This is a genomic window from Streptococcus sp. SS-4456, assembly GCF_036680365.1.
Taxonomy (GTDB): Bacteria; Bacillota; Bacilli; order Lactobacillales; family Streptococcaceae; genus Streptococcus.
In genome coordinates, this window is sequence record NZ_JAVIHI010000002.1 from 57,672 (window position 1) to 115,342 (window position 57,671).

At 45.1% G+C, this 57,671-nt stretch carries 55 protein-coding genes (2 of these 55 cut by a window edge); 10 read left to right on the forward strand and 45 right to left on the reverse strand.

Annotation, left to right across the window (positions count from 1 at the left end; all coding sequences use genetic code 11):
- From sufU to RFK25_RS00940, 7 genes are all read right to left on the reverse strand, one after another.
- Window positions 1-87 carry the start of a Fe-S cluster assembly sulfur transfer protein SufU gene (gene sufU, locus RFK25_RS00910; protein ID WP_332410749.1) on the reverse strand. It extends 354 nt beyond the left edge of the window, so 87 of the gene's 441 nt are visible here — the first part of the coding sequence; it begins with the start codon at window positions 85-87; the stop codon falls past the left edge of the window.
- Window positions 74-1,297, reverse strand: a complete 1,224-nt coding sequence (locus RFK25_RS00915) for a cysteine desulfurase (RefSeq protein WP_332410751.1) — start codon at window positions 1,295-1,297, stop codon at window positions 74-76. The genes sufU and RFK25_RS00915 overlap by 14 nt, the downstream gene beginning before the upstream one ends.
- Before the next feature lie 3 nt (window positions 1,298-1,300).
- Window positions 1,301-2,563 carry a Fe-S cluster assembly protein SufD gene (gene sufD / locus RFK25_RS00920; RefSeq protein ID WP_332410752.1) on the reverse strand — a complete coding sequence of 421 codons (1,263 nt, stop codon included), beginning with the start codon at window positions 2,561-2,563 and terminating at the stop codon, window positions 1,301-1,303.
- Window positions 2,564-2,579: 16 nt separating this feature from the next.
- The gene (gene sufC, locus RFK25_RS00925; RefSeq protein WP_024376584.1) at window positions 2,580-3,353 is read right to left on the reverse strand and encodes a Fe-S cluster assembly ATPase SufC; all 774 of its coding nucleotides are present in this window, start codon (window positions 3,351-3,353) and stop codon (window positions 2,580-2,582) included.
- A gap of 79 nt (window positions 3,354-3,432) precedes the next feature.
- Window positions 3,433-4,620, reverse strand: a complete 1,188-nt coding sequence (locus RFK25_RS00930; protein WP_332410754.1) for a glycosyltransferase family 4 protein — start codon at window positions 4,618-4,620, stop codon at window positions 3,433-3,435.
- Window positions 4,617-5,339, reverse strand: coding sequence for an adaptor protein MecA (gene mecA, locus RFK25_RS00935; protein WP_105107770.1), 723 nt, complete (start codon window positions 5,337-5,339; stop codon window positions 4,617-4,619). The genes RFK25_RS00930 and mecA overlap by 4 nt, the downstream gene beginning before the upstream one ends.
- A 125-nt stretch (window positions 5,340-5,464) precedes the next feature.
- A complete protein-coding gene (locus tag RFK25_RS00940) occupies window positions 5,465-6,304 on the reverse strand; it encodes an undecaprenyl-diphosphate phosphatase (protein ID WP_332410857.1) in 840 nt (279 codons plus the stop codon).
- Window positions 6,305-6,428: 124 nt separating this feature from the next.
- On the opposite strand from RFK25_RS00940, the gene RFK25_RS00945 reads away from it, so the two are divergent.
- Together RFK25_RS00945 and RFK25_RS00950 are read left to right on the forward strand one after the other, a co-directional pair.
- Complete coding sequence (locus RFK25_RS00945) at window positions 6,429-7,994, forward strand: ABC transporter substrate-binding protein/permease (protein ID WP_332410758.1); 1,566 nt, start codon at window positions 6,429-6,431, stop codon at window positions 7,992-7,994.
- Window positions 7,987-8,730, forward strand: a complete 744-nt coding sequence (locus RFK25_RS00950; RefSeq protein WP_332410760.1) for an amino acid ABC transporter ATP-binding protein — start codon at window positions 7,987-7,989, stop codon at window positions 8,728-8,730. Before RFK25_RS00945 ends, RFK25_RS00950 begins: the two co-directional genes overlap by 8 nt.
- 116 nt (window positions 8,731-8,846) lie before the next feature.
- Here RFK25_RS00950 and RFK25_RS00955 read toward each other — a convergent pair whose 3' ends face one another.
- The 6 genes from RFK25_RS00955 to RFK25_RS00980 form a co-directional block, all read right to left on the reverse strand.
- Window positions 8,847-9,056: a capsule biosynthesis transcriptional regulator gene (locus RFK25_RS00955; RefSeq protein ID WP_009910800.1), complete on the reverse strand. Its 210-nt coding sequence runs from the start codon at window positions 9,054-9,056 to the stop codon at window positions 8,847-8,849.
- Between the two features lie 83 nt (window positions 9,057-9,139).
- Window positions 9,140-10,045 carry an SPFH domain-containing protein gene (locus RFK25_RS00960; protein ID WP_332410761.1) on the reverse strand — a complete coding sequence of 302 codons (906 nt, stop codon included), beginning with the start codon at window positions 10,043-10,045 and terminating at the stop codon, window positions 9,140-9,142.
- Between the two features lie 9 nt (window positions 10,046-10,054).
- Entirely contained in the window at window positions 10,055-11,305 is a 1,251-nt protein-coding gene (gene ilvA, locus RFK25_RS00965; RefSeq protein ID WP_332410762.1) for a threonine ammonia-lyase IlvA, read from the reverse strand.
- A 714-nt stretch (window positions 11,306-12,019) separates the two neighbouring features.
- Window positions 12,020-13,042, reverse strand: a complete 1,023-nt coding sequence (gene ilvC / locus RFK25_RS00970) for a ketol-acid reductoisomerase (RefSeq protein ID WP_105125207.1) — start codon at window positions 13,040-13,042, stop codon at window positions 12,020-12,022.
- A gap of 46 nt (window positions 13,043-13,088) precedes the next feature.
- On the reverse strand, window positions 13,089-13,565 hold the full coding sequence (gene ilvN / locus RFK25_RS00975) for an acetolactate synthase small subunit (protein ID WP_105125208.1): 477 nt from the start codon (window positions 13,563-13,565) through the stop codon (window positions 13,089-13,091).
- The gene (locus tag RFK25_RS00980) at window positions 13,558-15,261 is read right to left on the reverse strand and encodes an acetolactate synthase large subunit (protein WP_332410766.1); all 1,704 of its coding nucleotides are present in this window, start codon (window positions 15,259-15,261) and stop codon (window positions 13,558-13,560) included. Before RFK25_RS00980 ends, ilvN begins: the two co-directional genes overlap by 8 nt.
- Window positions 15,262-15,487: 226 nt before the next feature.
- Here RFK25_RS00980 and RFK25_RS00985 point away from each other — a divergent pair, with 226 nt between their 5' ends.
- The 5 genes from RFK25_RS00985 to RFK25_RS01005 all read left to right on the forward strand — a co-directional run bounded on the left by RFK25_RS00985 (window position 15,488) and on the right by RFK25_RS01005 (window position 20,180).
- Complete coding sequence (locus RFK25_RS00985) at window positions 15,488-16,540, forward strand: bifunctional glycosyltransferase family 2/GtrA family protein (protein ID WP_332410767.1); 1,053 nt, start codon at window positions 15,488-15,490, stop codon at window positions 16,538-16,540.
- Window positions 16,527-17,468 carry a phosphodiester glycosidase family protein gene (locus RFK25_RS00990; protein WP_332410769.1) on the forward strand — a complete coding sequence of 314 codons (942 nt, stop codon included), beginning with the start codon at window positions 16,527-16,529 and terminating at the stop codon, window positions 17,466-17,468. The genes RFK25_RS00985 and RFK25_RS00990 overlap by 14 nt, the downstream gene beginning before the upstream one ends.
- The gene (locus RFK25_RS00995) at window positions 17,443-17,865 is read left to right on the forward strand and encodes a hypothetical protein (RefSeq protein WP_332410771.1); all 423 of its coding nucleotides are present in this window, start codon (window positions 17,443-17,445) and stop codon (window positions 17,863-17,865) included. The genes RFK25_RS00990 and RFK25_RS00995 overlap by 26 nt, the downstream gene beginning before the upstream one ends.
- A 159-nt stretch (window positions 17,866-18,024) precedes the next feature.
- Window positions 18,025-19,740 (forward strand): dihydroxy-acid dehydratase, encoded by a 1,716-nt coding sequence (gene ilvD, locus RFK25_RS01000; RefSeq protein WP_332410773.1) that lies wholly within the window; start codon window positions 18,025-18,027, stop codon window positions 19,738-19,740.
- Between the two features lie 53 nt (window positions 19,741-19,793).
- Entirely contained in the window at window positions 19,794-20,180 is a 387-nt protein-coding gene (locus tag RFK25_RS01005) for a DUF6176 family protein (protein WP_332410774.1), read from the forward strand.
- A 20-nt stretch (window positions 20,181-20,200) separates the two neighbouring features.
- Here RFK25_RS01005 and RFK25_RS01010 read toward each other — a convergent pair whose 3' ends face one another.
- The 19 genes from RFK25_RS01010 to RFK25_RS01100 form a co-directional block, all read right to left on the reverse strand.
- Entirely contained in the window at window positions 20,201-20,542 is a 342-nt protein-coding gene (locus RFK25_RS01010) for a metal-sulfur cluster assembly factor (RefSeq protein WP_332410776.1), read from the reverse strand.
- A 131-nt stretch (window positions 20,543-20,673) separates the two neighbouring features.
- Window positions 20,674-21,126 (reverse strand): pyridoxamine 5'-phosphate oxidase family protein, encoded by a 453-nt coding sequence (locus RFK25_RS01015; RefSeq protein WP_332410777.1) that lies wholly within the window; start codon window positions 21,124-21,126, stop codon window positions 20,674-20,676.
- 284 nt (window positions 21,127-21,410) lie between these two features.
- Complete coding sequence (locus tag RFK25_RS01020) at window positions 21,411-22,082, reverse strand: amino acid ABC transporter permease (protein ID WP_332410779.1); 672 nt, start codon at window positions 22,080-22,082, stop codon at window positions 21,411-21,413.
- A gap of 248 nt (window positions 22,083-22,330) precedes the next feature.
- On the reverse strand, window positions 22,331-23,206 hold the full coding sequence (locus RFK25_RS01025) for a transporter substrate-binding domain-containing protein (protein ID WP_029179392.1): 876 nt from the start codon (window positions 23,204-23,206) through the stop codon (window positions 22,331-22,333).
- Window positions 23,207-23,328: 122 nt separating this feature from the next.
- Complete coding sequence (locus RFK25_RS01030; RefSeq protein ID WP_332410781.1) at window positions 23,329-24,777, reverse strand: amidase; 1,449 nt, start codon at window positions 24,775-24,777, stop codon at window positions 23,329-23,331.
- Window positions 24,778-24,786: 9 nt separating this feature from the next.
- Window positions 24,787-25,065: a hypothetical protein gene (locus RFK25_RS01035; RefSeq protein WP_332410782.1), complete on the reverse strand. Its 279-nt coding sequence runs from the start codon at window positions 25,063-25,065 to the stop codon at window positions 24,787-24,789.
- A gap of 48 nt (window positions 25,066-25,113) precedes the next feature.
- Window positions 25,114-25,551, reverse strand: coding sequence for a lipoyl protein ligase domain-containing protein (locus RFK25_RS01040; RefSeq protein WP_332410783.1), 438 nt, complete (start codon window positions 25,549-25,551; stop codon window positions 25,114-25,116).
- 190 nt (window positions 25,552-25,741) lie between these two features.
- Window positions 25,742-26,875 (reverse strand): molecular chaperone DnaJ, encoded by a 1,134-nt coding sequence (gene dnaJ, locus RFK25_RS01045; RefSeq protein ID WP_332410784.1) that lies wholly within the window; start codon window positions 26,873-26,875, stop codon window positions 25,742-25,744.
- Between the two features lie 478 nt (window positions 26,876-27,353).
- Window positions 27,354-27,572 carry a hypothetical protein gene (locus RFK25_RS01050; protein ID WP_332410786.1) on the reverse strand — a complete coding sequence of 73 codons (219 nt, stop codon included), beginning with the start codon at window positions 27,570-27,572 and terminating at the stop codon, window positions 27,354-27,356.
- 2 nt (window positions 27,573-27,574) lie between these two features.
- A complete protein-coding gene (locus RFK25_RS01055; protein ID WP_332410787.1) occupies window positions 27,575-27,730 on the reverse strand; it encodes a Sec23/Sec24 zinc finger-containing protein in 156 nt (51 codons plus the stop codon).
- Between the two features lie 36 nt (window positions 27,731-27,766).
- The gene (gene dnaK, locus RFK25_RS01060) at window positions 27,767-29,590 is read right to left on the reverse strand and encodes a molecular chaperone DnaK (RefSeq protein ID WP_332410788.1); all 1,824 of its coding nucleotides are present in this window, start codon (window positions 29,588-29,590) and stop codon (window positions 27,767-27,769) included.
- A 221-nt stretch (window positions 29,591-29,811) separates the two neighbouring features.
- Complete coding sequence (locus RFK25_RS01065) at window positions 29,812-30,243, reverse strand: GNAT family N-acetyltransferase (RefSeq protein ID WP_332410790.1); 432 nt, start codon at window positions 30,241-30,243, stop codon at window positions 29,812-29,814.
- On the reverse strand, window positions 30,244-30,756 hold the full coding sequence (gene grpE, locus RFK25_RS01070; protein ID WP_024380106.1) for a nucleotide exchange factor GrpE: 513 nt from the start codon (window positions 30,754-30,756) through the stop codon (window positions 30,244-30,246).
- A gap of 12 nt (window positions 30,757-30,768) precedes the next feature.
- On the reverse strand, window positions 30,769-31,803 hold the full coding sequence (gene hrcA / locus RFK25_RS01075) for a heat-inducible transcriptional repressor HrcA (protein WP_044761805.1): 1,035 nt from the start codon (window positions 31,801-31,803) through the stop codon (window positions 30,769-30,771).
- 314 nt (window positions 31,804-32,117) lie between these two features.
- Window positions 32,118-32,621, reverse strand: a complete 504-nt coding sequence (locus RFK25_RS01080; RefSeq protein WP_332410791.1) for a DUF2812 domain-containing protein — start codon at window positions 32,619-32,621, stop codon at window positions 32,118-32,120.
- The gene (locus RFK25_RS01085) at window positions 32,611-32,934 is read right to left on the reverse strand and encodes a PadR family transcriptional regulator (RefSeq protein ID WP_044674326.1); all 324 of its coding nucleotides are present in this window, start codon (window positions 32,932-32,934) and stop codon (window positions 32,611-32,613) included. Before RFK25_RS01085 ends, RFK25_RS01080 begins: the two co-directional genes overlap by 11 nt.
- Window positions 32,935-33,042: 108 nt before the next feature.
- Window positions 33,043-33,738: a histidine phosphatase family protein gene (locus tag RFK25_RS01090; protein ID WP_024388169.1), complete on the reverse strand. Its 696-nt coding sequence runs from the start codon at window positions 33,736-33,738 to the stop codon at window positions 33,043-33,045.
- Window positions 33,739-33,811: 73 nt separating this feature from the next.
- Window positions 33,812-35,149, reverse strand: coding sequence for a PFL family protein (locus tag RFK25_RS01095; protein ID WP_332410793.1), 1,338 nt, complete (start codon window positions 35,147-35,149; stop codon window positions 33,812-33,814).
- An 11-nt stretch (window positions 35,150-35,160) separates the two neighbouring features.
- Entirely contained in the window at window positions 35,161-35,427 is a 267-nt protein-coding gene (locus tag RFK25_RS01100) for an ACT domain-containing protein (protein ID WP_027972534.1), read from the reverse strand.
- Window positions 35,428-35,683: 256 nt separating this feature from the next.
- Between RFK25_RS01100 and RFK25_RS01105 the strand changes: the two genes are divergently transcribed.
- Together RFK25_RS01105 and RFK25_RS01110 are read left to right on the forward strand one after the other, a co-directional pair.
- Window positions 35,684-37,426 carry an ABC transporter ATP-binding protein gene (locus tag RFK25_RS01105; RefSeq protein ID WP_332410797.1) on the forward strand — a complete coding sequence of 581 codons (1,743 nt, stop codon included), beginning with the start codon at window positions 35,684-35,686 and terminating at the stop codon, window positions 37,424-37,426.
- Window positions 37,416-39,164 carry an ABC transporter ATP-binding protein gene (locus RFK25_RS01110; RefSeq protein WP_332410859.1) on the forward strand — a complete coding sequence of 583 codons (1,749 nt, stop codon included), beginning with the start codon at window positions 37,416-37,418 and terminating at the stop codon, window positions 39,162-39,164. Before RFK25_RS01105 ends, RFK25_RS01110 begins: the two co-directional genes overlap by 11 nt.
- A gap of 144 nt (window positions 39,165-39,308) precedes the next feature.
- On the opposite strand, the gene fni is transcribed toward RFK25_RS01110, so the two are convergent.
- The 12 genes from fni to adhE all read right to left on the reverse strand — a co-directional run bounded on the left by fni (window position 39,309) and on the right by adhE (window position 55,606).
- The gene (gene fni, locus RFK25_RS01115; protein ID WP_332410799.1) at window positions 39,309-40,406 is read right to left on the reverse strand and encodes a type 2 isopentenyl-diphosphate Delta-isomerase; all 1,098 of its coding nucleotides are present in this window, start codon (window positions 40,404-40,406) and stop codon (window positions 39,309-39,311) included.
- A gap of 10 nt (window positions 40,407-40,416) precedes the next feature.
- Window positions 40,417-41,496 (reverse strand): phosphomevalonate kinase, encoded by a 1,080-nt coding sequence (locus RFK25_RS01120; protein WP_332410800.1) that lies wholly within the window; start codon window positions 41,494-41,496, stop codon window positions 40,417-40,419.
- Window position 41,497: 1 nt separating this feature from the next.
- Window positions 41,498-42,523, reverse strand: a complete 1,026-nt coding sequence (gene mvaD / locus RFK25_RS01125) for a diphosphomevalonate decarboxylase (protein ID WP_332410802.1) — start codon at window positions 42,521-42,523, stop codon at window positions 41,498-41,500.
- Window positions 42,516-43,451, reverse strand: coding sequence for a mevalonate kinase (mvk, locus tag RFK25_RS01130; protein ID WP_332410803.1), 936 nt, complete (start codon window positions 43,449-43,451; stop codon window positions 42,516-42,518). The genes mvaD and mvk overlap by 8 nt, the downstream gene beginning before the upstream one ends.
- Before the next feature lie 189 nt (window positions 43,452-43,640).
- On the reverse strand, window positions 43,641-44,918 hold the full coding sequence (locus tag RFK25_RS01135) for an MATE family efflux transporter (protein ID WP_332410804.1): 1,278 nt from the start codon (window positions 44,916-44,918) through the stop codon (window positions 43,641-43,643).
- Complete coding sequence (locus tag RFK25_RS01140; protein ID WP_332410806.1) at window positions 44,915-46,351, reverse strand: ABC transporter ATP-binding protein; 1,437 nt, start codon at window positions 46,349-46,351, stop codon at window positions 44,915-44,917. The genes RFK25_RS01135 and RFK25_RS01140 overlap by 4 nt, the downstream gene beginning before the upstream one ends.
- The gene (locus RFK25_RS01145; RefSeq protein WP_332410807.1) at window positions 46,309-46,974 is read right to left on the reverse strand and encodes an energy-coupling factor transporter transmembrane component T family protein; all 666 of its coding nucleotides are present in this window, start codon (window positions 46,972-46,974) and stop codon (window positions 46,309-46,311) included. The genes RFK25_RS01140 and RFK25_RS01145 overlap by 43 nt, the downstream gene beginning before the upstream one ends.
- On the reverse strand, window positions 46,971-47,564 hold the full coding sequence (locus tag RFK25_RS01150; protein WP_332410809.1) for an MptD family putative ECF transporter S component: 594 nt from the start codon (window positions 47,562-47,564) through the stop codon (window positions 46,971-46,973). Before RFK25_RS01150 ends, RFK25_RS01145 begins: the two co-directional genes overlap by 4 nt.
- The gene (locus tag RFK25_RS01155; protein WP_332410811.1) at window positions 47,565-49,226 is read right to left on the reverse strand and encodes an amino acid ABC transporter ATP-binding/permease protein; all 1,662 of its coding nucleotides are present in this window, start codon (window positions 49,224-49,226) and stop codon (window positions 47,565-47,567) included.
- The gene (locus RFK25_RS01160; RefSeq protein WP_332410814.1) at window positions 49,219-50,979 is read right to left on the reverse strand and encodes an ABC transporter ATP-binding protein/permease; all 1,761 of its coding nucleotides are present in this window, start codon (window positions 50,977-50,979) and stop codon (window positions 49,219-49,221) included. The genes RFK25_RS01155 and RFK25_RS01160 overlap by 8 nt, the downstream gene beginning before the upstream one ends.
- A 127-nt stretch (window positions 50,980-51,106) precedes the next feature.
- Window positions 51,107-52,591 (reverse strand): threonine synthase, encoded by a 1,485-nt coding sequence (gene thrC / locus RFK25_RS01165; RefSeq protein ID WP_332410817.1) that lies wholly within the window; start codon window positions 52,589-52,591, stop codon window positions 51,107-51,109.
- 363 nt (window positions 52,592-52,954) lie between these two features.
- Window positions 52,955-55,606 carry a bifunctional acetaldehyde-CoA/alcohol dehydrogenase gene (adhE, locus tag RFK25_RS01170; protein ID WP_332410819.1) on the reverse strand — a complete coding sequence of 884 codons (2,652 nt, stop codon included), beginning with the start codon at window positions 55,604-55,606 and terminating at the stop codon, window positions 52,955-52,957.
- Between the two features lie 443 nt (window positions 55,607-56,049).
- Here adhE and adhP point away from each other — a divergent pair, with 443 nt between their 5' ends.
- On the forward strand, window positions 56,050-57,075 hold the full coding sequence (gene adhP, locus RFK25_RS01175; protein WP_332410821.1) for an alcohol dehydrogenase AdhP: 1,026 nt from the start codon (window positions 56,050-56,052) through the stop codon (window positions 57,073-57,075).
- A gap of 84 nt (window positions 57,076-57,159) precedes the next feature.
- Here the strand turns inward: adhP and hisS are convergent, their stop codons facing one another.
- On the reverse strand, window positions 57,160-57,671 hold the 3' end of the coding sequence (hisS, locus tag RFK25_RS01180) for a histidine--tRNA ligase (RefSeq protein WP_332410823.1). 769 nt of this gene lie beyond the right edge of the window; 512 of the gene's 1,281 nt are visible here — the last part of the coding sequence; the start codon falls outside the window, past its right edge — the gene reads right to left on this strand; its stop codon occupies window positions 57,160-57,162.

Here is a 57,671-nt window from a genome sequence, read left to right on the forward strand (position 1 = left end):
TCCGTCCAAACTTCCGCGGTGACGAGGCGACTTGGAGTGTTCAGACACAACTGCCATATAAAGAGAGTCTAATCTAGATAGGGCCATTGAAAAACTCCTTTGTCTTGATAATTGCCTCGACCAACTTATCACAGTCGGCCTTGGTATTGTAGATGTAAAAACTTGCTCGTACAGTAGCAGGCACCTGCAAATATCTGAGAAGCGGTTGGGCACAATGGTGGCCAGCCCGCACAGCAACACCTTCATAGTCCAGAGCAGTTGCCACATCGTGTGGATGCAAGTCATCCAAGTTAAAGGCAATAACTCCCGTCCGCTTGGACAGGTCCTGACTACCATAAATGGTCAAGCCTGGAATAGCCTGCAATTTTGGAAAGACATAGTCAACCAGTTCTGCCTCGTGGGCCTGGATAGCGTCCATGCCAATTTCAGTCAGGTAATCAATGGCCGCTCCCAGTCCAATCGCACCTGCAATATTGGGCGTTCCTGCCTCAAACTTCCAAGGCAATTCCTTCCAAGTAGCTGACTGCCCATAGACAAAGTCAATCATTTCACCGCCGAATTCAACTGGCGACATGAGATTGAGCAATTCTTCCTTGCCGTAGAGAACGCCAATTCCTGTCGGTCCTAACATTTTATGACCTGAAAAGGCATAGAAATCCACGTCTAATTCTTGCACGTTGACGGCCATGTGGGGAACTGATTGGGCTCCGTCCACCACCAAGTAGGCACCGACTTGATGCACCAGCTCTGCTATTTCCCCAATAGGAGCCACGCTGCCTAGGACATTGGACACATGAGCTAGAGAGACGAACTTGGTCTTTTCGGAGAGCATGGACTTGAGGCTGTCCACATCCAGCTCGCCGTCTTTTAGGGTTACATAGCGGAGCTTAGCGCCTGTTTGCTGACAGGCTTGCTGCCAAGGGATGATATTGGAGTGGTGCTCTTGGACCGAGATTATCACTTCCTGGTCTGGCTGGAGAATTTCTCTGGCAAACTGAGCCACCCAGTTAAGACTGGTGGTCGTCCCTCTGGTGAAGAGGATTTCCTTGCTAGACTTGGCCTGGATAAAATCAGCCACCTTCTGACGAGCTGCCTCGTAGCGAGCCGTTGCCCGTTCCGACAGGGTGTGAACGCCACGGTGGACATTGGCATTGTCCTTCTGGTAATAATCCGCCAGCACATCTAGTACCTGCTGCGGTTTTTGAGTGGTCGCCGCATTGTCCAAATAGACCAGCGGCTCATCGTTAACAACTTGGTCTAGGATTGAAAAATCCTTGCGAATGCGTTCCAAATCCATATCTTATCTCTTTGTTAGTTTTTCTTCAATCACGGCAATCAGTTGGTCACGAACTTCCTTAACAGGAATTTCTGTAATGACTGCACCAAGGAAACCACGAACAACCAAGCGTTCAGCAGTTGCTCGGTCCAGACCACGACTCATAAGGTAGTACATATCTTCTGGATCCACCTGACCGATTGAGGCTGCGTGTCCAGCTGTGACCTCATTCTCATCGATAAGGAGAATTGGGTTAGCATCGGAGCGAGCCTTGTCAGACAGCATGAGGACACGGCTTTCCTGCTGGGCATCCGCTCCTTTAGCACCGCGGACAATGTGTCCGATGCCATTGAAGGTCAAGGTTCCACTTTCTAAGATAACCCCATGTTGCAGGATGTGACCGACCGAATTATGTCCATAGTTAGTCACGCGCGTATCCACACCTTGGACCTGACGGCCTGATGAAAGACCAACAACCTTGAGGTTGGCATGACTGCCATTTCCTTTTAATTCGCTGTCCAAATCGGCAATCACATTTCCTTCGTTGAGAAGACCAATGGCCCAGTCAATGCTGGCATCGTTTCCGAGATAGCCACGGCGGTTGAGGTAGGTATCCAAGTGCTTGCCAAGTCGGTCAATGGCTGCAAACTTGATTTGGCTACCAGCAAGGGCGATTACTTCCACGACAATATTGGCTGAAGTCGTTGCTGCGCCGTCGCCCAGACTTTCAAAGCGTTCTAGATAATTAAGCTTGGCATTTTTTCCAGCGATGATGAGGACACGTTTATTAAAAGCAACTGGACTGGTGCTGTCTTGGTAGAAAAGGGCCTCAACTGGCTGGTCGATTTCAACATTGTCTGGCACGTAAAGTACCGCTGTTGCGTTGAAATAGGCTGTGTTGTAGGCTGCTAATTTGTGCTCATCGTAGGCTACGGCAGCGCCGAGGTATTTTTCAAGCACATCAGGAATGACATCCATGGCTGAGGCAAAATCTGTAAAGACTACACCTTTCTCTACAAGGTCAACCGGCAACTGTTCTAGAATCGTTTGGCTGCCAACCTGTACCAACATAGGATAGTCACCGATAGCTGTAAAATCTGGCACAGCCCCGATTTCATTATTTGTGGCTAGGCTTCCGTCACCAAGGTTCCAACGGTGAAACTTGACCCGCTCGATAACCGGCAAGTCCAGCTCTGCTATTTTGTCAAAAGCCTTAAGGCGCAGGTCTGTCAACCAAGTTGGTTCTGCCTGCACGGCCGAAAATTCTTGAATCTTTTCTTTGGTCATAGCTTCCTCCAAAGACTTAAATGTCATCTTCTTTGTAGTCGATGCCAAGCTCTGCTGCAACTTGGACATACCCTTCTTTTTCCAAGCGTTGTGCCAATTCTGGTCCGCCTGAAAGCACGACACGGCCTTCCATCATGACATGGACAACGTCTGGTGTGATGTAGTTGAGCAAGCGTTGGTAGTGGGTAATAATCATGGCACCGAAGCCTTCACCACGCATAGCATTGATTCCTTTTGACACGACTTTTAGCGCATCGATGTCCAAGCCTGAGTCAATCTCATCAAGAAGGGCAAAAGTTGGTTCCAACATGAGTAATTGCAGAATTTCATTGCGTTTTTTCTCACCACCTGAGAAGCCTTCGTTGAGGTAACGCTCTGCCATTTCCTCTTTCATGTTAAGGAGCTCCATCTTTTCATCCAACTTGGTGATGAAATCACGGACAGAAATCTTGTCTTCGTCTTCCTTACCAGCGTTCATTGCGGCACGAAGAAATTCCGCATTAGTAATCCCTGGAATTTCTGACGGGTATTGCATGGCCAAGAAGAGTCCCATACGGGCACGTTCATCGACTTCTAATTCCAAGATGTTGACACCGTCAAAGAGAACTTCCCCTTGGGTCACTTCGTAACTTGGATTACCCATGATAGCTGCGGAAAGGGTGGACTTGCCTGTTCCGTTCGGTCCCATGATGGCTGCAATTTCACCTGTTTTGAGGGTCAAATTGACACCTTTGAGGATTTCTTTACCTTCGATTTCAACATGAAGGTCTTTGATTTCTAATACTGACATCGTATACTCCTTTATTTATTATCTTTCTCATTATATCAAAAAAAGAGCCTAAGGGCTCTCTTCTTGTTTAGAAAGATTCTTATTTTCTTTTCTTGGCTTGCTGCTTACGAAGACAGCGCTTTTCCTTACAATCCGCTATGCGTTCCTGACGATAACTGCTATTTCCAATGAATCGAAGGAGATTGAGTAGGGGCATGCGATTTTCACCAAAAATACCTATCAACTCACATAAGACCTCTACACCCAGTCCCATGGTTAGAACCAAGAGAACACCACCTAGACGACTGGAAACATTAAGCAAGAGCGAAGTCAAAGAAAATAGGAAGGAAATGGCATAGATAACTAAAACTGTACCACGATGAGTCAAGCCTAGAGATAGCAAACGATGGTGTAAATGCATCTTATCCGCCTCTGAAATTTTTTTTCCAGACAATTTTCGACGGATGATGGCTACAACCGTATCTGTAATTGGAACCCCCAAGATAATCATGGGAGTAACCACCGCAACTGCTGTAGAATTTTTCAATCCTTGCAGAGATAGCACTCCAATCATGAAACCTATAAAGAGAGCTCCGGTATCACCTAGATAAATAATAGCTGGATTATAATTATAAGGCAAAAAGCCTATAATAGCGGCCACCAGAATAAAAATAGTCAGGGTCAAAAAGATATTGCTATCATGTAAGAAAAAGTAGGAAACAATTCCCATGGTCGTCAATGAAATGATAGACACCCCTGACACCAAACCATCCAGACCATCGATCAAGTTGACCGCATTAGTAATAGCCACAATCCACAAGACAGTTAAAAAGAAGGATAGCCAGCTTGGAAAAATGAGCAAGGGCCCACCGAATGGGATCTTGAAGCTATCAAAATGGAATTCCGTAAAAAACCAGATCAGGGTTGCTGCAAGAACAATTCCAAACATCTTTGGAGCTGGACCCAACTCCTTCACATCATCAATATAGCCTGTAATGATGATAATAAGCGAGGATACAATCAAGGGCAAAACATAGTGCAGGTAGGTTCCGTGATAATTGATGTGGGTGACAATTCTCGGCAAAAAGACCAAGGCAGCTAAGGCAAAAGCTATGAAGATAGCCAAGCCTCCAGCCGATGGCATGGGCACCTTGTTGATTCTACGCGCGTTTGGATTATCCACTGCACCTACTCGGAGAGATAGGAACCTGACCAAAGGGGTCGCAAAAGCAGCTACAACCATGGTCGAAATGATGACCATTATATATTTTAAAGCAAAAGGCATCATAGCAAGGAAACCTTCCTAAGTTCCTCTAGGGCTGCAACTGGCAAGAGGGTCACCCCATGTTCCTGCAAGACAGGTCTAGTTAACTTAGTATCATTGGCAAATTCCAACATACGCGCCAGAAGATAGTCAGGGTAACGCTTAGAACGTTCCTCGATATTGATCAAGACAGTCATATAGTAATGACCGTCCATCTTATAAAGCTCCGATTCTTCGATAGGGTAATCTACCGTTCCTACAAAAGCCATCAGTTCATCCATGTTAGGAAAATCAAGGATGTAATAGATGTAGCCTTCTGACTCACTCTCCTCAGCTTCCTCAGCCTTTTCAACTTCTTCCAAATGACGAACAGCATCCATATCCTTACTGCTTCGCTCTCGAGCAGTCTGCTCCAGATTCTTGAAAAATTCATCCGGGCTCATGCTGGAAATATCACCAAAATCCGACAAGTCTGAAAACTCATCAAAATTCAAATTCTGATCTAAGTCAGACTTGGTTACAAAAATATCCACCCGATCTGGTTTAGGAGTGACACGAAAACTCAACATCCCACTTTCTCGGAAGGTTAAAGGCAATTCTAATTCGTCCAAGACGGTATAGAAAAATTCTTCTGTCTTTTCTTGAGGAATGAGGAAGTCAGCCAGCTCCATCCCTCTTTCTTCTAAATCATCCATTTTTATAGTGATTTTCAAGGTCGAATCACTAATTTGTTTTACTTTCATACTTACCTCATACTAATGAATAGGTGCCGAAAAATATAGCATTCATTTTCAATTCTCATACATATCTCTTTCCATTATACTAAATGACTGCTTGAAAGACAAAAGAAAAGCAGGTTGCCCTGCTCTTAAAACAAAAATGTAATAAAGGAATAGACTAGCAAAATCGCTCCCAAAACAATGCGATAATATCCAAATACTGTGAAGTCATTTTTCTTCACAAAATCCGTCAAGAAGCGAATAACGACCAATGATACCAAATAGGCTGTCAAACTTGCAACAAGTAGAATTATTATTTGATCAAGTGTCAAGCTGTTGCCATCCAAGAAGTATTTTACGGCTTTCAAACCACTGTAACCAAACATAGTCGGAATGCCGAGGAAGAAGGTAAAGTCAGCTGCGACTGAGCGACTTGTCCCAAGAATTATTGCTCCAAGGATAGTAGCCCCAGAACGACTGGTTCCTGGAACAATACTTAAAACCTGGAAACAACCGATCAGAAGAGCAGTTTTATAAGACATTTTAGATAGGTCTGTCACCTGCGGTTGTACATCTTTATTTCGATTTTCAATCCAGATAAAGGCTAAACCATAGACGATTAAAGCAATTGCAATAGGCACCATGAAGTTAAAATGCGCTTCAAACCAACTATCCAATGGAACAGCTATTAGAATAGAAGGCAGGCAGGCTATGACAACCTTTGCCCACAATTGCCAGGTCAACTGAATCTCACGCTTGGTCTTACCCGGCTGGAAAGGGTTTAATTTTTTGAAATAGATGGTCATAACTGCAAGGATGGCTCCCAACTGGATGACGATATTGAACATTTCTACAAAACTAGCACTTTGGTTGAGCTTCATAAACTCTTGAACCAAAATCAAGTGCCCTGTTGAAGAAACAGGCAACCACTCAGTCACCCCTTCAACAATTCCTAAAAAAATGGCTTTCAACAATTCCAAAATCATAATAAACTCCTTTTTATCAATTCTAATTATTATACCATAAAAAAATAATACAATGATAGTTCAAGGATATTGAAATTTGTCAGAATTTTTAATAGAATGGTGTAATACCATTTAATAAGGAGTTATTATGAAACATAAACTTAGTATCTTTCTGCTAAGTCTTCTTGCTGTATTTTCCATAGCAACAGGCGTAAAAGCAGATGAATACCTCCGGGTCGGTATGGAGGCTGCTTACGCACCTTTCAACTGGACCCAGGAGGATGACAGCAACGGAGCAGTTCCGATTGAAGGAACCAACCAGTACGCTAATGGTTACGATGTTCAAATCGCTAAAAAAATTGCCGCGTCCTTGGACAAGGAGCTCTTAGTAGTTAAAACCAAGTGGGAAGGTCTTGTTCCAGCTCTTACTTCTGGCAAGATTGACATGATTATCGCTGGTATGAGCCCGACCGAAGAGCGTAAGAAAGAAATCGCATTCTCAGATAGCTACTACACTTCTATTCCGACCCTTGTAGTTCGTTCAGATAGCCAGTATGCTAAGGCGACTAGCTTGGCTGAATTTGCTGGTGCCAAGATCACTGCCCAGCAAGGAGTTTACCTATACGACTTAATCGACCAAATTCAAGGTGCAGACAAACAAACTGCCATGGGAGATTTCTCTCAAATCCGTCAAGCCCTAGAAGCTGGCATCATTGACGCCTATGTTTCTGAGCGTCCAGAAGGTCGTACAGCCGAAGCAGCCAACAAGGCATTCAAGATGGTCGAATTATCGGATAATTTTGAAACCAATGCTGAAGACGTGACTATTGCTGTCGGTATGCGTAAAGACGATGCTCGCATCAGCCAGGTCAATGAAGTACTAGCTACTCTTTCGGAGAACAACCAAATTGCACTTATGGACAATATGATTGAAAACCAGCCTGTTGAAGAAGCCAGCGAAGGCGAAACTCCTAGCTTCTTTGCTCAAGTGTGGAATATCATTGTCAACAACTGGCAGCAGTTGCTTCGTGGCACTGGAATGACCTTGCTCATTTCCATCCTTGGAACCATTATCGGTACCCTTATCGGTCTTTTGATTGGTGTTTTCCGTACTGCTCCAAAAGCAGCTAACAAGGCTCTTGCTATTGGTCAAAAAATTCTCGGTTGGTTTATCAATATCTACATCGAAGTTTTCCGCGGTACACCGATGATTGTACAGTCCATGGTTATCTACTACGGTACTGCCCAAGCCTTCGGTCTTAACCTTGACCGTACCCTCGCTGCCATTTTCATCGTATCCATCAACACAGGTGCTTACATGAGTGAGATTGTCCGCGGTGGTATTTTCGCAGTAGACAAGGGGCAATTCGAAGCCGCAACGGCCCTTGGATTTACCCACAACCAAACCATGCGCAAGATTGTTTTGCCACAGGTTATTAGAAATATCCTTCCAGCTACTGGTAATGAGTTCGTCATCAATATCAAGGATACTTCTGTATTGAACGTAATCTCAGTTGTTGAATTGTACTTCTCAGGAAATACCGTGGCGACACAAACCTACCAGTACTTCCAAACCTTTACCGTCATTGCCATCATTTACTTTATCTTGACCTTTACTGTGACCCGCATCTTGCGAGCAGTTGAAAAACGCTTTGACACAGACACCTATACAACTGGTGCCAACCAAATGCAAATCGAGGTGCCTCATGACTAATAATGTAATTCTTGAAATTAAAAATCTAAAGAAATCCTACGGACAAAACCAGGTCCTCAAGGACATTTCTGTAACAGTTGAAAAAGGAGAAGTGATTTCCATCATTGGTTCATCTGGTTCTGGAAAATCAACCTTCCTCCGTTCCATCAACCTCTTGGAAACACCCACCGAGGGACAAATCCTCTACCACGGTCAAGATGTCTTGGCCAAGGGCTATGATTTGACCACCTATCGTGAAAAACTAGGCATGGTATTCCAGTCTTTCAACCTCTTTAACAACCTCAATGTCTTGGAAAATGCCATCGTAGCACAAACCACTGTATTGAAACGCGATCGTGCAGAGGCTGAGAAAATCGCCAAAGAAAATCTCAATAAGGTCGGTATGACCGAGCAGTACTGGCAGGCCAAACCAAGCCAACTCTCTGGTGGTCAAAAACAGCGTGTTGCCATTGCCCGTGCTCTGTCTGTAGATCCAGAAGTTATTCTCTTTGATGAACCAACTTCCGCTCTAGACCCAGAAATGGTCGGTGAAGTACTCAAAACCATGCAGGATTTGGCCAAGTCAGGTCTAACCATGGTGATTGTTACTCACGAAATGGAATTTGCCCGTGATGTTTCTGATCGTGTTATCTTCATGGATAAGGGTATCATCGCTGAAGAAGGTGCTCCTCAACAAATCTTTGAAAATCCACAAGAAGAGCGGACCCGCGAATTCCTACAGCGTTTTTTAGGATAAGCCTTCTCTCTTATAGATAGTAACCTTACCAGTTTCAAAGCTGGTAAGGTTTTTTGACGTCAAAAAAGAGGGCTCGATGACCCTCTTATGCAATCCTCTAAATACTATGACTTAGATTAGTTTTCAAATTTCTTGTGGTTTTTGTCGTAAAAGTCAATCAACCCCAAGGCAGTCGCAAATGAAATGTTATCAATTTTAGCGCGTCCTTGTGCAAGAGCGATAACTGACATCTCACGAGCATTTGTTTCCTTGCTGATACGGTAGCCAGTGATTTTCTTTTCGCGTACCCAGCCGACAACAGCAGCAACTTTTTCGTAACTAGTCATTAGGAACCCCTTTCCAATTTATTCGTGCAATTTAGTATAATACGAATTGCATTGAATTGTCAAGTAAAATGTTCGGATTTTACTCAATTTTTAACCTGGAGAGCAGACAATATTTGTGTACGTACATCCTCCACTCCGCCAGCATTAGCTGGTAAAAAGATTGTTTGATTACCTCCTTGCGCAAAATTATTTAATGTATCCAAGTATTGGTTGGTCAACAAGATAGACATAATCTGCTCTTCTGTCATGCTGATGTTAGACTCTTTCAGTTCACGAATAGAATCTGCTAGTCCGTCTACAATTGCCTTCCTTTGTTGGGCAATCCCCACACCATGTAGGCGGTCTTTTTCAGCTTCTGCTTCAGCAGCAGTGACTATTTTAATCTTATCGGCTTCTGCCAATTCTTGGGCCGCAACCCGTTTCCGCTGAGCTGCGTTGATTTCATTCATTGATTGCTTGACCTCGGCATCTGGTTCAACCTTGGTAATCAAGGTCTTGACAATAACATAACCGTAGGTCGACATCTCTTCCGCCACCTGTTTTTGTACTTCAAGGGCAATTTCATCTTTCTTCTCGAAGAGTTCATCTAAGGTCAACTTAGGCACCGAAGAGCGCAAGGCATCTTCAATATAGGATTTAATCTGTGCCTCTGGGTGCATGAGTTTGTAGTAGGCATCTGTGACATTATTTTCATTAACACGATATTGAGTCGCCACATTCATGGTCACAAAGACATTATCCTGGGTCTTAGTTTCCACCACAATTTCACTTTGCAACATCCGCAATTGGATACGAGCCGCGATGACATCTACCCCAAAAGGTATTTTAAAGTTAATACCAGAGGTAGAAGTCTTTTGGTACTTCCCAAACCGCTCTACAATAGCAACCGTCTGTTGCTTGACCACATATAGCCCCGAAACAACTAAAACCAAGGCAAGTAATACAACAAATAAGAAACTAACGATTACAATAATTGGACCAAGAACCATACCTACCTCCTATACTAGCATCTTATAAAGCGAATCATTTTCATGAAGATTGATATACTGAGGATCGAAATCTTCTAAGCGAGAAAGGAATTGGACATAATCTTCCTTATTGCCCAAAGCAATCCCAATCAAGACTGGACCAGTACCCTTATTGGCACGTTTGATGTACTCAAAGCGAGTAATATCATCATTAGGACCTAAAATATCATTTACAAATTCACGCAAGGCACCCGGACGTTGTGGGAAATTCACAACAAAGTAATGTTTTATCCCTTCATAAATAAGTGCTCTCTCTTCCATCTCTGGCATGCGGTTAATGTCATTATTACCACCTGAAATGATACAACAGATAGTCTGTCCCTTAATCTTATCCTTAACGACTTCTAGTGCTGCCACAGTCGCTGCTCCTGCTGGCTCAGCCACAATCCCTAGTTTTGAATAGAGGTCCAAAATGGTGCCTGAAATCCACCCCTCATCAACACCAATCAACTTATCCACATGCTTTCTAGCTACTTCATAGGTTGAAGCCCCAACCTTTTGAACAGCAATGCCATCCGCAAACTTATCAATCGATGCTAGTTTTACTGGACGTCCCTTATCAAATGCAGCCTTCATGGAACGGGCTCCGTTTGCCTCAACCCCGATAATCTTAATTTCAGGAGCATTTTCTTTCAAGAACGCAGAGACTCCGGCAACCAATCCACCTCCGCCTACTGGCACAAGGATTTGATCAAAACTAATGGACTGTTCCTCAGCTTCTTCTAATATTTCGTAAGCTACTGTACCCTGACCAGCCTGCACATTGGCATCATCGAATGGATCAATAAAAGTTTTTCCACTCTCTTTTGTAAATTCTTGTGCTGCTTGGGCAGCTTCGTCAAAAGTATCTCCTACCAAACGAATATCAACAAAATCTCCACCGAAGAAACGAACCTGTCCAATCTTTTGCTGGGGGGTCGTAATAGGCATAAAGATTGTCGCAGGAATCTGCATTTCTTGACATGTATAGGCAACACCTTGGGCATGGTTACCCGCCGAGGCACAGACTACCCCTAGTGATTTTTCTTCATCAGACAATTGTGAAATCGCATAGTATGCTCCACGAATCTTAAAAGAGCGAACCCGCTGCTCATTCTCACGCTTGATATAGATGGTGGCTCCGTACTTTTCTGATAAGTAGCGACTGTAATCTAATGGCGTCCGAACGACAACTCTTTTTAAGACTTCGTAGGCCTGCTCTACATTTTTTGCTGTAATCATATTTGCACTAATTTCTTTCTATAATCATATTGTACCAGTATTTTCAAAATAATACTAACAATTATACGCATGTTTAAAATAATATTATACATTTCATTCAAATACCGAACTTTTTAGCTATAGTATTCTTCCTTTGACTATTCACTTTAAAAACAAGAAGGAATTTTATAGACTAAAAATAGGATAGACCTAATTTGTTTTTGCACAGAATCTTCCTTGAGTGGGGCAAAGCAACCTCTCTAATGATGGAATGAGTTACACTTAGACATAGGGAGCCGAAGAAAGCAAATATTATCTATTGAAGGACTATAACATAAATAGACGGTCAAAAGAGCTGGCCCCACCAGCTCTTTAATATGTCTTGTCTACTAAACTTTTCCAAAACTCCCTAACTTCAAAATAGGATAGGGAAGCAAAAGCTTTTCCAACTGTCTATTCGTAACCAAAATTCCGCTTTCCAATCTTTAAGCGTATGCTTGAATTTCTGGACGACCAGCTGAAAGAGTCTATCCTCAGACTCTTTCACTCCACTTCAACTGCCTCGCTCTCTTGTTTTCAAGCGAGCAACTACTTCCTTCAAAGGTTCCCCAAACCTTTGAAGCTGTCAGAGGTTGGAAATAAAACTTACGATAGTAAGTGTCCGTTAGCATTGCCTATAGACTTGCCTCGCTCTCTCGTTTTCAGGCGAGGGCTAAAACAGTCCACTGGACTGTTTTAGTTATAAATTTTAAACGAATCGTCGTCGTTGCGGCTGACGAATGGCATTGCTTTGCGGAGTTCTGCTCCGACTTTTTCGATTTCGAGTCCTTCTGCTTCTTTGCGGTAGGCTTCCATGCGTGGACGGCCTGCCTTGTAGTCGTTGACGAAGTCGTTGGCGAATTTACCAGACTGGATATCCGCAAGGACTGCTTTCATGTTTTCTTTAACTTGGTCTGTAATCACGCGTGGGCCTGATACATAGTCACCGAATTCCGCAGTGTTTGAGATAGATTGGCGCATTTTCTTGAAGCCACCTTCGTAAACAAGGTCAACGATGAGTTTCATTTCATGGAGCACTTCAAAGTAAGCCAATTCTGGTGCATAGCCTGCTTCTGTCAAGACTTCAAAACCAGCTTGCATCAGAGCTGTCAAACCACCGCAGAGAACTGCTTGCTCACCAAACAAATCTTCTTCTGTTTCTTCTTTGAAAGTTGTTTCCAAGAGACCTACACGAGCTGAGCCAACACCTTTTGCCCAGTCCATAGCAATGTGCTTAGCGTTTCCAGTTGCATCTTGGTAAACTGCGTAAAGGGCTGGTACACCAAAGCCTTCTTCAAAGGTACGGCGAACCAAGTGACCTGGACCTTTCGGTGCACACATGAAGACATCCACATCTGCTGGTACCTTAATAAATTCAAAGTGAACGTTGAAACCATGAGCGAAACCAAGAGCATTTCCTGCTTCCAAGTTTGGAGCGATTTCGTCATTGTAAAGGTCCGCTTGGATTTCGTCTGGAGCCAAAATCATGATAACATCGGCTTGTTTTGCTGCTTCTGCTACTTCAAAAGTTTCAAAACCGTCTTCTTTAGCCTTGTCAAATGACTTACCAGCACGCACACCGATGATAACATCGTGTCCTGTATCACGCAAGTTTTGGGCATGGGCATGGCCTTGTGAACCATAACCGATAACAGCGATACGCTTGCCGTCAAGTGCTGCTACTGTTACATCTTTTTCATATTGCATTGCTACTGTCATAAAATTCTCTTTTCTATTTTTTAAATTATTCTATAAAGGTTTAAGACTAATCTCGACTAAAACCTGTTGCTCCCGTACGGGCGATATTCTTAATGCCGTAAGGCTGAATCACACGCAGGAGGGCGTCAATCTTATCTCCGTCGCCAGTCATTTGAATGGTAATGGAGTGCGGTGCCACATCGACAACGCTAGCACGGAAAGGTTGGATAATGGCTAAAATTTCTGCCCGCTTAGCTGGCGGAGCAACGATTTTAACCAGAATCACTTCCCGTTCCAAATGGGGAATGTCCGTCAAATCACGGACACGGACCACATCAATCAAGCGATTGAGTTGTTTGATGATTTGTTCTACTTCGTCCATAGTTGCCACATCAACGATGACGGTAACACGGGAGATACCGTCCACTTCTGTCGGACCGACGGATATGGACTCAATATTGATTTGCCGGCGAGATAAGACACCTGTAAAGCGGTTAAGGACGCCAGATGAATTTCGTAATTTTGCTGTTAACATTCTACGCATTAAACTTCACCCCCAACATCTCTGCATTGCTCTTGCCAGCTGGCACCATTGGTTGAACGTGTTCTGCTTTAGAAATATGCACTTCAATCAACATCGGTCTATCTTCCAAAATAATTTTCATATCTTCAGCCAGGGTCGCTGGATTATCAAAACTGTAGTGAGCAATGCCGTAGGCTTCAGCTAGCAGCTGGAAATTTGGCTCCGCATCAAAGACAGACTGACTGCGGCGTTTGTCATAGAAGGATTCCTGCCATTGACGAACCATTCCAAGAGAGTGGTTGTTAATGAGGACTACTTTGATAGGAACTCCATAGCCGTTGAGAATGGCTAATTCCTGGTTGGTCATCTGAAAACCACCGTCCCCAACAAAGCAGACAACTTCCCTGTCTGGATTGGCTAATTTTGCACCGATAGCTGCAGGAATACCGAAGCCCATGGTCCCCATGCCACCCGATGTTACTAACTGGCGTGCATGCTTGTAAGGATAGAACTGGGCAGTCCACATCTGATGCTGCCCTACGTCAGTAACCACAATAGCATCCCCATTGGTCAGTTGACCAATTAACTCAATAGCCTGTTGTGGTTTGATAAATTCAGAATCTTCCTCATACCAGAATGGCGCTCTGCGTTTATTTTCTAAGACCTGAGCGGTCCAGTCAGCGTAATCTGTTTCCACAGGTTCCAGCTTGAGCAAGGCTTGGAGAGTTGCCTTAGCATCTCCTACGACTGGTACGGCTGTTTTCTTAACCTTACCGATTTCAGCTGGGTCGATATCAATATGGGCAACGGTTGCGTTCGGTGCATAGGTGAGAGGATTACCTGTCAATCGGTCGTCAAAACGAGCGCCAATATTGATAATGTAATCCGCATCATTCATGGCCATATTGGCTGCATAGGAACCGTGCATGCCACCCATACCGAGTGCCAACTCATGCTCAATTGGCATGGCACCTAAACCTAGCAAGGTAGAAACAACTGGAATCCTGTAACGTTCCGCAAAGGCAATCAGCTCTTGATTGGCATCTGCGTAGTTAACTCCTCCACCAGCAAGGATAACTGGTTGCTTAGCCTGACTAAGCTGTTTCAATACTTTCTTGACCTGTAAACCATTTGGCTCAACTGTCGGTTGATAACTTGGGAGTTGAACAGTTGGATCGTGATAAAAATCAACTACTCTCTCTTGAATATCTTTTGGAACATCAATGACAACCGGACCTGGACGACCAGTTGTTGCAATATGAAGCGCCTCTGTTATCACACGAGGAATATCTGCGGTATCTCGAATTTGATAATTATATTTAGTAATCGGCATAGTCATACCCAAGACATCGGCCTCTTGAAAGGCATCCTTACCGATCCCCCGTGTAGCTACTTGACCTGTAAAGACCAACAAGGGTACGCTATCTCCCATAGCATCCGCAATGCCTGTGATGGCATTTGTTGCTCCTGGACCAGAGGTCACAATGGCTACACCCACCTTTCCTGATGATTTAGCGTAACCTTCTGCCTCGTGAACTGCTCCTTGCTCATGACGAGCCAAGATATGTTGAATACCCTCATATTGGTAAATTGCATCATATAGTGGTAAGACTGCTCCACCTGGATAACCAAATACTAAGTCAACTCCTAATTGATGCAAGGTATCCAAAATTAGATAAGACCCCGAACGTGGTTGGTCTAGTTGAATTACTTGCACGAATATTCCTCCTCTCTGCAAATGTGTTATCTACTATAATATCACAAGGAATTGGAATGTCAAGAAAACTTTCTGAAAATTCCTACATTTGTTCGGATTCTTAAAAATTCCCAAAGAAATTCTTAAAGCAAACTTAAGCTAATCGCAAGCCTCATCTAGTTTTAGCTTGCTTTTAGAAAAGTCCCGTATAGTAAACTCATCAAGAAAAACATACGAGGTTTATGATATGTATTATGTAGTGATACCGGCTTATCAGCCAGATGAAAAATTGATCCAACTCTTAGAAGTTATAAAGAATAGACTAAACTGCCAGGTCATTGTTGTAGATGATGGTAGTACAGACCAAGCAAGAAATATTCTTGAAATCGCCAAAACCTATGCCATTGTTCTCCACCACGATGTCAACAAAGGAAAGGGACAAGCTCTACGGACAGCCTTTAGCTTTATCCAAGATTTGAGAAAGCCAGGTGTTATCGTTACTGCTGATGCAGATGGTCAACATGCTGTGAATGATATTGACCGTGTCGCACGCGCAGCCATGAACCTACCCAACCGCCTCATCCTTGGCGTCCGTCAATTTACTAAGGACATCCCGCTCCGTAGCCGATTTGGTAACAAACTAACTAGAGTCTTGTTCCGACTACAAACCGGTGTCAATGTATCCGATACACAAACTGGCTTACGTGGTTTCCACACCGACATGATTCCATTTATGTTGGACATTGAGGGTGACCGCTACGAATATGAAATGAATATGCTGACCCAAGCAAGTCAAGCCTATAAAATCACGGAAGTTCCAATCCAAACCATTTATATCGATGATAATGCCAGTTCGCATTTTCGTCCCATAAAAGATGGACTGCTCATTTACAAGAATCTCTTCAAATTTGCCCTGGCATCTTTTGGTGGATTCCTAGTCGACTATGGTATCTATGCCTTAGCTTTATTGGTGCTGACCGGACTGCCAACTGCTGCACGTTTGTTAGTTGCTAACACCATTGCTCGCATCTGCAGTGCTAGCTGTAATTTTGTCCTCAATAAGAAATTAGTCTTTAAAAACAAAGAAAGCGTCGCACGAACAGGTGCTGGCTACTTTACTCTAGCTCTCATTCTCTTCCTAGCTGATACAGCTCTTCTTTATCTTTTCCATCAAATTCTTGGACTTAACCTCTACCTTGTCAAACTTGTGGTCGGAGTCTTCCTCTTCCTAGCCTCTTGGCTCATTCAAAAAAATATCATCTTTAAAGAAAGGAAATCATATTCCCATGAAATTGCTTAAAAAACCCTTTGCCTACGCCACCATCTTTGGAATGCTGCTAACGAGTGGATTTTCCTACTCTATGTTGAAAACTTTCGTCCTGTCTGAAGCTATTTCCACCGTCGCGGCAAACAGCACTACTACAAGTAGTCAACCGACAGCAGAAACGACCGCTTCATCAGCCACCACTGCCTCAACAGCTACCAACGTGACGACAACAGATACATCTTACTCTGATGATAATATCCAAGTTAACTTAGAAACCATCACTACCAACAACACAACTGTCTATGTGGCTGATATCCAGGTCAGCTCTCCAGAGTATCTAAAGACAGCTCTAGCCCAAAATACCTACGGTACCAACGTAACGGCCAAAACTTCTGAAACCGCCGCTGCAAACAATGCTATCCTAGCTGTCAACGGTGACTATTACGGCGCCAACTCAACTGGTTATGTCATTAAAAACGGCGTCCTCTACCGTGACACTGTCCGTGACAATGCAGCTTACGGCGACTTGGCAATCTACGCCGACGGCTCATTTGAAATCATCTATGAAAATGAAATCACTGCTCAAGAATTGATTGACAAGGGGGTCGTCAACCTCTTAGCATTCGGTCCATCATTGGTAGAGAATGGCGAAATTGTCGTTGATACATCAACAGAAGTTGGTCGTGCCAAGTCATCCAATCCACGCTCTGCAATCGGTATTATTGATGAAAACCATTATATCATCGTCGTAGCCGATGGGCGAACATCTGAAAGTCAAGGACTTTCTCTCTATCAAATGGCCGAGGTTATGAAGCAGTATGGTGTCCAAACAGCCTATAACCTTGACGGTGGTGGTTCGTCAACCCTCTACTTCAACGGCCAAGTCATCAACAATCCAACAACAAACGGAAATACTATCTCAGAAAGGGCGGTAAGTGACATTGTCTACATCGGTTACTAATCAAACATCTACGCGTACTGCACGCACCTTCATTACCTACTTGGCTACAACAGCCTTCCTCTTTATCTTCAGCCGTATCTACGAAAGCCTTAGTTATGGCGAGGTTTCATTCTTCATGCATTATATGTTTTGTGTGACCCTGATTGGCGGAGCTTTACTCCTTGGTATGCTCACTCTAAAGCCAAACTTATCACGAATGACTTTTAATCTCTGGAATTCAGGTGTTGCCACCATTACAGCAGGCTTCCTGCTCCGTGGTATCATCAACCTGTCTGGTCGTTCAACCACCTTGGACCAACCCTATTGGTTTATCGGTGCAGGATTCTTAGTTCTTGCCTTGATTAGCCTCTTCTTTACCGGAAACAAGAAAGTACAGCTCCGAGCAACTGCTCAGTAACAAGAACAAACTAGAACAGCCTTTAGAACATCCAAGGCTGTTTTGTTTTATTTTTTGAAATATTCAGAAATTTCACATCATTTAACAAATCCTTTTTCATTTCCCTCATAACTATGGTATAATGAATAAAATAACTTTTGGAAGATAGGGAGAAGAGTAATGACTGATAAAGATACACTGAAAAGCCTCCGTCATCGTAGCTCTGTTTACGATTCGATGGTCAAATCGCCCAACCGTGCTATGTTGCGTGCCACAGGCATGACCGATGATAGTTTTGAAAAACCAATCGTCGGAGTGATTTCAACCTGGGCAGAAAATACACCTTGTAATATACACTTGCATGACTTTGGAAAATTAGCCAAAGAAGGCGTCAAAGAGGCAGGGGGCTGGCCTGTTCAGTACGGTACCATTACCGTTGCAGACGGGATTGCCATGGGAACTCCTGGCATGCGTTTCTCCTTGACTTCCCGTGATATCATCGCTGACTCTATTGAAGCAGCTATGGGAGGTCATAACGTAGATGCCTTTGTCGCTATCGGAGGGTGTGATAAAAACATGCCTGGTTCCATGATTGCCATCGCAAACATGGATATTCCTGCTGTATTTGCCTATGGCGGAACCATTGCGCCAGGTAATCTCAACGGTAAAGACATCGACTTGGTATCCGTTTTTGAAGGAATCGGAAAATGGAACAATGGCGACTTAACTGCTGAAGAAGTTCGTCAAATCGAGTGTAACGCTTGCCCTGGACCTGGTGGTTGCGGTGGCATGTATACTGCCAATACCATGGCTACTGCCATTGAGGTTATGGGCATGTCCATTCCAGGCTCTTCTTCTCACCCTGCTGAATCTCCTGAGAAAAAAGCGGATATTGAAGAAGCAGGTCGTGCCGTTGTCCGCATGTTAGAACTGGGCATCAAACCATCTGACATTATGACTCGTGAAGCCTTTGAAGATGCTATCACTGTTACCATGGCTCTGGGCGGCTCAACCAACGCTACTCTGCACTTACTGGCCATTGCCCACGCTGCCAACGTTGACTTGACCTTGGAAGATTTCAATGATTTCCAAGAACGGGTACCTCACTTGGCAGACCTGAAACCATCAGGAAAATATGTCTTCCAAGACCTCTACAATGTCGGTGGCGTCCCAGCTGTCATGAAATACTTGCTCAAAAACGGCTTCCTTCATGGTGATCGCATCACATGTACAGGTAAAACCGTTGCTGAAAACCTTGAAGCTTTTGCAGACTTGACTCCAGGTCAAGATGTCATCATGCCACTTGAAAATCCAAAACGAGCGGATGGACCTCTGATTATCTTGAAAGGTAACCTTGCGCCTGAAGGTGCCGTTGCCAAGGTTTCAGGCGTGAAAGTCCGCAATCATACTGGACCAGCTAAGGTCTTTGATTCGGAAGAAGAAGCTATCGAAGCAGTCTTGACTGACGAAATCGTAGATGGCGATGTAGTCGTTGTCCGCTATGTTGGACCAAAAGGCGGTCCTGGTATGCCTGAAATGCTGTCCCTTTCTTCTATGATTGTCGGAAAAGGCCAAGGTGACAAGGTAGCCCTTCTGACAGACGGTCGTTTCTCTGGCGGAACTTATGGTCTGGTTGTTGGTCACATTGCTCCTGAAGCCCAGGATGGTGGTCCAATCGCCTACCTCCGCACAGGAGATTTGGTGACGGTGGACCAAGATACCAAAGAAATCACCATGCATGTTTCTGACCAAGAAATCGAAGAACGCAAGAAAACTACTGTTATCCCACCACTCTACTCTCGTGGCGTTCTCGGCAAATATGCCCATACCGTGTCTTCTGCCTCCAAAGGAGCTGTTACAGACTTCTGGAGACCAGAACGTACAGGGAAAAAATAATGAATTTATTAAACCCTGTCACTGCGACAGGGTTTTCACAAGGAGAAAATCAAATGAAACTAAACGTCGAACTCTCCCGCTTTCGTGTTAAAGAAGGCAAAACTGTTCAAGTAGATGAATGGATGACCTTTCTCAATGAGCACATGGAAGACACCCTTCTCACTCTTGAAGGAGAGAAAATGTATGTCGAAACCATCTTCCGCGAGGTATTGGACGGACGCGAATACCTTTACTGGTATTCTGTTCAAGCTGAAGGAGGGATTGAAGTCGAAAATTCAGAATCCTATATCGACAAAAAACATTTAGAATATTGGGAAGAATGCATCGACCCGAGCTATGGTATGGTCGATTTGGATCCGCAAGTTGTCATGATTCCAAAGCCGATTTATGAAACCATGGAAAAATTAGACAGACAATACGATGAAACATTTAAAAAATGAGTTGCTCCATGCAACTCATTTTATTTTGGACTGATACCTAGCGTAATCCGTCCCAGACGGCTGATTCGCGTCATCTTCCAAGCAGGAGACCAGACAATCTCTACTTGTGCATCGGTAATACCTTCGATTTTCTTCAAGGCTGTGACTAACTCACCTGGCATGGTATCAGCACAAGAACAACCAGCATCGGTAAAGGTCATGATGACCTTACAAAATCCATTCTCATCCAAATCAATTTCATAGACCAAGCCTAAATTATAGATATCCAATTCAATCTCCGGATCATAAATATTCTCTAGGACTTCGATCAATTGACTTGAAAGTGCAGCTGCTCGGTCATTGATTTTTATATCGTCTCTCATTGGAATTCTCAACTTTCTTGTTTTTATCATTTTCTCATATTTTTCATAATTTTTCAAGAAAATGTGGCTTAATTGTCTGAATATTCAAAAAGAAGCTCCAAAGAGCTTCTCAATGTTTTCTGTCTAGAGAATTAGATCGCTCTCATCTCCTTCGACTGACCTTCTCCAATCTGGAAGACATACTTGTGACCTTGGGTCAAGCTATGGTAGAAACCTTTCCCCTCATAAAGTTGAAAAATTTGCATGGTTTTCCGACTTTCTTCATCCTTATAAACATGCTGCACATAAGGATTGTCCGCAAAGACCTTTTCCAAGAGTTCTTGACTTGCTGGTCTAGCCTTTCCTTCAATTCGAATGACTTGAATAAGATAATCCTCCTCAGATAAAGCCGTGACGGCTAGGCGCTCATCCCCCATCAATTGATGGTAAAAATGAGTTTCTGATCCTGTCATAAAGAATACACCCTCTTCCGTCGCAGCTGTAATATGAATCGGTCTGGAATGAGGATTACCCGCCTCATCAACCGTAGCAAAAATCCCTACCCTCATTTCTTCCAAAATGTCCATGATATCTTTCAATTCCATAGCACACCTCCTAGACTTCTTTCTACTTTGATTATAGCAAATTCTAGCAAGAAAGTTAAGAAAATTCCATTCATTTAAATAGATAATGAGAGGAGAAAGTAAGCTTGCACATTCTAACAAGACAGATAGAGAAAACGAAATGACAGATACCTAATATCTGATACTAGCTTGTTTTGACACAGGTAGACCATAAGACTAGAACTAGCTGTTTTCATTTAAAAAGATTGAAAGAATGATCATTCAACGATCATCCCTTCAATCTCAAATCTTGATTTCACTGTTCTTTAATAGGTAGCCAAGCGTTTTTCCAAGTGTACTTGACCGACAGCATATAGTGTACAGATAACCCAATAAATGAGGGCTACACAGATATAAACTGTCATGTAGTCAGACTTGGCTCCACCGACTATTTTGGCCTTATTGAAAATCTCTGGTACTGTAATCATAGCTGTCAGAGATGTACTTTTAACCATGTCCAAAAGCACATTGCTAAGAGGTGGTAGGGCAATTCGGAAGGCTTGGGGAATAATGATTTTTCTGTAGATCACATTGGTCCGCAAGCCCAGGGAACGCGCCGCTTCCCATTGCCCCTTATCAATGGCTGAAAGAGATGCACGGATAATCTCAGAAATGTAGGCACTGGACATGGAGGTAAAGGCGATGATAGAGGCCGTTATAGCATCTAACTGCAAGCCCATAAAGGGCAAACCAAAATAGATGAAGAAAAGAAGAACCATGAGGGGAATTCCACGCATGAGAGAAATATGGACCATAGCCAACCAACGCAAGGGTCCAAACTTAGACATCCGCATGAGAGCTACAAAAAATCCGCAGAAAGTCCCCAAGGCAAAACCAATTAGGGATAGGGATAAAGTGTAGGGAAGCCCCTCCAAAATCTGTGGAATCGCCTCTCTTGCAATATCCGCATTAAAAACTGCCTGCCAGTTGATATCCATATCCTCTCCTCTTTCCTTAAAACCAGATAGACCTTGCCAGTCTTTAACTGACAAAGTCTATACGAGATGCATTTATCGTCATTTATTTTTTCTTTTATTACGTCGTTAACTCGCCTTGCCTAACTCCAGTTATGCCTGCGGCAATTGAGGCGAAGTTGCTTCGCCCAATCTCCAGTCTTCAAAGGTTCCCCGAACCTTTGAAGCGAGTACTAAAAGTAAACTAAAAGACTATAATTTCTTACCAAGTCTTATTCAACTTCGATAACTGGCAACTCATCTGCATTTTCAACAGGAACTGTCAAGTCTTGTCCTGCATAGTATTTCTCAGAAATTGCCTTCAAAGTTCCGTCAGCTTTCATTGCTTCAAGAGCCTCGTCAATTTTTTCTTTCAAGCTTGTATCAGCCTTGCTCATGACAATACCTTGTTCAGTTGGGTTGTATTTAGCATCACCCATCTTCACCTTGATGTCTGGGAAGTTGGCATTTGCCCATTTGATGGCCATGACTTGTGTATAGTAGTCGTTTGGAATGAAGTCTGTACGACCTGTTGATACGTCACGTAAGTAAACATCATTGGTTACGTTGTCATAGATAACTGGCTCTGCACCTTGCTTTTCAGCAATTTTCATGTACTGAGTACCTGCACCACCACCAGCTTTTTTACCAGTCCAGTCGCTCAAGTCAGCTGCTTCGATTCCTGATGAACCATCTTCACGAACGATGTAGCCACCAACTGAATACTTGTAAGGGATAGAGAAGTTGTACTTTTCCTTACGTGCTTCTGTCATGTCAAAGTTGTTAACAGAAATATCAACTTTACCACTGTCCACAGCTGTAAAGGCTTCTGCTACACCGATTTCTTGGTATTCGATTTCCAATTTCAAACGTTTACCAATTTCATTGATCATATCAATTTCATATCCGACCAATTCTTTGGCATCGTTGTAGTAAGAAGTTGGGAAGAGGGTACCTGGTGTAGCAACCTTCAAGACACCAGCTTCTTGTACTTTTTCCCACTGAGTCTGTTCAGCAGAAGAACTGCTAGTATTAGAACTTGAACTAGAACATGCTGCCAAGGTCAAAGTAGAAACCAAGAGAGCTGAGGCTAAAACTTTTTTCAACATAAAACAATCTCCTTTGAAAGCTATAGCTTCCTTTTTACTTTTTCGGTGTTAACCCACCAACTTTTATAGGGTAACACTTTTGTAAAAATTTGGCAAGTATTTTATCTGAAAAATGAATTCCCTTACAAGTTGAGTAAACCTGCTGCCTCCATTTGGTCTGCCAACTGCAAGAGTAAATCCTCTCGTCCCTTGGCTGCTGTCAATTGGATGCCGATTGGCAATCCGTCAGCCCGCACATAAGTTGGCAGAGAAATAGCTGGCTGACCACAAATATTGGCCTGCTGCGTAAAGGGAGTTAGGGCTAGACTGTCCTCGAACATTTGCCAGATCAGGTCCTGCTGCTCTTCCATGGAATAGTTCTGGGTGTGCTTGAGGCGGTCCAGCAAATCTGCTGATAGGTCAAATTGTCCATGCTTGGGCGCTACATCAGCCACTGTCGGCGTCAGGAGCAAGTCGTATTCCTCATGGAAACGCGCCATGCTGGCTCCAAACTGGTCCCAGTCCAATAGGGCCTTGGAGTGCAATTTGGCTGGTATGGTTTGCCCGCTTTGGTAGATAGCCCAGGACATGACTTCCATGTCATCCAAGGTCATCTGGCGCCCAAAAGCTGCTTCGATGTCGTCAAACATCTGAGCCGTGTCCACGCTGTTCATCAGGTAGAAGGATTTCATCAGGGCCACTCCATCCAGAGGATATTCTGATAATTCCACCACTTCATGCCCCAAATTTGCCAAGTGATGACAGGCTTTTTGAACCGTTTCTACCGCTTCAGAACTGACCTTGCTCCCTACTGGAGACTTGGTATAGTAGGCGATTTTTAGGGGGCGAGACAATTTTCCAAAAACCTCCTCTTCGCTCAGCTCGGCAAGGGGAAAGGGGGCTTCCAGCTGGTAGTCCTGGAAATGATAGAGCAGACGCTGGGTATCTCGGACAGACTTGGTCAGGGCAAAATTAACAGATGCTCCCTGCCAGCCACGATAAGACTTAGGTCCAACCGGAATCCGACCACGACTGGTTTTGAGCCCAATCAAGCCATTGAAGGAGGCTGGGATACGAATAGACCCACCACCATCTGATGCCGCAGCAATAGAGACCATGCCTGAAGCCAGTGCTGCAGCTGCACCACCACTCGATCCACCAGCATTGCGACTAGGATCTAAGGGAAGATTGACAGGACCGTGCAGGCGGGCATCTGAGATATTTTTGAAGCCGAATTCTGGCGTGTTGGTTCGACCGACAATGATGAAACCCAAGTCCTTCAAGCGTTGGACATAGGTATCGGTATGACCTGCTAGCCGACCAGCAAGCAGGCGAGAACCTGCAGAAGATGGCTGCCCCTTTTCATTTTGCCCCAGATCCTTCAACAAGAAAGGAACTCCTGCAAATGGCTTGCCCAGATAGTCTTCTTTTTCCGCCTCTTTCAAGGCTCCTTCATACTGCTTGCTGACAACCGCATTGAGGGCGGGATTGAGCTTTTCAATCCTGTCAATTGTTTCTTGCACCAATTCCTTGGCAGAAACCTGTTTTTGATTGACAGCCTGAGCCATGGCTGTCGCATCTTTCCATATCATAAGAATCTCCTAGATACCATATTTTTCCATAGACTGCTTGATGGTCTTTCCGAGCGCCATAAAATCAGTCATATTGTCCGATGAGGGATAAAAGGTGGTCAGAAAAGCTCCATTTTCAATCAAGACACGCTCAATTCGTGTTTTCATATCCTCCACCGTCACATCCTGACCAACCAAGTCTGACAGATTGGCCATCGAATCCGGATTTACTTGCGGAAATCTGTCCGATACTGCTTGCGGAGTAAAACTTGCCGCATAAAAATCAGCCACCACTTGCCCACGTTTCATTTGATCGCCTGAAACACTGATATAGGCAGAAATGGCAATAGCCTCTTGTTAAATCCGCTGAGCCAATCCAGCAAACTTCCGCCCCTTGATACTAAGGTCGTAGGTCCCAGGACAATAGGAAGTTGCCACCTCACCACTGACCACCTCGAAGGGAAAATCTGAAAGCGCCTGGGCAATCAAATCCACCATGACCTGATAAGACTCCCGCAAATCAACCTTGTGACCAGAAGGATTGGGCAAAATCAGAGTGACATTTAAAATCCCTTCATCTGCTACCACAGCTAGACCACCCAGACTCCGAATAATAGGACTGTAGCCCGCCCGACCAATACTGGCTAAGCCCCTGTCCAGCTGGGCGACCTGACTGTCCATCATCCCCAGAATGACCGTTTTATCCATAGGCCAAAAATGCAAAATGCCTGTATCGGTCTGACGATTGACCTCGCGCAAAAAGACCTCTGTCCACACCAACGGTCCTTGTTTCAAACCCGTCAAGCCAGACCGATCTTCGTATTTTTTATGACCACATTCTCAACCCAAGATTTCATTCCGTAAGCGTTCTCTTTCAAATTACTATATCTTATTTTAACACAGAGCAATTTGATACAACCGAAAAATGTTATTTCTTTTATGAAAAACAGAAAAAGACTAGATAAAATCCAGTCTTAATCTCGATTTACAATTCTTCAAAAGCATCTTTTACCTTGTCAAAGAAGCCTTTTTTATGGGGTTTGATATCAATGTTTCCTGCTGCTGCAAATTCTTTAAGAGCTGCACGTTGACGGTCGTTCAGACCTGTAGGGGTAACAATATTGACCGTCACATACTGATCACCGATGACCCCACCACGAACACTTGGAGCTCCCTTGCCTTTCAGACGGAAGGTCTTACCTGTCTGTGTTCCTTCAGGGATCACCATATCCACATCACCGTGAACGGTTGGTACATGGACTGTATCGCCCAAGGCTGCCTGAACAAAGTTGAGGTCTAATTTATAATAAATTGTTGTCCCCTCACGCTCAAACTTATCTGAAGCCTGGACTTGAATGACCACATAGAGATCTCCGTAAGGACCTCCATTAAAACCTGCTTCCCCCTGACCTGCCAGACGGATTTTCTGACCAGTTTCCACACCAGCTGGTACCTTAACCGTTACCGTATGAGCTTGTTTTTCATGACCGGTTCCGCGACACGTTGTACATGGATCCTTAATTTGTTTACCACGACCATGACAGACATCACAGGTCATTTGACGGCGCATGGTACCAAGTGGTGTTTGCGTGTCCACATTGATAATCCCTGAACCGTGACAGCGTCCACAGGTTACTGGACTTGTACCAGGTTTAGCACCTGAACCTGTACAGGTCCGACAGGTTGCTTCGCGATTGTAAGAAACTTCTTTTTCTACACCGAATATCGCCTCTTCAAACTTGAGATTGACACGGTATTGGAGGTCATCCCCTGGACGAGGAGCATTAGGATTGCGGGTCGCACCACCACCAAAGAAGCTTGAGAAGATGTCTTCAAAGCCACCGAAACCAGCTCCATCGAAACCACCAAAGCCTCCAGCTCCTCCGCCAAAGCCTCCATTGGCACCAGCTGGACCAAATTGGTCATAGGCTGAACGCTTCTGCGGATCACTCAAGGTCTCATAAGCCTCCTGGACCTCCTTGTATTTATCCTCCGCACCCGGATCCTTGTTAATATCTGGATGGTATTTTTTCGAAAGCTTGCGATAAGCCTTCTTAATCTCGTCTGGCGAAGCATTCTTAGAAACCCCCAGACGATCGTAAAATTCTGTGTTGTTCATATAAGATACTAAGGGCGTAAAGCGGACACAGCCAAAATAGGAGTTTTGACGCAGGACCTCACCGTCCTAGGAAAAACTATCTTTTTGGCACAGTCCGTAGCCCGTGTTCGATTACGAACACTTTCCTTTCTATCATGGTTTTGGAAAAGTGAAAACAGGAAACTGACGCAATGTGTTCACACACTAGGAGGTTTATCTTTTTCACTAGGTTTTTAGCCCGTGTTCGAATTACCGAACTTGTATTCCTTTCTTTGAAAATTAGAAAGTAGCCCGTGTTCAATTAAGAACACTTTCCTTTCTATGAAGATATTAAGCCGTTAAGCGACTCAAAGAAAAATAGGAAACTGTCCGACGATGCCTCGCATCTAGGTAAAGTTTATCTTTTTTCAAAGAGTCGTAGGCGTATTCAATTCTGTAAAAGTTAGAAGGGTATTTACCCAAAAACAGAGGCTGGGTTGCAACCTCTGTTAATAAAATATTATAAATAATTTCGTATCCAATCTGGCATACTGGAGTCATCAATCGACCATGATTCTACTTCATGCTCATCTTTCTCCCACACATTTTCATCACCATCGAAAAACTTAACTCTAGAACATTTATACTTTGTAACTACACTACCTTCTAGGCGATATTCATTCCAATAATAGCTCTTTCCGTGACCTTTCCACTCATTTGTTATATAAATTGTTGACATAATTACTCTCCATAAATATTGTCATGAGAAATACTACTTTTTCTACCGCATTCTTCGCACTTCCAAATATATTTATTATCGTCAAATCCACTTTGAACATTTAAGTATGCACCACAATGATCACAATACCAATCTACATCAGGAAATCTACCACTCATAATTATCCTCCTTGTTAGTCTAGTCACTAAGAAATCCTACTTCTCAGTAAACTCGCCATCCACCACATCATCATCTGCGTTGTTAGCTGTTTGAGCACCTTCTTGACCTGCGGCTGCTTGTTGTGCTGCTGCGGCTTGCTCGTAGAGTTTCACCGCAAGGGCTTGGGCTTTTTCGTTGAGGTTTTCAAGTTTAGCCTTCATGTCGTCCAAGTTGTTCGCTTCTTGGGCTGCTTTCAACTCATCAAGGGCTGCTTGGGCTTGGTCGCGTTCTGCGTCGAAGCCTTTGCCTTCAGTTTCTTTCAGCGTTTTCTCAGTCGCAAAGATGGCTTGGTCAACATCGTTACGAAGGTCCACTTCTTCCTTACGTTTCTTATCTGCTTCAGCGTTTGCTTCTGCATCTTTCATCATGCGGTCGATTTCTTCGTCTGTCAAACCTGAGTTAGACTGGATAACGATAGTTTGCTCTTTTTGGGTACCAAGATCTTTAGCTTTTACAGACACGATACCGTTTTTATCAATGTCAAATGTTACTTCGATTTGTGGCACACCACGAGGTGCAGCTGGGATATCTGTCAATTGGAAGCGACCAAGTGTCTTGTTGTCTGCTGCCATTGGACGCTCACCTTGAAGCACGTGGATGTCAACAGCTGGCTGATTGTCTGCTGCAGTTGAGAAGACTTGTGATTTAGAAGTTGGGATTGTTGTGTTGCGGTCGATGAGTTTTGTAAATACACCACCCATTGTTTCGATACCAAGTGACAATGGTGTTACATCAAGAAGGACAACGTCTTTCACATCACCAGTAATCACACCACCTTGGATTGCCGCACCCATAGCAACCACTTCATCAGGGTTTACAGATTTGTTTGGCTCTTTACCTGTTTCAGCTTTTACAGCTTCTACAACGGCTGGGATACGAGTTGAACCACCGACAAGGATAACTTCGTCGATTTCTGACAAGCTAAGTCCTGCATCTGAAAGAGCTTGACGAACAGGAACTTTTGTACGTTCTACAAGGTCGTAAGTCAATTCGTCAAATTTGGCACGTGTCAATGTCATTTCCAAGTGAAGAGGGCCTGCTGCACCTGCAGTGATGAACGGCAAGCTGATTTGAGTTGAGGTTACACCTGAAAGGTCTTTCTTAGCTTTTTCAGCCGCATCTTTCAAGCGTTGAAGAGCCATTTTGTCAGCTGACAAGTCGATGCCGTTTTCTTTCTTGAATTCTGCTACCATGTGGTCGATGATCTTTTGGTCAAAGTCGTCACCACCGAGCTTGTTATCACCTGCTGTTGCAAGTACGTCAAAGACACCGTCACCGAGCTCAAGGATAGATACGTCGAAAGTACCTCCACCAAGGTCGAATACCAAGATTTTCTCGTCTTTATCAGTCTTGTCCAAACCGTAAGCAAGGGCTGCTGCAGTTGGTTCGTTGACGATACGTTCTACTTCAAGACCAGCGATTTTACCAGCATCTTTGGTTGCTTGACGCTGTGCATCGTTAAAGTAAGCAGGAACCGTGATAACGGCTTTAGTTACTTTTTCACCAAGGTACTCTTCAGCGTAGCCTTTCAAGTATTGAAGAATCATAGCTGAGATTTCTTGTGGTGTGTATTCTTTGCCATTTGCTGAAACTTTTTCAGAAGTTCCCATTTTTGATTTGATAGAGATGATGGTATCTGGGTTAGTCACTGCTTGGCGTTTTGCCGCATCACCAACGATGATTTCACCATTTTTGAAAGACACAACAGACGGAGTTGTGCGGTTTCCTTCTGGGTTTGCGATGATTTTTGATTCAGTTCCTTCAAGAACTGCAACTGCTGAGTTAGTTGTACCTAAGTCAATACCGATAATTTTAGACATATGTGTTACCTCTTTTTAATTTCTTTTAGTGATACTCTCCTTAAGTGGCGACGCCGTCAGAGCCCGCTTTTGCGGTCTCTTTGACTAAAGTTTGAGCCTCTAGTCTCAAACTTTGCGTATTTACCGCCACGGCGGAGAGTATCGAATGGGCTCACGATGTTCGCCAGCCCGCAAGCACAAGGCTTGTCTTTTTTCAATTTCATAGTTTTGTGACATTTCGGTCAGAGTATTCGGCGCATGAAGATATAATCATCTTCAATGTTATTTGATTCTTGAAAGCCTAACTTCTTCCAGAATTTTCTAGCCTCCAAATGTTTTTCATGAACTGGTAGCGAAATTTGAGTCACGCTGTGCTCTGTTTGCAGATAGTCTATACAGACTTCTACTGCTTTTCTCCCAAGTCCTTTTCCTTGATATTGCTTATCAATTACAAAATTGATGATTTCACCATTTCTGTCTTTGCAGTAAAGCGAAACATAGCCTATCAAATCCATCCCATTGTAAATGGCTTTTGGATGCGAGAACGGTCGGAGACTCCAAGCCTCTGCCAATGAAAACTCAACTGAATCGACATAATCTTCCTTAGATATACCAGAATCAATATGTAAGCAATCGTAAAAATTTTCATCGCTAATTTCGCGTAGCTCTATCATTTATTCTGATACCACCACCATAGCCGGTCTCAACAGACGTTCATGCAGCTTGTAGCCTTTTTGGAAGACTTGTGCGATGTGTTCTGCTGGGCAATCGTCTGTGGCTGGGACTGTTTGAATGGCCATGTGAAGATTTGGGTCAAAGACATCTGTTGTGACTTCTTCCACCCCTTCTTCTTTAAGGGCTTGAATCAAGCTTTCCTGTACCATTTCCAAGCCTTTTTTGACATCTTCTGTCAGACCTTCGACTTGAAGGGCACGTTCCAAGTTATCCAAGCTTGGCAAGATTTTCTTAGCCAAGTCTTGCGAACGGTAACGCTGAATGGTTTGGCGTTCTTCGTTTGCACGGCGTTGGATATTTTGCATTTCAGCGTGGGCACGGAGGTACTTGTTTTCAAATTCCTCAGCGCGCTCATTTGCCAAGTCCAACTCTGATTTTTCAGGCGTTTCCACAACTTCTTCTGTTGCTTCAACCTCTTCTACGATTTCTTCGTTTTTGATTTCTTCTGACAAAGCATTCTCCTTCTAATTTACCTCATAATGATTACTACTTAGATATCGGTAGTAATCGGTTAATTTCATAAATAGGACGCGGCTGATGATGTTGATTAAGCTCATCTGCCTACGATAGTCCATGTCAACAGGACCAAGCAAACTCATCTGGGCCATGCCCCGATAGGGGATTGGAAAGCGATGATGAATGACCGTCACATCCGCTAGGGCAGGATCCCTATGTTCCGCCACAGAAATGCTGGTCTGCTGGTTTGGCGCCAAGCCTTGCCGCAACTCTGGGGCTAATAGCTGTGGGCTATCCAAGAGCTGATAGGTGGCGAGATTGCCATAGGTCAGCGAAGCGACCTTTCCACTGATAAAGACTGATTCTTGGAAGAGATTGGAAAAAATATAGTCCATGAGATCCAAGACATTGTCCGTCGTGGTAAAGTAACGCTGCACCACCTGGGGAATCTCCGTCCGCAGCTTGTAGTGGATTGCCAAGACCGTCTGGTCAACGAAGCGTTCATCCACCAGGCGTTTGAGCACTTCCAAGTCCCTGGTCAAAAAGTTCTTGGGAATAGCAAACTGGACGGTGACAGGTTTGGACTGGTCCAGGGTTAAAACTGCCAAGGCATCGTGGCTACTGAGCTGCACGATGTCAAAGGAAGTCAACTGCTGACTGGTCGGCTCCACATCTAAGATGACCGAAGTGTAGCCTGTCAAGTCAGCTAGGACTGTACTGGCTCGCTCCAAGATGTCTTCCAGCTTGAAGGCTTCAAAATCGAAGGCCTTGACTACCTGATAAACATCTTCTTCATTGATGTGTTCCAAGTTAAGCGAGTGGTTGACAAAGTATTGAAAACCAGCCCGACTGGGCATCCGACCACTTGACGTGTGAGCCTTTTCTAGCAAGCCCAACTGCTCTAGCTTAGCCATATCATTGCGAATAGTCGCCGAACTAGAAGCAATCATCTCCTGCAAGGCCTTGGAACCAACTGGCTCATGGTGGCGCGTAAACAATTCAACAATCAGATTCAAAATATCATTTTGACGTTGGGTAATCATCTCCGCTCCTTTCATGAACACTGTTTTAGTTACGCTCAATGAAAATCGACAGTAGCCTAGGAAGCGAAGCCGAATGTAGAACTCTGCTACTTTCCTAACTCTAGGTAGCAGGCTGAAATCCTCCACTGGAGAATTTCACTCACACAGGCAAGCTGACAACGGATAGTGTTGATTTTTGAAGAGCGTTAGCACTCTATGATGTCGAGTGCTAATCACTTATACTCTCATTATACGCTGAAAAAATGGATTGTCAAGAGAAAAAGATAAAAAATTAGCACTCTTTTGCCTAGAGTGCTAAAAATCAGTCTAAGGACCTAGTTTCCAGTCTTCATCATCCGATAAAAACGCAAGCCAAGTAATAATAAGAGAGGTATATAAATAATAGAAATACCTAAGACAAAACCTGGACGCGAACCCAAACTTGTTCCCAGTAGAATGCCGTACAGTCCCAAAAATGGCAAATAGCGTCTTTGGAAGATTGTTTTCACAAACTCCACCTTACTTTCCCTATCACCATATAATTCAAGCTCTCCCACCTTCGCAGCTTTCCTAAAAATATTGAAATTTTGGCAGGATACGACAAACTCCCATCCATAATCCTCGTACATATGCAGATAGTTTTCTCTATCTTTATTTTTTGCTTCCTTAAAATCAACCTGATACACAACCTCTTCTGGCTGGCATTTTTCAAAATGATAAAAGAAGAGCCAGCTAATCTTAACTAGTTTCCACCCTTGTTGATGCATCTCACTGAGATAGTCTGCTTGCTGACTGAAATCTGTGATAAAAAATACCTTGCACTCTGTCCTAGTCTCCATAACTTTCTCCCTTACTATTTCGATAAAGACGTTCGATTCGAGCCAATTCTATGTCTAAAATTTCTCGACCTGTTTCTGTTATTTGGTAAAACTTTCGCTTGTCTTCTTCTCTGACAAAGGCAATCAAGCCGTCTTTCTCCATTTTCGACAGGGTACCGTACATGGTCCCAGGGCTAATCACGACCTGACCTGCCGTGACTTCCTTGGTCTTCTGGGTAATATCATAGCCATGCCGTTCTTCCTGTAAATGAAAGAGAATATAGAAGGCTGTCTCTGTCATCGGAACATAGACCCGTTTTAATTTGTCGTTCATTGGATCCCTTTCGTATTGATATACATCGAACTTCGATATATAAACTATATCGCATCTCGATATAGTTGTCAAGAAAAAAATCAGAGAATCCTCCCTGATTTTATATCTTTATTTCCCTTGGGCAATCAACTCTGCTCCACGTTTGCGGTAGGATAGGTCGCCAACTGCTTCAATTAAAAGCTTGCCATTTTCGTATTTGAGGACGGTGATTGAGCCGTTATCGAGGAAAACATTAGCCCCACGCTCTGGCTCTAACAGATGAGCCAGGGTGGCAATGGTCATGCCGTGGCTGACTACAAGGGCATTGCCTCCACCTTGTTTTTCCAAGTCTTGGGCGATGGATTCAAAACCTGTTAAGATTCGGTTGCTCAAAACCTCCCAGGATTCTGCCCAGCCAGCTGTGTCTGCTTCTTGGATACCTGCTGCGATTTCCGCAAAGGACATGCCTGTCGCATCAACTGTCCCTTTCAAACGAGGCAGGACCCCTTGGAAAAGCTCGGCATCGTACATGCCCTCGAAACTACCAAAGCACCATTCACGGATACGCTTGTCTTGGTAATAAGGAATTTTTCCTAAAATTCCCAACTCACGCTGGGCAATGGTCATGGTCTGAACGGTTCGCCCTAGATCACTAGATACAGCTAGTTTAAAATCAAGCCCTGCATCCTTGAGCCCCAAGCCCAATTCACGAATCCCTTCCTCACCAGCCTTGGTCAGCGGTGTATCACACCAGCCCTGCACACGTCCAATGGTATTGAACATGGTTTTCCCATGTCGAGAAATATATAATCTTACGTCTGCCATAGCATTCTCCTTGTCTTTTCTTACTATATAGTATAGCAAAAAACCGACTGCTTGTGGCAATCGGTCTACGTTTTTAGTTCTTAAAGCTGTGAATCGGTGCTGGAATCTGTCCACCACGGTTGATAAAGTCCACAGAAGATGCCTGATTGACCTTCATGACAGGAGCTGTTCCCAGAAGACCACCGAATTCGATCATGTCCCCTTCTTTTCCGAGCGGAATAATACGGACCGCAGTCGTTTTCTGGTTGATAACCCCAATGGCCGCTTCATCCGCAATCATAGCCGCAATGGTTTCAGCTGGCGTTGTTTCTGGAATGGCAATCATGTCCAATCCTACAGAACAGATGGCCGTCATGGCTTCTAATTTTTCAAGATTGAGGGAGCCATTTTGCACCGCTGCAATCATACCCTCGTCCTCAGACACAGGAATAAAAGCACCAGACAAGCCACCAACTTGGTTGCAGGCCATGACCCCACCCTTCTTCACTGCGTCATTAAGCAATGCAAGGGCAGCAGTCGTTCCGTGCGTACCTACGGTTTCCAAGCCCATTTCCTCCAAAACTCGTGCCACTGAGTCGCCAACGGCTGGCGTTGGAGCAAGGGACAGGTCCACGATACCGAACTTGACACCCAGGCGTTCACTGGCCATATTGCCGACCAACTGACCGATACGGGTAATCTTGAAGGCGGTCTTCTTGACGGTCTCCGCCACCACATCAAAGCTCTCACCACGCACTTTTTCAAGGGCACGCTTGACCACACCAGGACCAGATACGCCGACATTGATGACCACATCCGCTTCGCCGACACCGTGGAAGGCACCCGCCATGAAGGGATTGTCCTCGACTGCATTGGCAAAGACTACAAGTTTTGCCGCCCCCATATCAGAAGCCTCCGCCGTCTCCTTGATGATCCGCCCCATGTCCCGCACAGCCGTCATATTGATACCCGTCTTGGTCGAGCCGATATTGACCGACGAGCAGACCTTAGAGGTTTGGGCCAATGCCTGCGGAATGGAGTTGATGAGGATTTCATCTCCTTTTTGGTAGCCCTTTTGAACGAGAGCTGAAAAGCCCCCGATAAAATCAATTCCGATCTCATGAGCCGCCTTGTCCAAGGCATGAGCCAGGGGAAGATAATCCGTGGCATCTGTCGCCGCACCAATCAAGGCAATAGGCGTCACCGATACCCGTTTATTGACAATGGGAATGCCCAATTCTGCCGCAATCTCATCGCCGACTGCTACCAAGTTCTTGGCCTTGGTGACAATCTTGGTATAAACTTTCTCAGCAGCTTCCTCAATATCCGCATCGATACAGTCCAAGAGGGAAATCCCCATAGTGATGGTCCGAATATCAAAATTCTGCTCCTCAATCATTTCAATGGTTTCTCTAACCTGTCTAATATCCATGAAATCTCTCCTTACAAGTTGTGCATAGCATCAAAAATCGCCGCACTTTGAATGTTGATTTTCACATTCAAGCTTTGACCAAAAGCATCCAACTCTGAACGTAACTGAGTGAAATCTTTCTTCTCGTCTGACGACACCACCGCCATCATAGTAAAATACTCATCCAAAACTGTCTGGGAAATATCATCAATATTAAGCCCTAACTCCGCAATCTTGGTCGCAACACCCGCAACAATCCCTGACTTGTCCTTGCCGACAACTGTAACAATAGCTTTCATCTGAACACCTCTTCTAAATTTTCATTTATTTTATCATAAATACACAGAAAAAGGTACAAATCTTTTGATTTCTACCTGTATCGTACGTTTTTACAACTTCAACTGTTTCTTCTATTCGGCCACGGCTAGAGTTGCCTAGTTTTTAAGTTGCAAACTTTCTATTTCTACCAGTCTGTGATACACTAGTGTCACCGAATTCTATTATTTGTTGGTGGCGACAAGCTACCAACCTTTCTTTTGTTCAGAAAGGACACTTATGAAGATTATCAAGCAATTGTGGTGGTTCTTTTCCCTTGAGAAAAAGGCCTATCTGATTGGGATTTTATCACTCTGTTTGGTCAGCCTCCTCAATCTTCTTCCCGCTTCTATCATGGGGCAGTTAATTGACCAGATTGCCAGCAATCAGTTGACGGACAGCAACCTGCTACTCGGTGTCGCTGGGCTTGTTTTATCAGCCGTAGCTATGTACGGTCTTCGTTATGTTTGGCGGATGAATATCCTAGCGACCTCCTATCGGCTAGGAAAAATCATGAGGGCTCGGCTGTTTGACCACTTTATGCACCTATCTCCTTCCTTTTTTCAGCAACATCGAACAGGGGATTTAATGGCCCACGCGACTAATGACATCAATGCCTTAACACGACTAGCTGGCGGCGGTGTCATGTCCTTTGTCGATGCAACGGTCACAGCCTTGGTTACCTTAATCACGATGAGTGTGAGCATTTCCTGGCAGATGACCTTAGTTGCAATCCTACCCCTGCCCTTCATGACGCTCACTACTAATTTTTTAGGTCGTAGAACCCATGAAAATTTCAAGGCCTCACAGGCTGCCTTTTCAGAACTCAACAACAAGGTCCAGGAAGCTGTTTCAGGTATCAAAGTCACCAAATCCTTTGGCTACCAAGAACAAGAAACAGCTGCTTTTCAGGAAGTCAACCAAGCCGCCTTCTTGCAGAATATCAAAACCATGCGTTACGATGCCCTGTTCAACCCTGCCGTCCTCTTCTTCATTGGCCTGTCCTACCTACTGACCCTTCTGGTCGGCTCTCACTTCATCTCGCAAGGTCAGGTCAGTCTGGGCCAACTAGTAACCTTCATGACCTATTTAGATCTCCTCGTCTGGCCTCTTATGGCGATTGGTTTTTTGGTCAATATTAGCCAGCGTGGTGATGTGTCTTACAATCGCATCCAGACCCTTCTCAGCATTTCTTCAGAAGTCGTTGAAATAGACCAACCGCTGCCTGCACCGAGCAATGGAGAGCTTGTCTATGAGATTAGCGAATTTGCCTATGATAACATACCAGTCCTCCAAGACATCCAGTTTCACATCAAAAAAGGGCAGACAATTGGCCTTGTGGGGCCAACAGGCTCTGGGAAGACAAGCCTGCTCAAGCTCCTCATGCGAGAATACGATGTGATAAATGGACAGATCTTGCTCAATCAGGAAAACATCAAGAACTACAAGCTAGCTGACCTGCGACAGTTGATTGGCTACGTTCCCCAGGACCAGTTCCTTTTTGCGACCAGCGTGGCTGAAAACATTCGCTTTGGCAATCCAGATCTGCCTCTAGAACAGGTGGAAGAGGCTGTCAAAGCTGTCCATGTCTATGAGGATATCCAGGATATGCCGGATCGCTTTGACACCATGGTTGGCGAGAAGGGGATTTCCCTTTCTGGCGGACAAAAGCAACGCTTGGCCATGGCCCGTGCTATGATTCTCAATCCAGATATTCTACTCCTGGACGATTCGCTCTCAGCAGTGGACGCCAAGACAGAGCACGCTATTCTTGAAACCATTAAGCAAGAACGACTGGGTAAGACAACCATTATCACCGCCCACCGTCTGTCAGCCATTGTCCATGCGGATTTGATTTTGGTCCTGGAAGATGGGAAAATCGTAGAACGAGGTCGTCACCAAGACCTACTGGATGAAAAAGGCTGGTACTACGATACCTATATGATGCAGCAGTTAGAAAGTGAGGAAAGCGATCGTGACTAAGAACAAGCAAACCAGTGTTTTTTGGCGACTCCTGTCCTATCTTAAATCCTATCGACTGCTGACAATCCTTGCCCTCAGCTTTTTGTTGCTGACCACTCTTGTTCGCAGTCTAATTCCCCTTCTGGCTTCTTACTTTATAGACCACTATATTTCCTCGATTTCTGAGACTGCTGTGGCTATTCTAGCAGCCTACTTCGCCCTCTATCTGCTTCAAATGCTACTCCAGTATTTTGGAAATCTCTGGTTTGCTAAGGTTTCCTATAGCATTGTCAGGGATATTCGACAGGATGCTTTTGGGAGAATGGAAAAGCTGGGAATGGCTTACTTTGACCAGACTCCGAGCGGTTCCATTGTCTCGCGAATCACCAATGATACGGAGAGCATTTCAGAGATGTTTTCAGGGATTTTATCCAGTTTTATCTCCGCTCTCTTTATTATCTTCACCACGCTTTCGACCATGTTTGCTCTGGATTGGAAATTGACCTGTCTGATCATCCTCTTTCTTCCCTTGATTTTCGTCTTGGTTAATCAATACAGAAAACGCTCTGCTCCCATTGTGGCCAAGACCAGAAGTCTGTTGAGTGCCATTAACAGCAAACTGGCAGAGAGCATTGAGGGAATTCGGATTATCCAGGCTTTTTCTCAGGAGGACCGCTTAAAAGCAGAGTTTGAGGCTATCAACCAGGAACATCTGGACTATGCCAGTCATTCTATGGCCTTGGACAGTCTCTTTCTCCGACCTGCCCTGTCACTTGTTAAGATTTTGGCCTATGCCCTACTCATGACCTATTTTGGTTTGGACTGGTCACAGGCTGGCATTTCTGCTGGTCTTATCTATGCTTTCATCCAGTATGTCAATCGTCTTTTCGATCCCTTGCTGGATGTCACGCAGCATTTTTCCACCCTTCAAACCTCTATGGTATCTGCCGGACGGGTCTTTACGCTTATGGACCAGACTATCGAGGAGCCACTGCAGCTTGACCGAGGGGCCAAGATTGACAAGGGGCATATTGTCTTTGAGGATGTTTGCTTTTCCTATGACGGCAAGCGGCAAATTCTGGACAAGGTTTCCTTTGAAGTGAGACAGGGGCAAACCATTGCCTTTGTAGGTGCTACAGGGTCGGGCAAGTCCTCTATCATCAATGTCTTTATGCGTTTCTATGAGTTCCAATCTGGACGGATTTTGATTGACGGTCAGGATATTCGTAGCTTTTCGCAAGAAGAATTGCGGTCCGCGATTGGCCTAGTCCTGCAGGATCCCTTTCTATTTCATGGAACCATTGCATCCAATATTCAGATGTATCAGAATATTTCCCGAGAGGAGATTGAAGAAGCGGCTCGATTTGTGGATGCTGCTCCCTTTATTGAGAAACTTCCTGAGAAATATGACCACCTGGTCACCGAGCGGGGCACCGCCTTTTCGACAGGTCAACGGCAACTGCTGGCCTTTGCACGCACCATGGCCAGTCAGCCTAAGATTCTCATTTTAGACGAGGCTACCGCCAATATCGATTCGGAGACGGAGCAGACGGTCCAGACTTCTCTTGAAAAAATGCGAAAAGGGCGGACAACCATTGCGATCGCCCACCGCCTATCGACCATTCAGGATGCCGACTGTATCTATGTCTTGGATAAGGGAAAGATCATCGAGTCAGGCAATCACGAAGAACTCCTAGCCCTCAAGGGGCACTACCACCGCATGTACCAATTACAAGCAGGGCAGTTAGCAGCGACCTAAACACCACTCCATTACAAAAGCCAAGTTCACAAAGAACTCGGCTTTTTTCTTATTTACATTTTCAGAGTCTCTGTTGATTGAAGACTCCTTCCTATTGCAATCCCTGCACTTTCTTGTAGTCTGTCACAGTCATGCCTGTCCAGTTTATTTCAACCCTCGTGACCGACGGGCATAGGCTTTCCAGTCAATCCCACGCGCCTCGCACCAGTTTTGTACATTGGGAGCTAAGACCACATCTTTCTTGCGAAGTTCCGCAATATTCTTAGCACCCAACATGGTCATGATCTCAGCAATCTGCCATTGATAGGTCTTAATAGCTTGCAAGCCGTCGTCAAAACGATGCCCTTTTCCATCCTTGACATATTGAAGGAAATGATTGGACATACCAACAAGGTCTGCACCGAGGGCCAATGATTTAACAATATCTAGCGGTGTTTTAATACCACCAGATGCAATCAGGCTTGGACGTATATCCTCAGAAATAGACATAGCTTCCACCAAGGACGTTACGGTTGACTGACCCCACCCCTCTAAATAAGCATAGTCATTGAAGGTCCGACGGGCATTTTCAATCTTGGCAAAGTCCGTTCCCCCAGTACCAGACACATCGATGGTCTTGACGCCGACAGAAGCCAGCTGGGCGACAGTTTCACGGCTCATACCAAAACCAACTTCCTTGACGATGACAGGTACTTCCATCTCACGTACAAGGGTTTCAATATTTTTCAACCACATAGTAAAGTCACGGTCTCCCTCAGGCATGACAATCTCCTGGGGGGCATTGACATGGATCTGAATGGCATTAGCTTCCAACAAATCCACCGCCCGCTTGGCATTCTCCACACTATGATGGGCACCTAGGTTGGCAAAGATAATCCCGTAAGGATTTTCCCGACGCATCACGGAGAAGGTTTCCGCAACAGACGGATCTTTAATCGCCGCACTGACCGAACCTGAAGCCAGAGCAATATTCCCAAAATGCCCCATAATTCCCAAGAGACGATTGATTTCCCGCGTCTTCTTGCTTCCACCGGTCATGGCATTGATGAAGAAAGGAAAGGAAAAGTCCAAACCAGCTACACTGGTCGAAATATCCACTTCATCCACCTTGGTCTGAGGCAGGGAATGATGGACAAACAAGGTCTCCGTAAAGTCCTTGGCCGGCGTGGCACTATATTGCTGGTTGGCCAAGCCAACATGTTGATCCTTGCGGTCTAAACCAAATTCTCCTAGATAAAACATAGGGTTCTCCTTATTCTTTACTTGTGATCTTTAGTTGGAGTGGTAAAATGCCGGCTTGTTGCCAAGCCTTCTCAATCGCTACTTTTTGTTCCGTACTGTCTACCAAGCAAATGCCGCAGTCACCACCACCTGCACCAGATGACTTGGCCACCGCTCCATAAGTCTGGGCCAGGTCACAGAGTTGGCTCAGTTGAGGCGTTTCAATGACCAAGCCCATTCCTCTCGCAAAGTCTTGTAAGAGCCTGCGATTCTGAGCAATGGCCTGTCTAGCAACTGTTCGATTGCCTGTTTGACAAGCTACTATCAACTGCTCTACACAGGTCTTAGAGTCGGCTAGAAACCGGCTATGAATTTGCTCTTTTTCTGCCTGACTTTTTTGGCTTTCCATCTGGGAAACTAGACTGTCCGTCGAAGCCGCCGATCCTGTCCATCCCACCAAGAGGTCTAAGCCTTCAGGTAACTGGATAGGGCTGATAGACAAACCTTGCCAATCACTTTCCACCAGTTCCAGCAGGGACAGCTCTGCCATTTTCCCTAAAAGCCAAGAACGGTCCAGGGAATGATAGGCGATCAAGCCACCAAAACTGGAAGCCGCCAAATCTCCGAAGGAACCTGTCATGCCTAGCTTGGTCTGGGCCAAGGCTGCCAGCTTGTAGGTCAGGAGGGCATCTGGTCGGTGACCGTAGTAGGTCAACAGAGCCTTGACCGTCGCAACCGTTACAGCACCAGAGGAACCCAGACCGTACTTGGCACCAGAAGCCTGGTCATCCAGGTCGGACTGGACAGATAGGCTATAGGTTCCATGACAAGCATAGCCCTTGGCTGTCAGATAGGCTTCGGTCACCTGCATGGCTGATTTAATCAGAGCATAGGGATGGTCATCTTGGATGAAAATCTCGTTTCCCTTACGCTCCCAGGTCAGATAAAGATCTGCATTTTGACTGGAATGAAGACTGCCTTGGTCACTTGTTTCAATGGTGACGGTCAGGTACTGGTCAAGGGCTGCAATCACCGCAGGATAGCCTGCCTCGACGACTGCATATTCTCCTGCTAGAAAGAGTTTTCCTGGTATCTTTACTTGCACTTTCATGCTAGATTCCCTTTTCAAATGCTGCTTGTGAGGTCTGCCACTCGTCTTCACTGAGGACGTAGGCAGCAGGACCAGGCTTGCTGGTGATGATTTTCTCTCTTGGGAAAACTTTGGCCAATTCAGCTACTAGCTCATCCATTTGACTTGCTCGGCAGAGGACCTTGACATTTGGTCCTGCATCCATGGTCATGTAGGCTGATAAGCCAGTTGCTTCACGAACCTGACGGACTGCTTCTTGAGCCACTAGGCTATCAGCTGACCAGTAGGTAAAGGGTGGATTGGCAGAGAGCGTTGTTGCGTGCATCTTCATGCCATTGTGTTCTGTGATTTGACCAAGTTTTTCAAAATCACGGTTGGCAATGGCTGCCTTGATGTCCACCAAGTCTTGCTTAGCGGTTTCTACCCAGGCTGTGTAAAATGGTGAGGTGGCAACTGTGTGGTCCATTCCCTCTCGACTGGCAATCTTTTTCGGTCCGGTATTGACCGCCAAGACGACCATGCCGATATCCCAATCCGCATCATCAATGGGGTGAGCCAAAGAATCTTCCGAACCTGTTCCCATGTCCCACTCAACAAAGCCACCGAATAGGCTACGGGTACTAGAACCTGATCCCCTACGGGCTAAGGTTGATAGGGTGGCTGGTGACAAATCTAAATCCAGGGCTGTTGCGGTTGCAAGTGCAAGGGCTGCGAAGGCTGATGCTGAGCTGGCCAAACCAGCCGCAGTCGGAACAAAATTTAGACTTTCTACTCGGGCAAATACCCTTTCACCTATATATTCGCAAAACAAATCCAAAAATCGAGAAATTTTTAAAATTTCTTTTTCTTTTTGTAAAATCCCATTGAGATAGAACTCATCAGCAGTTAATTCTGGGTCAAAAACAACCTTGGTATCCGTATAAAATGCGTCAAGGGTCAGGGATAGACTGGAATTCATAGGTAGGAATAATTCCTTATCGCGTTTTCCCCAGTATTTAATCAAAGCAATATTGGTATGGGCACGGGCTATGCCTATTTGTTTAGTCATTGGTTTCTCCTAAGTATTGTATCCAGGTTTGGCGGGCACCTGCCTGGGAAAGGATGTGTGCAAGATTTTGGGCATCCTGGGCTGTTTTGGCTAGGGCAATCATGCAACCGCCTCGTCCGCCACCGGTTAATTTGGCTCCGAGGGCTCCACTTTCTTGGGCAAGGCTGACTAGCTTATCCAGGCTGGGATCAGACACACCTATTTTTTGCAGGAGGGCATGAGCTTGGTTCATTCTGCTGCCTAGAAGCTCTGCCTGGTCTGTGGCTAAATCTTCCTTGGCCTGTCGGGTCAAGTTACCCAGTTCTTCTACTAGCTTGACGGCCTCTGGCTTTTTCTCCAACAAATCCGCCACGTCTGAAATGGCTTCTAAGGTGTTTCCCGTCACACCAGTGTCAGCCACCACCAAATAAGCGTGGAGTTTAAGCTCCAGGGGTTGAATAGGCTGTTGCTTGATAAAAAAGACGGGGGACTTGCCGCTGGTGGTCGCCGCATCGATGCCTGATGGATTGCCGTGAGCAATTTTTTCCGAAGACTGGACGATATCCCAGAGTTCGCTGTCGGTCAGTTCTTTTTTATAGTAGGCAAAGAGGGCGCGTGCTACTGCAACTGCCACGGCTGCACTGGAGCCCATGCCGCGCTCGGCAGGAATGGTGGAGCTGATTTCGATGTGAATAGCCGGATCTGTCGGCGCGCCGATACGGTAGAGGGAAAAGCGAATGGCATGCTTGAGGCTTTCCCAGATTTTTGGCATCTTGTGAACCAAGCCTTCGTAAAAGTCACAGGCCACACTCAAAGCCTGACCCTGCTCCCTTACCTGAGCGGTAATTTCAACAGCAGAAAAAGGCATAGCAATTGCTGGCTGACCATAGACAACCGCATGCTCGCCCATCAAAATGATTTTTCCATTTGCTCTTCCTACTACTGACATACTTTTCTCCTTATACAATCACTACTATTATACCACTTTTACATAAGAATAATACACACGAAAACAGCCGACCGCAGTCGACTGTTTTCTAGGAGATTATATGAAAAAGAAAGTTGTTTGCTATTTCTAGCTTGATGATAGTATACATCCACAAACTTAAGCCAAACTGAAAGTTTTCTTAGATATTCCTTAATCAGTTTTAACTTTTCCTACTCTCTTATATTGAACATACAAAATTCCTGCACGAAAGGCATTGTCTACTATGGTTGCTATCCAAATGGCCTGTAAACCTAGATGAAAGACCCTGACAAGTAGATAGGCAAGTCCTATTCGGACTATCCACATACCTAGACTGGTCGCATAAAATGGTAGCTTGGCATTCCCCAAACCTTGCCAAAGAGCTGTCATAATAAGAGTGCCAGCTGTAAAGGGAACTCCCAACATGGAATAGAGCAAAACTGTCTGGCTGGCCTGAACAACCTGTGGTTCTTTTGAATACAAACTGATCAAATGTGGACCAGATAAATAGGTTGTAGCAGCTACCAGTAACATAAATAAGAGAGAGAGGAAAAAACTTCTTTTAAATATATCCTCAACCTCCGCCTGCTCCTGTCTATGCTTGGCTGTCAAGATAATAGTTGCCGTTGCGATTCCCATGGCCGGCATATAGTTAAACTGAGTGAGTGTTTCACCGATGGCATTACCAGCCACAACCGCTGTACCTAAACCAGTAATCAAAGCAACAACCACCACATCCCCAGCTCGCATCATCAAACGTTCTCCGGTTGTTGGTAGGGCAAGACGAATGAGTTCTAAATCCCAAGACCAGGTCCATCTTTCAAATGGAATTGCTAGTTTTGCCCAAAGCAATAAACAACCTATCAATCGCGACAAAACAGTTCCGAGAGCAACTCCTGCCACGCCAGCATGGAGCACAAAAACAGCAAAGGCTGAAAAAAGAACATTCAACATATTGGACAGGAGACTGATGTACATAGGAAAACGAGGTTGTCCTATAGCCCTTAACATGGCCCCAAAACTCATCATCAAACTGAGAAAGAGAATGCCGCCACCAACCAAGATGAGATAAAGACCACCTACCTTAGCAACAGCAGCTTCAGCTCCCAAGCTTGACAGCAAGAACGGACCTGCCAAAACTGCAACTGCCCCTAAAACCAAGCTGACAAATAGGCTCACTTTTAGACTTTCACTAGCAAGGTAGCCCACCTTCTCAGTATTCCCCTGTCCCAACATCTGAGCCATCCGTGAAGAAATAGCTGCCGCAAGCGCAATAAATATAGCCTGATAAACTGCCAAGATATTATTGGCCAGAGACACTCCAGAAAGTGCTACAAGACCGATACTAGCCACTAAGTAAGAATCTACCATCCCCATCAACATTTGGAGAATATTTTCAGCCATAGCAGGCAAAGCAATCCTTAGTAATTCTTTTGTATGCTTGTTCATAATCCCTTTTTCAATTGTTTACTATCGATGATCTTATCACAGACCGTCGCCAAGAGCTCCTCATCATGCGAGATAAGAAGGACCAGTTTCTTTTCTTTTTTTAACAAGGCCAGTACCCTAGCTAGTTCCTTCATCTGAGCCAGATCCAATCCGCTAGAAGGCTCGTCAAAGATGAGGATATCCTTATCCGCCAATAAGCTGGCTACTATCATCACACGTTGCTGCTCACCGCCTGACAAGCTGACTGGGTGTCTGTCCAGCAAATCCTCCAAGCGAAAACGGCTGATTAGCTCTTCATCAAGCAGCTTGTCTTTCTGCCCAAGAGTCAATTCTCTGCGGACTTTTTCCGCAAAGAGTTGCAGGTGAACATCCTGCATGACAAAGGCTGTTTTTTCCAAACGCTTGCGGGCTGTTAGTTCTTTCCCCTGCCAAGAAATGTTGGCCTTCTTATCTTTTGCCAGTCCCACCAGATAGTTGGCCAGACTGGTTTTGCCAGAGCCGTTTGGGCCAACTAGACCCACTACCTGACCTGGTGCCAGACAGAGCTGCTCTACCTGATAGAGAAATTTACCAGCTGGGCTGACAGATAAGTTAGAAACAGACAAACCTTCCTGGTCAGACACAAACTGACTGGCCTGCTCTGCTATTGCCTCCCGATAAGGCGCCGCATCGTAGCACCGCAAGCCCATGTCCTGACGGCACTCCTCTGTCCGATGGAGAAAGTCGCTGGCTGGATAATCCGCCATCAGCTGCCCCTCCTGGAAGTAGAGGTAGCGGTCTGCCAAATCGCTCAGATAGGCCAAGAGGTGCTCGGCGATGATAATGGTCTTGCCTTCTTTTTTCAGTTTATGCAGGGCTTCTCGGACCTTGTGGACAGCCTCCTGGTCCAGATTGGCCGTTGGCTCGTCCAAGAGTAAGATGGGACTGCCCTGCATGGTCGCCGTTGCTAGAGCAATCAACTGCTTCTGACCACCTGACAGCTGAAAAATTGGCTTGTCATAGAAATCTTCCAGTTGAAAGAGACTATTGACCTCCTGCAAACGAGCTGCAATCTCTTCCGTAGAAAGCCCCTGATTTTCACAGGGAAAGACCAGCTCATGCAGGACTTGGGTATGGAAAAACTGGGTGGCTGGATTTTGAAAGACAGAGGCAACTTGATAGGACAGGTCCTCCACGCAGGCTTGTCTGATGTCCTGCTCCCCAATCTGTACCTGTCCTTGAACCTGGGCAGGATAATATTCTGGAATCAGACCATTGAGTAACTTGAGCAGGCTAGACTTACCAGAACCGCTGGGACCGCAAAGGACCACGCACTGCCCAGCTGGAATGGTCAAGTCCGCAATCTGCAAAGCTGTCTTATCCCCACCTGCATAAGTCACTTGGAGATGTTTTATCGTGATAGCCGTGTCCATAGAAGAAAAATTAGACAACATAGGCAGAGACTCCAATCTAACCAAGTCCAACGCGACTTGACAAATTCACTGGGACGACCGCTAATGGCAATCCCCTTGGTCAAAGTTGCCACCGTCAAATCCTGGGCGGTTGCCAAGAGAGAAAGCATAAGGGGGACTAAAAAGTATTCCAGATAGCGTAGCGGTTGGACAAACATAGCCCATCTGCTGAGAAATATTCCTCTGACCTTCAAGGAAACCTGGATATGTCTGGCGTCCGACTTAATGGCTGGTAAAAAGCGAAACATGACGCCCAAGGTCAAAAGGAAGGTTTCAGGCAACCGCCATTTCCGCAGGCCATGAATAAGGTCATAGCTGCTGGTGGTCATAAGAAGCAAATGCCCTGCCAGAAGCGGTGGCCAAATATATCCTATCACAACAAACAAGTATGTCAACCAAGCTGGAAAGATTGACCAATAAGATAGCCCTAAAAAGAATCCGTAGCCAAGAAGTCCGACAACCGTCATCCTAGGCTTGCCAGAAAACCAGAAAAGCAGGCTCAGTCCAGAGACCAAGACTGCATTTTCCAGTCCGCTCAGCCGCATCCCATAGGTAAAACTGGTGAAGACGACCAAGAGAATCTTACTGCGTGCATCAAGTTTCATCCGACCAAACCTGAACGGTCAAAGTAGCGTTTGACCATATATTGTCCAAAGAGGCCGCTCAGACTAGCTGCCAGGATAATGGTAAAGGATAACCAGAGGACATTGGCAGGTGTAAAGTCCAGCATGACACGGGCCACATACTCTGCTGATTTACCACGGGCCAATAGACTAGCTTCATAGGCATCTCGCATGAACCACATGAGCAGAATCGGTCCTAAATTTCCAAAGGAGAATACAATATAACTAAGAAGATTGACCCATTTTTGTTTATAGTGACCAGCTTTTGCGATCAGTTCAGCTAGTAAGCCAAAGGTCAAGCTTGGCAGAAAGGCAGCTGTCATATAGCCAGATAGAAAGAAGAAGCAGGCCATGACCGCACCGACTAGACTAATAGAACCCGGCTTCCCAACCTTGGCAATCAAGAGCATATAGACTGGACCAGCTAAAAGAGCTGCTCCAGCTGGTGCATACATCATATTACCCGACCGATCAAAAGCCAAGCTCAATAAGGTTCCTAGACCAACACAAACAAAGTAGAGGGCAGCAAAAGCCCCTGTTACCATCAGATCTTTTACTTGTAATTTCTTCATTTATTTTTCCTTTACTAATTGCCCGGCTTCCAAACGGAAAATGGTATCCGCACAGGCCATGGTCGAGCTTCTATGAGAAATCAAGAAGACCATGCCCTGACAATGTTCCTTAACCAGTTGGATAAAGCGGGCTTCATTGAGCGAATCTAGGTTACTAGTTGGCTCATCAAAGATATAGCAGTCCGCGTTTTTGAGCAAGGCCCGCATAAGTTCCAAGCGTTGCCCCTCTCCTGCTGAAAAATCACTGGCCTCCACAAGCGTATCCAAGCCCTGCGGTGCTGCTAGAATCCGTTCTTTCATGTGGCATTTTTCTGCCAAGTCCATGATGGTTTCATCCGACACATCCGTACGACCCAAGACAAGATTTTCCCGAATGGTCTGGCGGAAGATTTGCGGCACCTGTGGTACATAGGCAAAAGAGCCTTGCAAATGCGCCTTATCAACCTGCCAACTATCCAAGCCAGACAGGCGGATTTGGCCTTGCTGCCAATCATACCACCGCATGATCAATTTCATCAAGGTGGATTTTCCTGCACCGGACTCACCGACTAAGCCAATAATACCACCCTGTTCAAACTGAACAGACAGGTTACGGTAAAGCCCTGTTTCTCGGTCATCATAGTCAAAGTCCAGTTGCTCAATAACAATATCTTTCACGCTGACCTCGACCAAGTCACCTGTTCGCTCTGCTTCTTTTTCATCCAAAAGGGCATAGATATTGCGACCAGCATTCATAGCCCGCTTGAAACCAAGCGGCAGACGGCTGAGCTCCAAGAAGGGAGCAAAGGAGCTGGTAAAGGAAACTAGCAGGGCTACTCCTGTCGCTAAGCCCATGTTTTGACTGCCCACCAAGTCAAAGGTCAGCCAGGCAAAGCCCATGATCGACAAACCAACCACCAAAAAAGAAACAGCATACTGCATGAAGTTAGTTTGAGCGACCTTACGCTCCTGACCATTGACCACTTGACTTTTCTGCGTCAGATTGGCAAAACGAGCATCTGTCTGCTGGAACTGCATCAGGTCCTTCATACTCTTGAGGCTTTCAATAAAATAGGACACATAACCCTTGCGACTGGCATTTTGTTCCTTGAGCAAGGGCTGCAGCTGCTTGGCAAACTGATTTGGAATGGCAATCGCCAACAGGGCATAGGTCACAAAAGCTAGAAGAGCTAACCCCCAACTAGATAGACCAAAATAGACTGTCAAACCAAGTGCCAACAGAATCCCTGTACAAATAGGTGCAATGGTATGGGCAAAGAAAACCTCCAAGGCCTCGATATCCTCCCCAATCATCTTAAGCAGGCTACCACTGTCCTGCCGATCCAATTTCCCAGGAGCCAAGGCCCGCAATTTTGCGAAAATCAAACGACGATAGGCTGCCAGGGTATGAAAGGCCACATAGTGACCAAAGTAATGCTCACCATAGCGGAAGGCACCACGTAAAAGAGCTAAGAGAATGAGGATTCCCAAGGTCCATAGCGGAGCAGGATTGCCAGTAAGGGCATCAAAAGCCAGATACACCAAGATGACTGGAATAGCAATGGTCACCACCTGTCCCGAGACCGCAAAGCAGACTGCCACCGCAATCCGTGGCAAGAGGTGCTTCATGGACTGCAAGAGTCTCGGAATCAGCACACTTGTTGGCATTTCTTTCTTATCCATAAACGGCTTCCTCCAATTCTCTTTGTTGATCAACCAGCTGACCATAAGCCAAGCTAGTCTGATAAAGCGTGGCATGATTGCCTGTCACAGCTCCCTCCTCAGACAAGAAGAGAATATCATCTGCCTGCTCCACCTGTTTCATCTTATGGGTAATGATGATGACAATCGCATCCTTGGCCACCAAGTTAATGAGGTCATAAATCAAACCTTCATTGTCCTGATCGACGCTGGACGTCACCTCGTCAAAGATATAAAGGGAGCGTTTTGCTAAGACCGCACGGGCACAGATGACCTGCTGGCGTTGACCAGGCGACAAGAAAGCACCATCATCACCAACAATCGTATCCAAACCATCTGGCAGATTCTTGACAAATTGCAAGACCCCATGCTGATCTGCCCAAGCCAAGATATCCTCCTTGGACCAATCAACCGCCATCCGCAAGTTATCATAGATAGACTGGTTGAGTAGGGTTGACTGACCCGATACATAGAGGACCTGCTCATTCAGAGATAACTGACTAACACCTGAAATCTCCTGCTCACCCAAGTAAATAGCTCCCTTATCCGCCCGCAAGCGTCCCAAGAGCAGCTGGGCCAAGGTCGTTTTCCCCTGACCAGACTCGCCCGCCAAGGCATAGAGCTTCCCAGCGGTCATGGTCATGGAAATATCTTTTAAGACTGGCTTTTCTCCGTAGGCAAAGGCCAAATCTTCTAGTTTTAGACTGTCAAATGCAGGCACATGGACAGAATCGATTTCCTGCTCCGCTGTCATGCTGTCCAAGAAACCAAAGATGCGATCCGCCATCTTAGTATTCATCATGACCAAGTGCATACCGTAGCCCTGCTCCCGTATGGGTGCAAAAAACTCCGTCGCAATGAGGACAAAGAAGAGCATACTAAAGAGGGAGAGATTGCCTGCCGCTAGGCTATTGACCGCCACAAAACCAGACAAGCCAATCCCCAGATACATGACCGCATCCATGTAGCCCACCGCTTGCAGCTGAAAGCTGAGCAACTCCATGGTCGCATCGCGGAAGTCCTCAGCCTGCTCTTTGAAGGTCTTCTCATAGGTGGCATCCGCCTGATAGGAATAGAGGGTGTTAAGCCCCTTGAGGTCGTCCAAGAAAAGATTGCCCACATCCATGTAGGAGCCCCAGTAGCGATTCATGATCCGCTTGGACCGCTTCTGCATGGCTATGATGGAAATGGGAATCAGAGGCAGAGCCAAGATGAAAATGACTGCGCCAAGCGGGAAAATCAGCAAGACCAGTAAGAGCACAGTCGCACAGTTAAACTGGGTCCGCAAGGAAGAAGCCATGTAGTAAGAATAGTAAGTATCCAGGCTATCAATCCCTTGTGAAGCGACGTTAAAGACATCCGCCGCCGTTGCTTTGGATTCAAATTGACCATCCTTAGCCAAGAGTGCCTCAAAGAAAGACTGCTTGAGCGAATCTCTTGCAAACTGAGATCCTATTCCTTGTAAGCGTTTGGCAATCAAAGCCACACCATAACCAAAGGCATTGAGACCTAGCAAGATGAGGACAAACTGTACCACATCAACCTGACCACCTTCATAGTAGGTAACAAAGCCCTTAGCAATCAGGTAGAAGGAAAAAAACCGCATCAAAAATTGCACCCAGGATAGAAAGGCTGCCAAATAGACCAGCTTCATCTTGGGTTTAATCCGCTCTTTCAGCCGCTTCAAGAGGGCTTTTTTCTTTTCTCTGGAAATTTTCTCCTGTTCTTGTGCCATAGTTCACCTCTCTCAAACATATTCCCATATAGTATATCATTCTTTGAATTGTCTGTAAATTTTAATTTAAACATTGCAAAGAAAACAAACTGCTCAGCTGAACAGTTTGTTAGCAATCATTTATAGATTAAACGCCCAAATAGCGCTCTACTTCAGCCTGCATATCGGCAGCTGCAACAACGGCAGTGTGGCGGACAGGTGCGGTTTCCAAGCCATCCACAGCTGGTGGCAGGGCTACACCTGAAATTTCATGCAGTTTAGCTAGGGCTTCAAAGTCAGACAAGCCTGACTGGCCTGTCACAGCCTCAACCGCAACCACTGGGAACTTGTACGGACTAGCAGTTGACGCAATCACTGTAGGAGTCTGATCTCCTGTTTGCTCCACATACTGTTTATAGACAGCTGAGGCAACAGCCGTATGTGGATCTTCAATGTAGTCTGACTCGTCATAGACACGCTTGATTTCCGCAGCGGTTTCTTCTTCTGTCGCAAAGGCGGCAGCAAAGAGAGAGAGGATATCCGCGTCAGCCCCTTGAATGTCATACTGACCAGCTGTGTTCAAGGCTTCCATCAGCTCCGCTGTTTTTGCAGCGTCATTGCCAAAGAGATGGAAAATCAAGCGTTCCAAGTTAGAAGACACCAAGATGTCCATGGACGGACTGGTGGTCACTTGGAAGGTACGGTTCTTGTCGTAAACGCCTGTCGAGAAGAAGTCGGTTAGGACATTGTTATCGTTGGACGCACAGATGAGCTTGCCAACTGGCAGACCAATCTGCTTAGCGTAGTAAGCCGCCAAGATGTTTCCAAAATTTCCTGTTGGAACGGTGAAGTTGACCTTGTCGCCCGCCGCAATCTCTCCAGCTTTGACCAGCTGAGCGTAGGCATAGACATAGTAAACAATCTGTGGCACCAAGCGGCCGATGTTCATGGAGTTAGCAGATGAAAACTGAAGTTTCTTAGCCGCCAACTTGGCACGAAGAACCTCATCGTTGAACATATGTTTGACATTGGTCTGAGCGTCGTCGAAGTTACCGTCAATAGCCACCACATGCGTATTAGCCCCTGTCTGCGTGGTCATCTGCAATTCCTGAACCTTAGACACACCGTCACGTGGATAGAAGACGATGATTTGCGTGCCAGGAACGTCCGCAAAACCAGCCATAGCCGCCTTGCCTGTATCGCCTGAAGTCGCGGTCAAGATGACAATCTCATTTTCCAAACCATGCTTTTTAGCCGCAGTCGTCATCAAGTAAGGCAGGATGGACAGAGCCATATCCTTAAAGGCAATGGTCGAGCCACGGAAGAGTTCCAAGTTGTACTGACCTTTTAGCTTAACTACTGGGGCAATAACTGGCGTGTCAAACTTGCTGTCGTAGGCATTGTTGATACAGTAGTCCAGCTCGTCTGCCGTGAAATCATCCAAGAAAGCTGACAAAATCAATTTGGCAACTTCTTGATAAGAAGCATCTTTAAGAACAGAAAAATCCAAATCTACAGCTGGAATGGAAATCGGTGTAAACAAGCCACCGTCGGTCGCCAAGCCCTGCAAAATGGCCTGACTAGCAGATACAGTATTCTTAGCATCGCGTGTTGATTGATAAACTAGTGTCATGGTATCCCTCATAAAAAATCTATTTTTTCTATTCTACCATAAATTGACAGAAAATTGGGAAGATATGATGGAAAATAAAGACTTTATCAGTAGTTTCCATACGATATTACTCTGTATTGCGTTCAAGTCCGTCCATTCAAATAAAAATACCAGCCACCTAAATGGTAGTCTGGTATAATTGAAAGTTTGGAGGCAATTTACCTGTAAATCATATGCTGGCCAACTGACCTAGGCACGACTTTTCTATACAAGCCTAAACTTGTTACCGAACTATTTCTAGTCCTAAGTCTTTCTAGGCAGATTGACGAAGGTAGAACTAAAGTTCACCGAGGAAATCTAACGACGAAAGACGACGGAATAGGATTATTTCAAACGACCTGGACGTTCTTTGTAGCCATAATACGCATCCTCAATGATTTCTTGCATATGGTCAACCATTGCAAGACGTGGGTTAGCAGGTGTACATTGGTCTTCGTAGGCAAGAAGAGCCAATTCACGAGAGTGTTCTTTGAGTTCTTTCTCGTCCACACCTTGCGCTTTCAAGTTCATTTGGATACCGATACGCTCACCGAGGTCATAAACAGCTTGTGCGTATGAAGCGACACCTTCCTCTGGTGTTGAAGCTGGAAGTCCTAGCATTTTCGCGATGTCTTGGTATTTCTCATCTGCTTTGTAGTAGTTGTACTTAGGCCATGTAGCTGTCTTAGCTGGACGAGTACCGTTGTAGCGGATAACGTATGGAAGCAAGATAGCATTTGTACGACCGTGAACTGTGTGGAAACGTCCACCAATCTTGTGGGCCATTGAGTGTGAAATACCCAAGAAGGCGTTGGCAAAGGCCATACCTGCAATAGTTGAAGCATTATGCATTTTCTCACGTGAGTGGAAGTCAGCATTCTTCACTGAGCTTTCAAGGTTTTCAAAGACAAGTTTAATGGCTTGAAGCGCAAGACCGTCTGTGAAGTCGTTGGCTACTGTTGATACGTATGCTTCTGTTGCGTGGGTCAATACGTCCATACCAGTATCAGCAGTAACATGGGCAGGTACTGTCAAAACAAGCGCTGGGTCAACGATTGCCACAGTTGGTGTCAATGAGTAGTCAGCAATTGGGTACTTGCGGTTGTTTGCCTTATCAGAGATTACAGCAAATGGAGTGACTTCTGAACCTGTACCAGATGTTGTTGGAATCGCGATAAACTTAGATTTCTTACCAAGTTCTGGGAACTTGAAGGCACGTTTACGGATATCCATGAATTTTTGAACAAGGTCTTTGAAGTCAACTGTTGGTTGCTCATAGAAGAGCCACATAACTTTGGCAGCATCCATTGGTGAACCACCACCGAGAGCGATGATTGTATCTGGTTTGAAGGTACGCATCAATTCTGTACCCTTGTAAACTGTTGTGATGTCTGGATCTGGTTCAACGTCTGAGAAGATTTGGTAAACCACTTTATTACGACGAAGATCCAATTGTTCAATAATACGATCTAAGAAACCAAGTTCTACCATGGCATGGTCCGTAACGATCATCACACGTTCAACGTCACGACATTTTTGGAGGTATTGGATAGAATCACGTTCGAAGTATGTTTTAGAAGGAACTTTAAACCATTGCATATTATTTCTACGTCTTCCTACTTTCTTGATGTTGAGCAAGTTCATCGCACTTACGTTATCACTGATTGAGTTACGTCCATAAGAACCACAACCAAGTGTCAATGATGGCAAGAAGGCATTGTAAACATCACCGATACCACCGAAAGTAGATGGAGAGTTCCAGATAACACGAATCGCACGTACGATTGTACCAAATTCTTTGGCCAATTCCGCATCTTCTGTATGGATAGCTGCTGAGTGACCTAGACCATGGAATTCAACCATTTGACGAGCTGCTTCCAGACCTTCTTCACGGCCTTCAACTTTCAAGACCGCAATAACTGGTGACAATTTCTCACGAGTCAATGGTTCTTTTTCACCGATTTCAGCAACTTCAGCTGCCAAGATGTTAGTCCCTTCTGGAACTGAGAAACCAGCTTGTTCAGCAATCCATGCAGCTGGACGACCTACGATGTCCGCATTCAATTTGCCTTCTGCACAGTTCTTGCAATTGGCTTTTACACCGAAGCAGTACTCTTCGAGAAGGGCTTTTTCTTTCTTATTAACAAAGTAAGTTTTGTAAGATTTGAATTCAGCTACAAACTCGTCATACACTTCCTTATCAATGATTACTGCTTGCTCTGACGCGCAGACCATACCATTATCAAATGACTTAGACATGACGATATCATGAGCAGCTTGACGGATGTTTGCAGATTTTTCAACATAGGCAGGAACGTTACCGGCACCTACACCAAGAGCTGGTTTACCACAAGAGTAAGCTGCACGCACCATGGCGTTACCACCCGTTGCAAGAATTGTCGCAATACCGTCGTGCTTCATCAATTCAGAAGTTGCTTCCATAGATGGTTTTGTTACCCACTGGATACAGTTTTCTGGAGCACCAGCTGCCACAGCTGCTTCATAGACAACACGCGCTGCGTGAGCTGAAGACTCTTGAGCAGATGGATGGAAGGCAAAGACGATAGGGTTACGTGTTTTCAAAGCAATCAAGGCTTTGAAGATGGCAGTTGACGTTGGGTTAGTCGTTGGCGTGATACCACAGATAACACCAACTGGCTCAGCAATCAAGGTCAAGCCGGTTACATCATCTTCTTCGATGACACCAACTGTTTTTGTATGGCGCATATTGTTAACAACGTGCTCGCAGGCAAACAAGTTTTTAGTTGCCTTGTCTTCGAATACACCACGTTTGGTTTCTTCAAAAGCGTGCATTGCCAATTCACCGTGTTTGTCAAGAGCAGCTACCGAAGCCTTAGCTACAATGTAGTCTACCTCTTCTTGACCAAGTTTGCGGAACTCATCAAGAGCAACCAAACCTTTTTGAACAAGCTCATCAACGTGCTTGCGAGCTTCTGCTAATTTTTCTTCTGGTGATACAACTTTTTTATCAGCCATTGTGTTCCTCCAAATTTTCTTATTAACATTTTGTTAATTTTTTCACAATCTTATTCTACAACTTTTTATTTTATTTGTAAAGAGAATTTGTTATTTTTTTCACATTTTTTCTGTTTTATTTTTGAAAACGCTTTCTTTTTGTTTATCTGGAGTGCATTTCAGAAAACTTTCTGAAATGTATCTGTTAACAGCTTCAAAAATAAACCTAAGACATAAAAATCTAACAACTAACCCCCTTGGTTTCTATTTTAACAGGAAAACGCTTACAAGTAAATGGTTTTTTATGAAAAAATTTCAGTAATTATCTGATTGTTTTCAAAAACAGATACACGCCTCTCTCATCTGATTTACTTGCATTTTCTTGTTTTATGTGATATTATTAACAAGAAAATATCTATATTAACACATCCAAAAAATGTGCTGCAATAAATAGGAGGTCTGCCATGAAAGCAGTTGTCGTTAATCCAGAATCTACTGGTGTTGTCGTTGTTGAAAAAGAACTTCGTCCACTTGAAACTGGCGAAGCTCTGGTTCAGATTGAATATTGTGGTGTCTGCCATACTGACCTACACGTTGCTCAAGGTGATTTTGGCAAGGTCCCTGGCCGTGTTCTTGGGCATGAAGGGATTGGTGTCGTTACTGAAATCGCCCCTGATGTGACCAGCTTGAAGGTCGGCGACCGTGTCAGCGTTGCTTGGTTCTTCCAAGGTTGTGGTACTTGCGAATACTGTACTACTGGCCGTGAAACCCTCTGCCGTACAGTAAAAAATGCAGGCTACTCTGTTGACGGTGGTATGGCTGAGCAATGTATCGTAACAGCTGACTATGCGGTAAAAGTTCCAGAAGGTCTTGATCCAGCTCAAGCAAGTTCTATCACTTGTGCCGGCGTTACTTGTTATAAAGCTATTAAGGAAGCACACCTAGAACCAGGTCAATGGATTGTCATTTACGGTGCAGGTGGACTAGGCAACCTTGCAGTCCAATACGCTAAGAAAGTGTTCAATGCCCACGTTATCGCTGTAGACATCAATAATGACAAATTGGAATTAGCCAAAGAAGTCGGTGCAGATGTCATCATCAATGGTCTTGAAGTGGAAGACGTGCCTGGATATATCAAGGAAGTAACTGGCGGCGGTGCTCACTCAACTGTCGTAACGGCTGTTTCTAAGGTTGCCTTCAATCAGGCTATTGACAGCGTTCGTGCAGGCGGTTATGTGGTTGCAGTCGGGCTCCCATCTGAATACATGGATCTCAGCATTGTCAAGACAGTACTAGATGGTATCAAGGTTGTCGGCTCTCTAGTTGGTACTCGTAAAGACCTAGAAGAAGCCTTCCACTTCGGTGCTATAGGCCTGGTTGTTCCAGTTGTTCAAAAACGCCCTGTAGAAGATGCAGAAGCCGTCTTTGATGAAATGGCTGCCGGCACTATCCAAGGCCGTATGGTACTTGACTTCTGCCACAGTCACTAATTTCTACTCTACTAAAGTTAGAAGCGACTCAATTGTCGCTTCTTTTTTGCTTTTAGAACCAGAAAAAAGTAGCAGCCCTCGCTACTACTTGTCTAATTTTTCTAAAATGCTTGCGAAATCTGTTTTTAAGATTTCCAGGCTTGTTTCAACCTGACTTCTAGTCTGGTTATTTTTTACCACAACCTGTCCGCTTTCCAGCTCGCTTCCACCAAGTGTGATAATGGCCTTGGCTCCAAAGACATCTGCTGACTTAAACTGGGCCTTGAGCTTGCGGTCCAGATAGTCGCGCTCTGCTCGGAAACCTTGTTTGCGGATGGCTTGAACCAACTCAAGCGCTCCGCCATTGGCCTCCTGACCTAAAACTGCGATATAGACATCTAACTGGGTGTCGAGAGGAAGCTCGATGCCTTGCTTTTCAAGGACTAGGATGAGACGCTCAATCCCCATACCAAAGCCAAAAGCTGGTGTTTCCGGACCACCGAAATAGGACACCAAGCCATCATAACGGCCACCGGCACAGATGGTCAAATCGTTGCCACCCACTTCTGTCATAAACTCGAAAATAGTGTGGTTGTAGTAGTCCAGACCGCGTACCA

Bases quoted from the DNA above. Each gene is read 5' to 3' on its own strand.
- RFK25_RS00915 (WP_332410751.1), bottom strand. From the start codon at position 1,297: ATGGATTTGGAACGCATTCGCAAGGATTTTTCAATCCTAGACCAAGTT.
- sufD (WP_332410752.1), bottom strand. From the start codon at position 2,563: ATGACCAAAGAAAAGATTCAAGAATTTTCGGCCGTGCAGGCAGAACCA.
- sufC (WP_024376584.1), bottom strand. From the start codon at position 3,353: ATGTCAGTATTAGAAATCAAAGACCTTCATGTTGAAATCGAAGGTAAA.
- RFK25_RS00930 (WP_332410754.1), bottom strand. From the start codon at position 4,620: ATGATGCCTTTTGCTTTAAAATATATAATGGTCATCATTTCGACCATG.
- mecA (WP_105107770.1), bottom strand. From the start codon at position 5,339: ATGAAAGTAAAACAAATTAGTGATTCGACCTTGAAAATCACTATAAAA.
- RFK25_RS00945 (WP_332410758.1), top strand. From the start codon at position 6,429: ATGAAACATAAACTTAGTATCTTTCTGCTAAGTCTTCTTGCTGTATTT.
- RFK25_RS00950 (WP_332410760.1), top strand. From the start codon at position 7,987: ATGACTAATAATGTAATTCTTGAAATTAAAAATCTAAAGAAATCCTAC.
- RFK25_RS00955 (WP_009910800.1), bottom strand. From the start codon at position 9,056: ATGACTAGTTACGAAAAAGTTGCTGCTGTTGTCGGCTGGGTACGCGAA.
- RFK25_RS00960 (WP_332410761.1), bottom strand. From the start codon at position 10,045: ATGGTTCTTGGTCCAATTATTGTAATCGTTAGTTTCTTATTTGTTGTA.
- ilvA (WP_332410762.1), bottom strand. From the start codon at position 11,305: ATGATTACAGCAAAAAATGTAGAGCAGGCCTACGAAGTCTTAAAAAGA.
- ilvC (WP_105125207.1), bottom strand. From the start codon at position 13,042: ATGACAGTAGCAATGCAATATGAAAAAGATGTAACAGTAGCAGCACTT.
- ilvN (WP_105125208.1), bottom strand. From the start codon at position 13,565: ATGCGTAGAATGTTAACAGCAAAATTACGAAATTCATCTGGCGTCCTT.
- RFK25_RS00985 (WP_332410767.1), top strand. From the start codon at position 15,488: ATGTATTATGTAGTGATACCGGCTTATCAGCCAGATGAAAAATTGATC.
- RFK25_RS00990 (WP_332410769.1), top strand. From the start codon at position 16,527: ATGAAATTGCTTAAAAAACCCTTTGCCTACGCCACCATCTTTGGAATG.
- ilvD (WP_332410773.1), top strand. From the start codon at position 18,025: ATGACTGATAAAGATACACTGAAAAGCCTCCGTCATCGTAGCTCTGTT.
- RFK25_RS01005 (WP_332410774.1), top strand. From the start codon at position 19,794: ATGAAACTAAACGTCGAACTCTCCCGCTTTCGTGTTAAAGAAGGCAAA.
- RFK25_RS01010 (WP_332410776.1), bottom strand. From the start codon at position 20,542: ATGAGAGACGATATAAAAATCAATGACCGAGCAGCTGCACTTTCAAGT.
- RFK25_RS01015 (WP_332410777.1), bottom strand. From the start codon at position 21,126: ATGGAATTGAAAGATATCATGGACATTTTGGAAGAAATGAGGGTAGGG.
- RFK25_RS01020 (WP_332410779.1), bottom strand. From the start codon at position 22,082: ATGGATATCAACTGGCAGGCAGTTTTTAATGCGGATATTGCAAGAGAG.
- RFK25_RS01025 (WP_029179392.1), bottom strand. From the start codon at position 23,206: ATGTTGAAAAAAGTTTTAGCCTCAGCTCTCTTGGTTTCTACTTTGACC.
- RFK25_RS01030 (WP_332410781.1), bottom strand. From the start codon at position 24,777: ATGATATGGAAAGATGCGACAGCCATGGCTCAGGCTGTCAATCAAAAA.
- RFK25_RS01035 (WP_332410782.1), bottom strand. From the start codon at position 25,065: ATGAAACGTGGGCAAGTGGTGGCTGATTTTTATGCGGCAAGTTTTACT.
- dnaJ (WP_332410784.1), bottom strand. From the start codon at position 26,875: ATGAACAACACAGAATTTTACGATCGTCTGGGGGTTTCTAAGAATGCT.
- RFK25_RS01050 (WP_332410786.1), bottom strand. From the start codon at position 27,572: ATGTCAACAATTTATATAACAAATGAGTGGAAAGGTCACGGAAAGAGC.
- RFK25_RS01055 (WP_332410787.1), bottom strand. From the start codon at position 27,730: ATGAGTGGTAGATTTCCTGATGTAGATTGGTATTGTGATCATTGTGGT.
- dnaK (WP_332410788.1), bottom strand. From the start codon at position 29,590: ATGTCTAAAATTATCGGTATTGACTTAGGTACAACTAACTCAGCAGTT.
- RFK25_RS01065 (WP_332410790.1), bottom strand. From the start codon at position 30,243: ATGATAGAGCTACGCGAAATTAGCGATGAAAATTTTTACGATTGCTTA.
- hrcA (WP_044761805.1), bottom strand. From the start codon at position 31,803: ATGATTACCCAACGTCAAAATGATATTTTGAATCTGATTGTTGAATTG.
- RFK25_RS01080 (WP_332410791.1), bottom strand. From the start codon at position 32,621: ATGGAGACTAGGACAGAGTGCAAGGTATTTTTTATCACAGATTTCAGT.
- RFK25_RS01085 (WP_044674326.1), bottom strand. From the start codon at position 32,934: ATGAACGACAAATTAAAACGGGTCTATGTTCCGATGACAGAGACAGCC.
- RFK25_RS01090 (WP_024388169.1), bottom strand. From the start codon at position 33,738: ATGGCAGACGTAAGATTATATATTTCTCGACATGGGAAAACCATGTTC.
- RFK25_RS01095 (WP_332410793.1), bottom strand. From the start codon at position 35,149: ATGGATATTAGACAGGTTAGAGAAACCATTGAAATGATTGAGGAGCAG.
- RFK25_RS01100 (WP_027972534.1), bottom strand. From the start codon at position 35,427: ATGAAAGCTATTGTTACAGTTGTCGGCAAGGACAAGTCAGGGATTGTT.
- RFK25_RS01105 (WP_332410797.1), top strand. From the start codon at position 35,684: ATGAAGATTATCAAGCAATTGTGGTGGTTCTTTTCCCTTGAGAAAAAG.
- fni (WP_332410799.1), bottom strand. From the start codon at position 40,406: ATGTTTTATCTAGGAGAATTTGGTTTAGACCGCAAGGATCAACATGTT.
- RFK25_RS01120 (WP_332410800.1), bottom strand. From the start codon at position 41,496: ATGAAAGTGCAAGTAAAGATACCAGGAAAACTCTTTCTAGCAGGAGAA.
- mvaD (WP_332410802.1), bottom strand. From the start codon at position 42,523: ATGACTAAACAAATAGGCATAGCCCGTGCCCATACCAATATTGCTTTG.
- mvk (WP_332410803.1), bottom strand. From the start codon at position 43,451: ATGTCAGTAGTAGGAAGAGCAAATGGAAAAATCATTTTGATGGGCGAG.
- RFK25_RS01135 (WP_332410804.1), bottom strand. From the start codon at position 44,918: ATGAACAAGCATACAAAAGAATTACTAAGGATTGCTTTGCCTGCTATG.
- RFK25_RS01140 (WP_332410806.1), bottom strand. From the start codon at position 46,351: ATGTTGTCTAATTTTTCTTCTATGGACACGGCTATCACGATAAAACAT.
- RFK25_RS01145 (WP_332410807.1), bottom strand. From the start codon at position 46,974: ATGAAACTTGATGCACGCAGTAAGATTCTCTTGGTCGTCTTCACCAGT.
- RFK25_RS01150 (WP_332410809.1), bottom strand. From the start codon at position 47,564: ATGAAGAAATTACAAGTAAAAGATCTGATGGTAACAGGGGCTTTTGCT.
- RFK25_RS01155 (WP_332410811.1), bottom strand. From the start codon at position 49,226: ATGGATAAGAAAGAAATGCCAACAAGTGTGCTGATTCCGAGACTCTTG.
- RFK25_RS01160 (WP_332410814.1), bottom strand. From the start codon at position 50,979: ATGGCACAAGAACAGGAGAAAATTTCCAGAGAAAAGAAAAAAGCCCTC.
- thrC (WP_332410817.1), bottom strand. From the start codon at position 52,591: ATGACACTAGTTTATCAATCAACACGCGATGCTAAGAATACTGTATCT.
- adhE (WP_332410819.1), bottom strand. From the start codon at position 55,606: ATGGCTGATAAAAAAGTTGTATCACCAGAAGAAAAATTAGCAGAAGCT.
- adhP (WP_332410821.1), top strand. From the start codon at position 56,050: ATGAAAGCAGTTGTCGTTAATCCAGAATCTACTGGTGTTGTCGTTGTT.